The 57,308-nt window shown below is 71.7% G+C and carries 52 protein-coding genes and 1 tRNA gene (2 of these 53 only partly in view); 37 read left to right on the top strand and 16 right to left on the bottom strand.

The genetic code is table 11. The features are described 5' to 3' along the window. Positions 1-369 carry the beginning of an alpha-galactosidase gene (locus OO60_RS19665; protein ID WP_003070082.1) on the bottom strand. It extends 1,728 nt beyond the left edge of the window, so only the first 369 of its 2,097 coding nucleotides appear in the window; its start codon is at positions 367-369; its stop codon lies off the left edge, out of view. 76 nt (positions 370-445) lie between these two features. On the opposite strand from OO60_RS19665, the gene OO60_RS19660 reads away from it, so the two are divergent. From OO60_RS19660 to OO60_RS19525, 28 genes are all read left to right on the top strand, one after another. Beyond that, positions 446-1,615, top strand: coding sequence for an ROK family protein (locus OO60_RS19660; protein ID WP_240490637.1), 1,170 nt, complete (start codon positions 446-448; stop codon positions 1,613-1,615). 19 nt (positions 1,616-1,634) lie between these two features. Continuing rightward, positions 1,635-2,897 (top strand): ABC transporter substrate-binding protein, encoded by a 1,263-nt coding sequence (locus OO60_RS19655; protein WP_003070088.1) that lies wholly within the window; start codon positions 1,635-1,637, stop codon positions 2,895-2,897. Further along, on the top strand, positions 2,894-3,850 hold the full coding sequence (locus OO60_RS19650) for a carbohydrate ABC transporter permease (RefSeq protein WP_003070091.1): 957 nt from the start codon (positions 2,894-2,896) through the stop codon (positions 3,848-3,850). Before OO60_RS19655 ends, OO60_RS19650 begins: the two co-directional genes overlap by 4 nt. Further along, positions 3,850-4,683: a carbohydrate ABC transporter permease gene (locus OO60_RS19645; RefSeq protein ID WP_003070094.1), complete on the top strand. Its 834-nt coding sequence runs from the start codon at positions 3,850-3,852 to the stop codon at positions 4,681-4,683. The genes OO60_RS19650 and OO60_RS19645 overlap by 1 nt, the downstream gene beginning before the upstream one ends. Positions 4,684-4,707: 24 nt before the next feature. Next, positions 4,708-6,015, top strand: coding sequence for a glycoside hydrolase family 27 protein (locus tag OO60_RS19640; protein WP_003070098.1), 1,308 nt, complete (start codon positions 4,708-4,710; stop codon positions 6,013-6,015). Between the two features lie 119 nt (positions 6,016-6,134). Further along, positions 6,135-6,944 carry a CoA transferase subunit A gene (locus tag OO60_RS19635; protein WP_003070101.1) on the top strand — a complete coding sequence of 270 codons (810 nt, stop codon included), beginning with the start codon at positions 6,135-6,137 and terminating at the stop codon, positions 6,942-6,944. A gap of 23 nt (positions 6,945-6,967) precedes the next feature. Next, positions 6,968-7,699 carry a CoA-transferase subunit beta gene (locus OO60_RS19630; protein WP_205624121.1) on the top strand — a complete coding sequence of 244 codons (732 nt, stop codon included), beginning with the start codon at positions 6,968-6,970 and terminating at the stop codon, positions 7,697-7,699. Between the two features lie 132 nt (positions 7,700-7,831). Beyond that, on the top strand, positions 7,832-9,013 hold the full coding sequence (locus OO60_RS19625; RefSeq protein WP_003070108.1) for a thiolase family protein: 1,182 nt from the start codon (positions 7,832-7,834) through the stop codon (positions 9,011-9,013). An 11-nt stretch (positions 9,014-9,024) separates the two neighbouring features. Next, the gene (gene pcaH / locus OO60_RS19620) at positions 9,025-9,759 is read left to right on the top strand and encodes a protocatechuate 3,4-dioxygenase subunit beta (protein WP_003070112.1); all 735 of its coding nucleotides are present in this window, start codon (positions 9,025-9,027) and stop codon (positions 9,757-9,759) included. Beyond that, entirely contained in the window at positions 9,759-10,313 is a 555-nt protein-coding gene (gene pcaG / locus OO60_RS19615; RefSeq protein WP_003070116.1) for a protocatechuate 3,4-dioxygenase subunit alpha, read from the top strand. Before pcaH ends, pcaG begins: the two co-directional genes overlap by 1 nt. Beyond that, entirely contained in the window at positions 10,310-11,086 is a 777-nt protein-coding gene (gene pcaD, locus OO60_RS19610) for a 3-oxoadipate enol-lactonase (protein WP_003070119.1), read from the top strand. Before pcaG ends, pcaD begins: the two co-directional genes overlap by 4 nt. Further along, positions 11,083-11,484 carry a 4-carboxymuconolactone decarboxylase gene (gene pcaC, locus OO60_RS19605; RefSeq protein WP_003070122.1) on the top strand — a complete coding sequence of 134 codons (402 nt, stop codon included), beginning with the start codon at positions 11,083-11,085 and terminating at the stop codon, positions 11,482-11,484. Before pcaD ends, pcaC begins: the two co-directional genes overlap by 4 nt. Before the next feature lie 10 nt (positions 11,485-11,494). After that, complete coding sequence (locus tag OO60_RS19600) at positions 11,495-12,328, top strand: IclR family transcriptional regulator domain-containing protein (RefSeq protein WP_003070124.1); 834 nt, start codon at positions 11,495-11,497, stop codon at positions 12,326-12,328. Positions 12,329-12,535: 207 nt separating this feature from the next. Then, on the top strand, positions 12,536-13,120 hold the full coding sequence (locus OO60_RS19595) for a nucleotidyltransferase family protein (RefSeq protein ID WP_003070126.1): 585 nt from the start codon (positions 12,536-12,538) through the stop codon (positions 13,118-13,120). A 28-nt stretch (positions 13,121-13,148) separates the two neighbouring features. After that, positions 13,149-14,018: an AAA family ATPase gene (locus OO60_RS19590; RefSeq protein ID WP_033261849.1), complete on the top strand. Its 870-nt coding sequence runs from the start codon at positions 13,149-13,151 to the stop codon at positions 14,016-14,018. A gap of 46 nt (positions 14,019-14,064) precedes the next feature. Beyond that, positions 14,065-15,831: a hypothetical protein gene (locus OO60_RS19585; protein ID WP_003070132.1), complete on the top strand. Its 1,767-nt coding sequence runs from the start codon at positions 14,065-14,067 to the stop codon at positions 15,829-15,831. Between the two features lie 312 nt (positions 15,832-16,143). Beyond that, positions 16,144-16,220: transfer RNA gene (locus tag OO60_RS19580), tRNA-Arg, on the top strand. 20 nt (positions 16,221-16,240) lie between these two features. Beyond that, entirely contained in the window at positions 16,241-17,353 is a 1,113-nt protein-coding gene (locus tag OO60_RS19575; protein WP_033261821.1) for a vWA domain-containing protein, read from the top strand. Continuing rightward, positions 17,346-18,458 (top strand): XdhC family protein, encoded by a 1,113-nt coding sequence (locus OO60_RS19570; RefSeq protein WP_003068339.1) that lies wholly within the window; start codon positions 17,346-17,348, stop codon positions 18,456-18,458. Before OO60_RS19575 ends, OO60_RS19570 begins: the two co-directional genes overlap by 8 nt. A gap of 204 nt (positions 18,459-18,662) precedes the next feature. After that, positions 18,663-19,187 (top strand): (2Fe-2S)-binding protein, encoded by a 525-nt coding sequence (locus OO60_RS19565; RefSeq protein ID WP_003068341.1) that lies wholly within the window; start codon positions 18,663-18,665, stop codon positions 19,185-19,187. Continuing rightward, the gene (locus tag OO60_RS19560; RefSeq protein WP_003068343.1) at positions 19,187-21,628 is read left to right on the top strand and encodes a xanthine dehydrogenase family protein molybdopterin-binding subunit; all 2,442 of its coding nucleotides are present in this window, start codon (positions 19,187-19,189) and stop codon (positions 21,626-21,628) included. Before OO60_RS19565 ends, OO60_RS19560 begins: the two co-directional genes overlap by 1 nt. Beyond that, positions 21,625-22,479, top strand: a complete 855-nt coding sequence (locus OO60_RS19555) for an FAD binding domain-containing protein (RefSeq protein ID WP_003068344.1) — start codon at positions 21,625-21,627, stop codon at positions 22,477-22,479. The genes OO60_RS19560 and OO60_RS19555 overlap by 4 nt, the downstream gene beginning before the upstream one ends. 99 nt (positions 22,480-22,578) lie before the next feature. Then, entirely contained in the window at positions 22,579-23,487 is a 909-nt protein-coding gene (locus tag OO60_RS19550) for an SRPBCC family protein (RefSeq protein ID WP_003068350.1), read from the top strand. Between the two features lie 393 nt (positions 23,488-23,880). Then, positions 23,881-25,104 (top strand): GGDEF domain-containing protein, encoded by a 1,224-nt coding sequence (locus tag OO60_RS19545; protein WP_003068352.1) that lies wholly within the window; start codon positions 23,881-23,883, stop codon positions 25,102-25,104. A gap of 510 nt (positions 25,105-25,614) precedes the next feature. Continuing rightward, entirely contained in the window at positions 25,615-26,682 is a 1,068-nt protein-coding gene (locus OO60_RS19540) for an NAD(P)-binding domain-containing protein (protein ID WP_033261820.1), read from the top strand. 398 nt (positions 26,683-27,080) lie between these two features. Further along, complete coding sequence (locus tag OO60_RS19535) at positions 27,081-28,637, top strand: discoidin domain-containing protein (protein ID WP_003068356.1); 1,557 nt, start codon at positions 27,081-27,083, stop codon at positions 28,635-28,637. Positions 28,638-28,648: 11 nt separating this feature from the next. Continuing rightward, positions 28,649-29,881 (top strand): MFS transporter, encoded by a 1,233-nt coding sequence (locus tag OO60_RS19530; RefSeq protein WP_003068361.1) that lies wholly within the window; start codon positions 28,649-28,651, stop codon positions 29,879-29,881. Further along, a complete protein-coding gene (locus OO60_RS19525; protein WP_003068364.1) occupies positions 29,878-30,831 on the top strand; it encodes a TolB-like translocation protein in 954 nt (317 codons plus the stop codon). The genes OO60_RS19530 and OO60_RS19525 overlap by 4 nt, the downstream gene beginning before the upstream one ends. On the opposite strand, the gene iolD is transcribed toward OO60_RS19525, so the two are convergent. From iolD to OO60_RS19485, 8 genes are read right to left on the bottom strand one after another with little or no spacing between them, the layout of a single operon-like run. After that, positions 30,816-32,651, bottom strand: coding sequence for a 3D-(3,5/4)-trihydroxycyclohexane-1,2-dione acylhydrolase (decyclizing) (gene iolD / locus OO60_RS19520; RefSeq protein ID WP_003068366.1), 1,836 nt, complete (start codon positions 32,649-32,651; stop codon positions 30,816-30,818). The genes OO60_RS19525 and iolD overlap by 16 nt on opposite strands. Continuing rightward, on the bottom strand, positions 32,648-33,538 hold the full coding sequence (gene iolB / locus OO60_RS19515; RefSeq protein ID WP_003068368.1) for a 5-deoxy-glucuronate isomerase: 891 nt from the start codon (positions 33,536-33,538) through the stop codon (positions 32,648-32,650). The genes iolD and iolB overlap by 4 nt, the downstream gene beginning before the upstream one ends. Further along, positions 33,535-34,425 (bottom strand): Cgl0159 family (beta/alpha)8-fold protein, encoded by an 891-nt coding sequence (locus OO60_RS19510; protein ID WP_003068371.1) that lies wholly within the window; start codon positions 34,423-34,425, stop codon positions 33,535-33,537. Before OO60_RS19510 ends, iolB begins: the two co-directional genes overlap by 4 nt. Beyond that, entirely contained in the window at positions 34,422-35,351 is a 930-nt protein-coding gene (gene iolC / locus OO60_RS19505; protein ID WP_003068374.1) for a 5-dehydro-2-deoxygluconokinase, read from the bottom strand. The genes OO60_RS19510 and iolC overlap by 4 nt, the downstream gene beginning before the upstream one ends. A 34-nt stretch (positions 35,352-35,385) precedes the next feature. Continuing rightward, positions 35,386-36,165 carry an ATP-binding cassette domain-containing protein gene (locus OO60_RS19500; RefSeq protein ID WP_003068376.1) on the bottom strand — a complete coding sequence of 260 codons (780 nt, stop codon included), beginning with the start codon at positions 36,163-36,165 and terminating at the stop codon, positions 35,386-35,388. Continuing rightward, the gene (locus tag OO60_RS19495) at positions 36,162-37,205 is read right to left on the bottom strand and encodes an ABC transporter permease (protein WP_003068378.1); all 1,044 of its coding nucleotides are present in this window, start codon (positions 37,203-37,205) and stop codon (positions 36,162-36,164) included. The genes OO60_RS19500 and OO60_RS19495 overlap by 4 nt, the downstream gene beginning before the upstream one ends. Beyond that, positions 37,202-38,197 carry a sugar ABC transporter substrate-binding protein gene (locus tag OO60_RS19490; protein ID WP_003068380.1) on the bottom strand — a complete coding sequence of 332 codons (996 nt, stop codon included), beginning with the start codon at positions 38,195-38,197 and terminating at the stop codon, positions 37,202-37,204. The genes OO60_RS19495 and OO60_RS19490 overlap by 4 nt, the downstream gene beginning before the upstream one ends. 23 nt (positions 38,198-38,220) lie before the next feature. Then, the gene (locus OO60_RS19485; RefSeq protein ID WP_033261819.1) at positions 38,221-39,099 is read right to left on the bottom strand and encodes a TIM barrel protein; all 879 of its coding nucleotides are present in this window, start codon (positions 39,097-39,099) and stop codon (positions 38,221-38,223) included. Positions 39,100-39,225: 126 nt separating this feature from the next. On the opposite strand from OO60_RS19485, the gene OO60_RS19480 reads away from it, so the two are divergent. Together OO60_RS19480 and OO60_RS19475 are read left to right on the top strand one after the other, a co-directional pair. Continuing rightward, positions 39,226-40,233, top strand: a complete 1,008-nt coding sequence (locus OO60_RS19480) for a LacI family DNA-binding transcriptional regulator (RefSeq protein WP_033261818.1) — start codon at positions 39,226-39,228, stop codon at positions 40,231-40,233. Beyond that, entirely contained in the window at positions 40,230-41,228 is a 999-nt protein-coding gene (locus OO60_RS19475) for a Gfo/Idh/MocA family protein (RefSeq protein WP_003068389.1), read from the top strand. Before OO60_RS19480 ends, OO60_RS19475 begins: the two co-directional genes overlap by 4 nt. Here OO60_RS19475 and OO60_RS19470 read toward each other — a convergent pair. After that, the gene (locus OO60_RS19470) at positions 41,225-41,557 is read right to left on the bottom strand and encodes an ester cyclase (protein WP_003068392.1); all 333 of its coding nucleotides are present in this window, start codon (positions 41,555-41,557) and stop codon (positions 41,225-41,227) included. The genes OO60_RS19475 and OO60_RS19470 overlap by 4 nt on opposite strands. Positions 41,558-41,603: 46 nt before the next feature. On the opposite strand from OO60_RS19470, the gene OO60_RS19465 reads away from it, so the two are divergent. After that, complete coding sequence (locus OO60_RS19465) at positions 41,604-42,461, top strand: LysR family transcriptional regulator (RefSeq protein WP_003068395.1); 858 nt, start codon at positions 41,604-41,606, stop codon at positions 42,459-42,461. A 2-nt stretch (positions 42,462-42,463) separates the two neighbouring features. Here OO60_RS19465 and asnB read toward each other — a convergent pair whose 3' ends face one another. Beyond that, on the bottom strand, positions 42,464-44,305 hold the full coding sequence (asnB, locus tag OO60_RS19460) for an asparagine synthase (glutamine-hydrolyzing) (protein WP_033261817.1): 1,842 nt from the start codon (positions 44,303-44,305) through the stop codon (positions 42,464-42,466). Between the two features lie 389 nt (positions 44,306-44,694). Between asnB and OO60_RS19455 the strand changes: the two genes are divergently transcribed. The 3 genes from OO60_RS19455 to OO60_RS19445 are packed head-to-tail and all read left to right on the top strand — an operon-like array spanning position 44,695 to position 48,185. Continuing rightward, a complete protein-coding gene (locus OO60_RS19455) occupies positions 44,695-47,235 on the top strand; it encodes a DUF4118 domain-containing protein (RefSeq protein WP_003068400.1) in 2,541 nt (846 codons plus the stop codon). Then, on the top strand, positions 47,232-47,930 hold the full coding sequence (locus OO60_RS19450; protein ID WP_003068403.1) for a response regulator: 699 nt from the start codon (positions 47,232-47,234) through the stop codon (positions 47,928-47,930). The genes OO60_RS19455 and OO60_RS19450 overlap by 4 nt, the downstream gene beginning before the upstream one ends. Before the next feature lie 45 nt (positions 47,931-47,975). After that, positions 47,976-48,185 carry a hypothetical protein gene (locus tag OO60_RS19445; RefSeq protein ID WP_003068406.1) on the top strand — a complete coding sequence of 70 codons (210 nt, stop codon included), beginning with the start codon at positions 47,976-47,978 and terminating at the stop codon, positions 48,183-48,185. Here OO60_RS19445 and OO60_RS19440 read toward each other — a convergent pair. Beyond that, positions 48,182-49,321: an acyl-CoA dehydrogenase family protein gene (locus tag OO60_RS19440; protein ID WP_003068409.1), complete on the bottom strand. Its 1,140-nt coding sequence runs from the start codon at positions 49,319-49,321 to the stop codon at positions 48,182-48,184. The genes OO60_RS19445 and OO60_RS19440 overlap by 4 nt on opposite strands. Positions 49,322-49,386: 65 nt before the next feature. Here OO60_RS19440 and OO60_RS19435 point away from each other — a divergent pair, with 65 nt between their 5' ends. Beyond that, positions 49,387-50,028 (top strand): TetR/AcrR family transcriptional regulator, encoded by a 642-nt coding sequence (locus tag OO60_RS19435; RefSeq protein ID WP_003068413.1) that lies wholly within the window; start codon positions 49,387-49,389, stop codon positions 50,026-50,028. Positions 50,029-50,073: 45 nt separating this feature from the next. Here OO60_RS19435 and OO60_RS46930 read toward each other — a convergent pair whose 3' ends face one another. Next, positions 50,074-50,676 carry a hypothetical protein gene (locus OO60_RS46930; RefSeq protein WP_033261816.1) on the bottom strand — a complete coding sequence of 201 codons (603 nt, stop codon included), beginning with the start codon at positions 50,674-50,676 and terminating at the stop codon, positions 50,074-50,076. A 174-nt stretch (positions 50,677-50,850) separates the two neighbouring features. On the opposite strand from OO60_RS46930, the gene OO60_RS19425 reads away from it, so the two are divergent. Together OO60_RS19425 and smc are read left to right on the top strand one after the other, a co-directional pair. Beyond that, positions 50,851-51,138: an acylphosphatase gene (locus tag OO60_RS19425; protein WP_003068419.1), complete on the top strand. Its 288-nt coding sequence runs from the start codon at positions 50,851-50,853 to the stop codon at positions 51,136-51,138. Positions 51,139-51,239: 101 nt separating this feature from the next. After that, positions 51,240-54,842 carry a chromosome segregation protein SMC gene (smc, locus tag OO60_RS19420; protein ID WP_033261815.1) on the top strand — a complete coding sequence of 1,201 codons (3,603 nt, stop codon included), beginning with the start codon at positions 51,240-51,242 and terminating at the stop codon, positions 54,840-54,842. A 111-nt stretch (positions 54,843-54,953) separates the two neighbouring features. On the opposite strand, the gene OO60_RS19415 is transcribed toward smc, so the two are convergent. The 3 genes from OO60_RS19415 to OO60_RS19405 all read right to left on the bottom strand — a co-directional run. Next, the gene (locus OO60_RS19415) at positions 54,954-55,454 is read right to left on the bottom strand and encodes a DUF3455 domain-containing protein (RefSeq protein WP_003093656.1); all 501 of its coding nucleotides are present in this window, start codon (positions 55,452-55,454) and stop codon (positions 54,954-54,956) included. 86 nt (positions 55,455-55,540) lie between these two features. Continuing rightward, positions 55,541-57,106, bottom strand: coding sequence for a sodium:solute symporter (locus OO60_RS19410; RefSeq protein WP_003093655.1), 1,566 nt, complete (start codon positions 57,104-57,106; stop codon positions 55,541-55,543). A gap of 9 nt (positions 57,107-57,115) precedes the next feature. After that, positions 57,116-57,308: the 3' end of an anhydro-N-acetylmuramic acid kinase gene (locus OO60_RS19405; RefSeq protein WP_003093653.1), read on the bottom strand. The gene runs 1,013 nt beyond the window's last position; 193 of the gene's 1,206 nt are visible here — the last part of the coding sequence; its start codon lies beyond the right edge, outside the window — the gene reads right to left on this strand; its stop codon occupies positions 57,116-57,118.

The raw sequence follows: 57,308 nt of genomic DNA, 5'->3' as shown, positions 1-57,308 counted from the left end.
CAGGGAGAGTTCGAGGGGGTAGTGGCGGTCGGCGAGCCGCACGACGAGCGCGTCGTCTTCGAGCGCGAAGCCGTCGTAGCGCCACTCGAGCGCCGACGTCCCGTCCGCGTACTGCACGGCCAGCGCCGCGACGCCGAAGAACGCGCCGCCCTCGGCCGGGAGCTCCTGCCGCTCGTCGCCGGGCTCGTCGAAGCTGCTCTCGGCCGGATTGCGGCGCGCGGCGACCTGCGTGGCCTGGGCGAGCGTCAGCGGCGGGCCCCAGTGGACGTGCCGCGGGCGGTCGTCGGCGTCCAGGCGGAAGGCGTACGAGCTCTCGGGGGTGCGCAGCAGCCAGAGCCGGTGCGCGGGGTCGTGTTCGACGAGCGGCATGACCGACAGCGTAGAGCTGACCAGCGCAGAAATAAATTCTTGACGAAGTTAATTAAATCTCTCTACCCTTCCGGCCATGCCTCGCAGTGCACCGGCAAGGGCGCCGATCACCAGTCCCGCGGCCGCGACCGTGTTCACCACGGTCCTGACCGAAGGGCCGGTTTCCCGCGTCGACGTCGCCCGCCGCACCGGGCTCTCCTCCGCCGCGGTCACCAAGGCCGCCCGGCCCTTCATCGAAGCCGGCTACCTCGAAGAACTCGCCGCCGGCGGCCGCACCGCGCCGGGTGCGGGCCGCCCGGCGAACCCGCTGGCCATCCGGCCCGACCGCGAGTACTTCGTCGGCGTCAAGATCACCGGCGACGACCTGATCGGCGTGGTCACCGACCTGCGCGCCGACGTCCGGGCCAGCGCCCACCACGCACTGACCGGCCACGACGTCGAGCACGTCGTCCGCGCGCTGGCCGACCTCGTCGGCGAGCTGCTGACCGGGGACCTCCGCGAGCGCGCCTACTGCCTGGGGGTAGCGGTGTCCGGCGACGTCGACCGCGCGTCCGGTGTCGTCCGGTACTCCCCGTTCCTCGGCTGGCGGGACGTGCCCCTGGCTTCGCTCCTGGAAGGCGCCACCGGGCTCACGGTCACCTTGGAGAACGACGTCAAGGCCCTCGCCGTCGCCGAGCAGTGGTTCGGCGAAGGGGTCGGCGTGTCGTCGTTCGCGCTGGTCACCGTGGGTACCGGCATCGGCAGCGCGCTGGTCGTGCACGGCGACCTGGTCCGCGGTGCCCACGGTGTCGCGGGCGAGATCGGGCACGTCCCGGTCGCCGACGGCGGCCCGCCCTGCCACTGCGGCGGGCGGGGCTGCGTCGAGGCGATCGCGTCCACCGAAGCGATCCTGACGCGCGCCCGGCAGGTCACCGGCGAACCCGGGCTGTCGATGGCCGACGCCGTGACGCGCGCCCGCGGCGGCGACGAGCCGCTGCGGGAGGTCTTCGCCGGGGCGGGGCACGCGATCGGGCTGGGGCTGGCCGCGCTGGTCAACCTGTTCGGCCCGGAACGGGTGGTCGTCTCGGGCGAGGGCGTCGCCACCTACGACCTGTTCGAGGAGCAGATCCGCCGGACCTTCGCGGTCCAGGCGTTCGGCAGCGCCGCCCGGTGCGGCCTGGTCATCCGGCCGCTGCCGTTCGAGGAGTGGGCCCGCGGTGCCGCCGCGGTCGCCGTCCAGAGCCTGTTCGTGTCCGACACCGTTTGAGGAGAGTCCCGTGAGCCCCATGAATCGCCGAAGCTTCCTGGTCGGTTCCGTCCTCTTTGCCGGGGGAGCGGCCCTCGCGGGCTGCACCTCGGACCCGTTGAACAAGAACGCCGCTCCGGGGGCGAAGACCACGCTGCAGCAGTGGTACCACGCGTACGGCGAATCCGGGACGCAGCAGGCGGTCCAGCGGTACGCGCAGGAGTTCACCAAGGCCAACCCGGACATCGCGATCAACGTCAGCTGGATCGCCGGCGACTACGAGACCAAGCTGAACTCGGCGATGCTCACCGCGCAGGCGCCGGACCTGTTCGAGCTCGGCGACTTCCGGTACCAGAACGTCAAGAACGGCCTGCTCGCGCCGCTCGACGACGTCGTCGGCCCGGTCAAGGGCGACTTCAGCCCGGCCGCGCTGGACACCGTGACCGTCGACGGCAAGGTCTACGGCGTCAAGATGATCGACGACGTCATGATGCTGTACTACCGCAAGAGCGCGCTGCAGGCCGCGGGCGTCCAGCCGCCGCAGACGTTCGCCGAGCTGCTCGAAGCGACGCGGAAGCTGAACAACGGCAAGCGGAAGGGCCTGTACGTCGGCACCGACGGCGTCGGCGAAGCGGCGACGCTGCTGCTCTGGTCGTCCGGCGGCGACTTCTTCGACGCGAGCGGCAAGAAGGTCGCCTTCGCCTCGCCCGAAGCGATCGCCGCGATCGGCGGGCTCAAGCAGCTGCACGACACCGGCGGCCTGCTCCAGGGCTACCCGACGGACTGGTCCGACCCGGGCGCGTTCGCCAACGGCGCCACGGCCATGCAGTGGGGCGGGCTGTGGTCGCTGCCGGACATCAAGAAGGCCCTCGGTGACGACTTCGGCGTCGTCGCGTGGCCGAAGTTCGGGGACGCGGGCAAGCAGGTCGCGCGCGTCGGCGGCTGGTACCAGCTGGCCAACGCGAAGTCCGCGAACCTGGACGCCGTCAAGAAGTACCTCGACTGGCTGTGGATCAAGAACGCCGATCTGCAGAAGGACTGGTGCGTCAAGTACGGCTTCCACATCCCGGCCCGCAAGGAGGTCGCCGCGCAGACGACCGAGTTCTCCAGCGGGCCCGCGAAGGACGCCGTGACGATCTCGCAGCAGTTCGGCAAGTCCTATTCGGGGCTGTGGAACAAGGCGTCGGCGACGCTGTTCCTGCAGGCCGCGACGAAGATCGCGAACGGGCAGGCCGACCCGGCCGCCGAGCTCGGCGACGCGGCGAAGAAGGCGCAGGCCGAAGTCGACAAGCAGCTGGCATGACGGCCGTGATGGAGGCCCCGGCCGCGCCGGTGGAGCCCGCGAAGAAGCGTCGCGGACGTCGTGACTGGCGGGCGATCGGCGCGTTCGCGGTGCTCACCGGGCCGGTCGTGCTCGGGCTCGGGCTGTTCAAGTACGTCGCCATCGCGTGGAGCTTCCTGCTCAGCTTCAACGACGCCCGCGGCACCATCACGCTCGGGAACTGGATCGGCTTCGGCAACTACGCGTTCCTGCTGGGCGACGACGCCTTCCTGACATCGTTGACGACGATCGCGGTCTTCACCGTCTTCATCGTGCCGATCACCTTCGTCGCTTCGCTCGGTCTCGCGGTGCTGGTCAACAGCATCAAGCGCGGCAAGGCGTTCTTCCGGACGGTGTTCCTCGTCCCGGCCGCGGTGTCGTACGTCGTCGCGGCGCTGGTGTGGAAGATGGCGCTGTTCAACGGCCTGCCGTCCGGGGTCGCGAACGTCGTCGGCGGGCTGTTCGGCGCCGACCCGGTGCCGTGGCTGTCGACGACGAGCCCGCCGGTGTACTGGGTCGCCGTGGTGACGCTGCGGCTGTGGCTGCAGGTCGGGCTGTACATGATCCTGTTCCTGGCCGGGCTGCAGGCGATTTCGCCGTCGCTGTACGAAGCCGGCGAGCTGGACGGCACGACGAAGTGGCAGGCGTTCCGGTACATCACGCTGCCGCAGCTGCGGAACACGTCGGTGGCGGTGCTGCTGCTGATCCTCATCGCGGCGTTCCAGGCGTTCGACGAGTTCTACAACCTGTTCGGCACCGGCCTGTCCGGCACGGCGACCGCGCCGGTGAAGCCGCCGCTGGTGTACCTGTACGACTCCGCGCTCGGCGACCAGAACTACGGCGTCGGCTCGGCGGGCGCGTTCCTGCTGACGGTGATCATCGTGGCGATCACGCTGCTGCAGGGCCGGTTCGTCGGCTTCGGGAAGAAGGACTGATGGCCGTTCTGCCGGTGTCCCGGAAGGCGCCGAAGTACGTCCTGGCTTCGGTGCTCGCGGTGGTCTTCCTGCTGCCGTTCTACATCATGCTGCGCAACGCGCTGATGACGCGGCAGCAGGTCAGCTCGCCGGACTGGTCCTGGCTGCCGGATCCACTCTCCTGGGTGAACTTCGGCGACCTGTTCGCCGACGCTTCGGTACCGATGGCGCACTCGCTGTGGAACTCGTTCCTGGTCGCGGTCGTCACCGCACCGCTCGGGACGCTGTTCGGCTCGATGGCCGGGTACGCGCTGGCCCGGATCAACGTGCCGGGACGGCGTGCGGTGTTCACGTACGTGCTGGTCACGCTGATGATCCCGCAGTCGGTGACGTTCGTGCCGACGTTCGTCGTCGTCGGCTCGATGGGCGGGGTCAACACCGAGTGGGGCATCATCGCGCCGAACCTGTTCAGCGCGTTCACGGTGATCCTGTTCCGCAACTTCTACCTGCGGTTCCCGGCCGAGATCGAGGAGGCCGGGCGGCTCGACGGGCTCGGCTACCTCGGCGTCTACCGGCGGCTGGTGCTGCCGAACTCGGGGAGCATGATCGCGTCGCTCGGGGCGCTGATGTTCATCGAGAGCTGGAACGCGTTCCTGTGGCCGCTGGTCATCGGGCAGGACCCGTCGTCGTGGACCGCGCAGATCGCCCTTTCGACGTTCCTGACCGCGCAGTCGGTCAACCTGCCGGCGCTGTTCGCCGGCGCTCTGGTCACCATCGCGCCGCTGGTCGCGATGTTCCTGGTCGCCCAGCGGTTCATCATCCGCGGGATCGCGGCGAGCGGGCTGAAGGAGTAGGTCCCCCCGATCGAGGAGTGTTCGATGCAGCGCCTCCTTTCCGTTGTCCTTGCTGTCCTCGGTGTTTCCGCCCTGCTGGTGCCGTCCGCCGACGCGCGGACGCCGTTCGTGAAGCCGTTCATGGGGTGGAGCAGCTGGAGTCTCGAGTCGTCGACCCGCGCGGGTTACGGCACTTCGTGGCTGAACGAGTCGCACGTGCGTGACGCGGCCGACGCGCTGGCTTCGAAGCTGAAGTCCGCCGGCTACACCTACGTCAACATCGATTCCGGCTGGAACGCCTCGCTGTCCTGGGTGTTCCACACCGACGTCAACGGCATTCCCGACGCCGATCCGGCGCGGTTCCCGTCCGGGATCCCGGCGTTGGCCTCCTACGTGCACGCGCGCGGGCTGAAGCTGGGCCTGTACGCGGTGACCGGGCTCGAGAAGGAGGTCTACGACAAGAACGCGCCGATCCTCGGGACGTCGTGCCGCGCCCAGGACATCGCGTACCGGCCGCTGACGCCGTCGAACGGCTGGGGCGGCAACTGGAAGGTCGACTTCACGAACCCGTGTGCGCAGCAGTACTACGACTCGATCGTGGCGCGGTTCGCCTCGTGGGGCGTCGACTTCCTCAAGGTCGACGGGACGACCGCGGACAACGTCGCCGACATCGCGGCGTGGTCCAAGGCGATCGACCGCGCGCGGCGGCCGATGTGGCTGACCGCGAGCGCGTGGCCGGTCCCGCGGTCCATCGGTTCTTCGCTGGCCCCTTACGCCAACGGCGTGCGCGTGGACACCGACGTCGAGTGCTACTGCGAGACGGTGTCCAGCTGGGACAGTTCGGTGAAGGCGCGGTGGGCGGACCTGCCGTCGTGGCTCGGCGTGTTCGGGCCGCAGTACCGGCCGGACCTGGATTCGATGCCGATCAGCAACAACACGGGATCGGGCATCCAGGACGGGCTCTCCGACGTCGAGCGGCAGAGCGTGATGACGTTCTGGTCCATGGCTTCCTCGCCGCTGTACGTCGGGGGAGACATCTACTTCCTGGACGCTTCCGCGGTGTCGATCCTGACGAATCCCGAGGTCATCGCGGTCGACCAGACCGGTTCGTACCCGGCGCAGGTTTCCGGCGGCGCCCTCCAGGTGTGGAAGAAGCGCGCGCCGGACGGCCGGTGGTACGCGGCCGTCTACAACCTGGGTGCCACCCCCGCGGACATCACCGTGGACCTGGGGATCCCCGGCGCACGACCGGTGCGTGACGTCGTCGCGCGCCGGGACCTCGGGCGGTTCCGGGGGTCCTGGACGGCGGCTGCCGTGCCGCCGCACGGTTCGCGGCTGGTGCGCATCGGCTGAACTTCCCCGCGTCATCCATTGGGTGGAAGACGTCTGGTCGGCTCGCCGTCCCCCGTGCTATGTTCGGTTGCAGAACGAGTGTGCGTAATGCGAACAGGCCGATCGGTGTGGAGGGTGTGATGGCGGAGCTGCTGTCGCTGGAGGAGGGCGTGGCCCGGCTGGTGCACGACGGCGACACCGTCGCGCTCGAAGGGTTCACGCACCTCATCCCGGTCGCGGCCGGGCAGGAGATCATCCGGCAACGCCGGCGGGATCTCACGCTGGTGCGCATGACGCCCGACATCGTGTACGACCAGCTCATCGGGGCCGGGTGCGCCCGCAAGCTGATCTTTTCGTGGGGCGGCAACCCGGGCGTGGGCTCGCTGCACCGCTTCCGCGACGCCGTCCAGCACGACTGGCCGGTGCCGCTGGAGATCGAGGAACACAGCCACGCGGGCATGGCGAACCGGTACGTCGCCGGCGCGTCCGGCCTGCCGTTCGCGGTGCTGCGCGGCTACACGGGCACCGACCTGCCCGCCCAGACGGCGACGATCAAGCCGATCACCTGCCCGTTCACCGGTGAACGGCTCACCGCGGTGCCGGCGCTGAACCCGGACGTCACGATCGTCCACGCCCAGCGCGCCGACCGGGACGGCAACGTCCAGATGTGGGGCATCACCGGCGTCCAGAAGGAAGCGGTGCTGGCGGCGAAACGATCGCTGGTGACGGTCGAGGAGATCGTCGGCGAGCTGGAGCCCCGTCCGGGCGCGGTCGTGCTGCCGTCCTGGGTGGTCACGGCGGTGGCCGAGGTCCCGGGTGGCGCGAAGCCGTCGTACGCGGCCGGGTACTACGAGCGGGACAACGCGGCGTACCAGGCGTGGGACGAGGTGGGCCGCGACCGCGAGGAGTTCACGAAGTGGCTGAACGAGCTGACCGGGGTGACGGCGTGAGCGCCGAGTACACGGCCGACGAGATGATGAGCGTCGCGGCCGCCCGCGCGCTCGGCGACGGCATGTCGTGCTTCGTCGGGATCGGCCTGCCGAGCAAGGCGGCGAACCTGGCCCGCCGCGCGCACGCCCCGAACCTGACGCTGATCTACGAGTCCGGCTGCCTGGGCGCCAAGCCGTCCCGGCTGCCGCTGTCCATCGGCGACGGCGAGCTGGCCGACACGGCGGACGCGGTGATCAGCGTCCCGGAGGTGTTCAACTACTGGCTCCAGCCGGGCCGCATCGACGTGGGGTTCCTGGGCGCGGCCCAGCTGGACAAGTTCGGCAACATCAACACGACGGTGATCGGCTCGGACTACCACGACCCGAAGGTCCGGTTGCCGGGCGCGGGCGGCGCCCCGGAGATCGCGGCCTCGTGCGGCGAGGTGTTCGTCGTCCTGCGCCAGAACCCGAGGGCGTTCGTGGAGAAGGTGGACTTCGTGACCTCCTTCGGCCACGGAACGGGCAAGGGCGACCGCGAGAAGCTCGGCCTCCCGGGCCGGGGCCCGACGCTGGTGGTGACGGATCTGGGCCTGCTGCGCCCCGACCCGGAGACGGCGGAGCTGACGTTGACCGAACTGCACCCGGGCGTGCACCTCGACCAGGTCGTCGCGGCAACGGGCTGGAAGCTGAAGGTGGCGGACGACCTGAAGACCACCCCGGCGCCGACCGAGCAGGAGCTGACGGTGCTCCGGGACCTGGAGAAGGCGAGCGCATGACCACCCAGCACCGCGGAAGCCATGGCAGGGTGAACCGATGACCACCACCGGCCCGCGGCCCTCGCCACGAGCGATTCCGGCCGCGCCGAACCCGCTCCTCCCGACCACCCCGCCGACCCGGAAGGCGAGCGCATGACCGACGTCTACGTCCTCGACGCGATCCGCACCCCGTTCGGCCGCTACGGCGGCGCGCTGGCCGGCGTCCGTCCCGACGACCTCGCCGCCGGGGTCCTCAAGGCACTCCGGGACCGCAACGACCTCGATCCGTCCACAGTGGACGAGGTCACCCTCGGCGACGCCAACGGCGCGGGCGAGGACAACCGCAACGTCGCCCGGATGGCCGCCCTCCTCGCGGGCTGGCCGACGACCGTCCCGGGCAGCACCGTCAACCGGCTCTGCGGCTCCGGCCTCGACGCGGCCATCCAGGCCAGCCGCGCGATCCAGGTCGGCGACGCCTCGCTCGTCGTCGCCGGCGGCGTCGAGTCGATGACCCGCTCGCCGCTGGTCATGCCGAAGCCGGAGAAGGCGTTCCCGGCGGGCAACCAGACCCTCTACAACACCGCGCTCGGCTGGCGCATGGTGAACCCGGCGATGCCGTCGCAGTGGACGATCTCCCTCGGCGAGTCCACCGAGCAGCTCGCCGAGCGCTACGGCATCGGCCGTGACGAGCAGGACGCCTTCGCCGCCCGCAGCCACGTCAACGCCGCCAAGGCGTGGGACGACGGCTTCTACGACGACCTCGTCGTCCCGGTCGAGGGCGTGGACCTGGCCCGCGACGAGGGCATCCGCCCGGACTCCAGCCCGGAGAAGCTCGCCAAGCTGAAGCCCGTGTTCCGCAAGGAGAACGGCACCGTCACCGCGGGCAACGCGTCCCCGCTCAACGACGGCGCCTCGGCCCTCCTTCTCGGCGACGAACGGGCCGCGAACCGCCTGGCGAAAGCCCCGCTCGCCCGGATCGCCGGCCGCGGCGCGGCGGGCGTCGACCCGGACGTGTTCGGCATCGGCCCGGTGCGGGCGGCGGAGATCGCCCTCGAACGCGCCGGCATCGGCTGGGACGACCTGGCCGCCGTCGAACTCAACGAAGCCTTCGCCGCGCAGTCGCTGGCCTGCTTGCGCGACTGGAAGGACCTGGACCCGGAGATCGTGAACACCCACGGTGGCGCGATCGCCATCGGGCACCCGCTCGGCGCGTCCGGCGGCCGGATCCTCGGCACCCTGGCGCACGACCTGCACCGCCGCGGCGGGGGCTGGGGCCTCGCCGCCATCTGCATCGGCGTCGGCCAGGGGCTGGCCGTCGTCCTCGAAGGCCGGTAAAGGAGAGAAACGTGGCCACTCCGACCGAATTCAGGCTGCCGCGCTACGGGGAGGACCCCGATGGCACGCACCCGCCCCTGGGCTACCCGGGCTACCGCTCGACGGCGCTGCGGCACCCGAAGCAGGACCTCGTCCTGCTCCCCCAGATGCTGACCGAGGTCACCGGCCCGCTGCTCGGCCCCGGCCGCCTCGGCGAGCACGACAACGACCTCACCCGGCAGCACGCCGGGGAGCCGCAGGGCCAGCGGATCATCGTCACCGGACGGCTCCTCGACGGCGACGGCCGCCCGGTGCGCGACTCGCTCGTCGAGATCTGGCAGGCCAACGCCGGCGGCCGCTACCGCCACACCGGCGACCGCTGGCCGTCGCCGCTCGACCCGAATTTCGACGGCGTCGGGCGCACTCTCACCGACAGCGACGGCCGCTACACCTTCACCACCATCAAGCCCGGCGCGTACCCGTGGAAGAACCACGACAACGCCTGGCGCCCCGCGCACATCCACTTCTCGGTGTTCGGCTCGGCGTTCACCCAGCGGCTGGTCACCCAGATGTACTTCCCGGACGACCCGCTGTTCTCCCAGGACCCGATCTTCAACTCGATCCCGGACGAGAAGGCCCGGCAGCGGATGGTCTCGCGCTACGACCACGAGATCACGCAGGCCGAATGGGCGCTCGGGTTCCAGTTCGACATCGTGCTGCGCGGGCGCGGCGCGTCGGTGTTCGAAGAGGAAGAGGACGAAGACTGATGTCGAGCCTGCTGCCCACTCCTTCGCAGACCGTCGGCCCGTACCTGTCGATCGGGCTGCCCTGGCCCGACGGCCCGCACGTGGTGCCCGAGGGCACGCCCGGCGCGTTCTGGATCCGCGGCACCGTCCGCGACGGCAACGGTGACCTGGTCCCGGACGCCATGATCGAGACCTGGCAAGCCGACCCCGAAGGCGGCTTCCGCCACCCGGACGACCCGCGCGGCGCGGCGGACGGCGAGTTCCGTGGCTTCGGCCGTTGCCCGACCGAGGCCGACGGCACCTACGGGATCCTCACCGTCCTCCCGGGCGTGGTCCCCGGCGAGGGCGGCGCCACCCAGGCCCGGCACATCGACGTGTCGGTGTTCGCGCGCGGCCTGCTGAACCGGGTCGTCACGCGGATCTACTTCGAGGACCAGGACAACACGGCCGACCCGGTGCTGGCGACGGTCCCGCAGGAGCGGCGCGGCACGCTGATCGCGGCGAAAACCGAAGACGGCTACCGCTTCGACGTCCGGCTGCAGGGCGACGGCGAGACCGTCTTCTTCCGGGTATGAGCGCCGTGAAGCTGCACTGGGTCGCGGAAGGTCCCGAGGACGGGCCGGTGGTCGTCTTCGGCGGGTCGCTCGGCAGCGACCTGCGGATGTGGGAACCGCAGGTCGCGCCGCTGGTGGCGCGCGGGTTCCGGGTGGCCCGGTACGACACGCGCGGGCACGGCGCGTCGCCGGTCCCGCCGGGGCCCTACGAGCTCGAAGACCTGGGCGCCGACGTCCTGGCGCTGCTCGACGAGCTCGGCGCCGAGCGGGTGCACCACGTGGGCCTGTCGCTTGGCGGCATGACGGGGATGTGGCTGGGCATCCACGCGCCGGACCGGATCGCGAGCCTGGTGCTGTGCTGCACGTCCGCGAAGCTCGGCCCGCCGTCGATGTGGGCGGAGCGGGCCCGCACGGTCCGCGCCGAAGGCACCGCGGCGGTGGCCGAGGCGGGGGTGAGCCGCTGGCTGACGCCGGCGTACCGCGAACGCCACCCGGAGCGGGCCGAGTTCCTCCGCGCGATGATCGCGGCGGTCCCAGCCGAGGGCTACGCGGCCTGCTGCGGCGCGATCGAGCGGATGGACCTGCTGGAGCTGCTGCCGAAGGTCACCGCACCCACCTTGGTCATCGCGGGCGCGGACGACCCGGCGACTTCGCCGGAGGAGCACGCGCGGCCGATCGCCGAGGGCATCCCCGGCGCGCGGCTGGAGGTCGTGCCCGGCGCCGCGCACCTGGGCAGCTACGAACAGCCGGCGGAGTTCACCCGGCTGATCCTGGACCACTTGGAGCGAACGTGACGGACCGCCACGAGCAGGGCATGAAGGTGCGGCGCGAGGTGCTCGGCGACGAGCACGTCGACCGCGCGGTCGCGGGCACCACGGACTTCAGCCGCCCGTTCCAGGACTACATCACCGAGGGCGCCTGGGGCTCGGTCTGGGCCCGCGACGGCCTGGACCGCCGCACGCGCAGCTGCGTGACGCTGGCGGCGCTGACGGCGTTGCAGGCGCACAACGAGCTGGAGATGCACGTCCGGGCGGCGGTCCGCAACGGCCTGACGGCGGCGGAGATCGGCGAGGTCCTGCTGCACACGGCGGTGTACGCGGGCGCCCCGGCGGCGAACGCGGCGTTCGCCATCGCCCAGCGCACGCTGGCCGAGCTCGGCGAGCCGAGCGCCGTGCCGAAGGACGCCGGATAGGGTGCCGGGAATGGACGTGACGAGGGCGCAGGTCGAGGTCGAGCTGGACGGTGAACCGGCGCACCGCGGTGCCCACCACGTGCAGTCGCTGGAGCGCGGCCTGGCCGTGATCAAGGCGTTCCACGCGGGAGCGGCGGAGCTCACCCTGAGCGACGTCGCCCGCGCGACGGGCCTCACCCGCGCGGCGGCCCGCCGGTTCCTCCTGACGCTGACCGACCTCGGCTACGTCCGCACCGACGGCAAGTACTTCTCGCTGACGGCCCGGGTGCTGGAGCTGGGCTACGCGTACTTGTCGAGCATGACGTTGCCGGAGGTGGCGCAGCCGCACCTGGAGCACCTGTCGGCGAGCGTGCACGAATCGAGCTCGGTCTCGGTCCTGGAGGGAACGGACATCGTCTACGTGGCGCGGGTGGCGGTGTCCCGCATCATGACGGTGAGCATCAACGTGGGCACCCGCTTCCCGGCGCACGCGACATCGATGGGCCACGTCCTGCTGGCCGGCCTCAGCAAGGCGGAGCTGGAGGCGTACTTCGTCGTGGCGGAGCTGAACCGCCTGACGGACCACACGGTGACGGCCCCCACTTCCCTCCGGGCCGAGCTGGCCAAGGTGGCCGGCCAGGGCTGGGCGATGGTGGACCAGGAACTGGAGGAAGGCCTCCGTTCGGTGGCAGCCCCGATCCGCAACCGCAAGGGCCGCGTGGTGGCAGCGGTGAACCTGTCGACCCACGCAAGCCGGACTACGGCGGAGTCGGTGGAGACCGAGCTGGTCCCCCCGCTTTTGGAGACGGCCCGGGCGATCGAAGCAGACCTTGCGATCGGCGCCCCGGACCGCGCCCATGGCTGAGTGGGCAGCCGCCACCCGGCGGCGGCCGACGACCGGAGGGCTGCCCATAGCAGCGGAGGTCGCGTTCGCTGTGTTCCTTTCTCCGCAGCCAGCGGCGGCCGGAGGCGCGGCATCGGCTGAAGTTCTGCTTCTGGCCAGCCAGGCGATCACCGCCGCACCGCCACCTCTCCCGCAGCCGCCCGCCTTCCTGACTGCCGGGGCCCCCTCATGACCACCCCGCCAGTCGCCGGGCTGCTGCTCGCCGCCGGAGCCGGGCGGCGGTTCGGCAGCCCCAAAGCCCTCGCCCAGATCGACGGCGACCCCCTTGTCCTCCGCGCCCTCCGCACCCTGACCGCCGCCGGGTGCGCGCCCGTCCGGGTCGTGGTCGGCGCCGCCGCCGATCAGGTCCGGGCCCTCCTCCCCGACCCCTCGCAAGCCGTCGAAGCCGCCGACTGGGCCACCGGCATGGGCGCCTCCCTCGGCGCCGGTCTCGCCGCCCTCGCCGCCACCCCCGAACCCGTCGCCGCGCTCGTTCACCTCGTCGATCTCCCGTGGGTCGGGCCCGACGTCCTCGCCCGCGTTGCCGCCCTCGCCGCCGCCGACACCGTCGCCCGTGCCGCTTACGACGGCATCCCCGGGCACCCCGTCCTGCTCGGCCGCCGCTGGTGGTCCGAGATCGCCGGAACCGCCCGTGGTGATCGCGGGGCCCGGGACTGGCTGGCCGGCCGGGCCGACCTCACGCTCGTCGAGTGCGGTGACCTCGGCAGCGGGCGGGACGTCGACCGGCCCGCCGACCTCCCGGGCCCGGCGTGAGCCCCGCTCGCCGCCTACGATCGTCAGCGTGACGGACTCGCCCGAAGAACTCGCCGCGGCGCTCGACGCCACCGGTTATCTCGCCGATGACGGGCTCGCGACCGCCGGTTTCCTCGCCCTGCGGATGGGGCGGCCCCTCTTCTGCGAAGGCGAGCCCGGGACCGGCAAGACCTCGCTCGCCCTCGCGCTGGCCACCGCGCTCGGGCGGCCGCTCGTCCGCCTCCAGTGCCACGAAGGCATCGACGCCTCCCAAGCCCTCTACGAATGGGACTTCCCGCGGCAGCTCCTGCACCTGCGCGCGCTCGAAGCCGCCGGTGACGGGCACCTCGACGTCGAGACCGCCGAACGTTCCCTCTACACCGAACGGTTCCTGCTCGCCCGGCCGCTGCTGCAGGCCCTGATCAGCGCACCCTGTGTCCTGCTCATCGACGAAATCGACCGCGCCGACGACGAGTTCGAAGCCTTCCTCCTGCAACTGCTCGACGAACACGCGGTCACCATTCCCGAGTACGGCGAGGTCCGCGCCGAACAGCCCCCGCTGGTCGTCCTGACCTCGAACCGGACCCGCGAAGTGCACGACGCGCTCAAGCGCCGCTGCCTCTACCACTGGCTCGAACACCCGGACCTGGTTCGGGAGGTCGCCATCCTGCGACGTAGGATCCCGCAAACAGGCGAAGTGCTGGCCCGGCAGATCGCAGAAGCGGTACACCGCCTTCGTGAAATGGATCTGCTGAAGCCACCGGGAGTGGCGGAGTCACTCGACTGGGCGCGAGCCCTGCTGACTCTGCAGCGTGACGAACTGGACGCGGCGACGGCGGCGCGGACACTCGGCGCAGTCCTGAAGTACAGCGAAGACCTCGACCGGGTCCGGGCGAAGCTCGACGCCCTCTTCGCCTGATCCCGGTGGGACGACGGACGAAGCCGAGACGGGGGAGGACCCGCGGATGAGCGTGGCGGAGACGACCGAAACGAGACCGGTGGCCGAAGCGGGGCCGGACCGGCCCGGGCCGGACGGCACAGCCACCGGACGCCGGGGGTGGCGGCCCCGGCTCGCCGCCGTCGCCGCGGTGCTCGGCGGGACCGCGCTGATCGCCGCGCACGCCTCGCTCTACGGCCGCTGGCTGATCGACGACGCCGCCATCACGTTCGCCTACTCGCGCAACGTCGCCGACGGCTTCGGCCCGGTCCTGCAGCCCGGCGCCGCGCCGGTCGAGGGGTACTCCAACCCGACCTGGATGGTCCTGCTCGCCCTCGGCAAGCTCGTCGGCCTGTTCGACCACGGCACGCTCTTCGGCGTCAACGACCAGATCCTCTTCCCCAAGGCCCTCGCGCTGGCCTGCTGCGCCGGCATCCTCGTCCTGTTTTACTTCGGCGCGAAGACGCTCACGCGCCGGCCCGCGCTGGTCACGTTCGCCGCCGGGGCCGCGCTCGCCGCGATCCCGTCCTTCGTCATCTGGTGCTTCTCCGGACTCGAAAACTCCTTCTACGCGCTGACGATCGCCGCCCTCGCCGTGCTGATCCTGCGCGCGGTGCAGAGCGGCCGGCTGCTCGACACCCGGATCGCCGCCGGTGCCGGGCTGATCGCCGTGCTCGCCGCGCTGACCCGGCCCGACGGGATCATCTACGCCGGTGCCTACCCGATCGTCGTCCTGCTGTTCCTCAAGCGGGACCTGCTCGGCCGCAGCGTCCGCGCGGTCGTCGTGTCGGTCGCCGGGTTCGCCGTGCCCTACGGCGCCTACGTGGTCTTCCGCTGGTTCGAATTCGGCCGGCTGGTGCCCAACACCGCCGTCGCGAAGGGGCAGCAGCCGCCGGACCTCGACGACCTCGCGCGGCCGGGCGAAATCGTCTCCTACGTGGGCTGGCTGGTCGTCGCGGTCGCCGTCGCGTGCCTGGTGATGCTGCTGGTCCGGCCGTCGCGGCTGCGCACCGGCCTGGTCGCGCTGCTCGTGCCGTTCGGGCTCACCGTCGTCGCCTACATCGTGCTCGAGTACGACTGGATGGGGCAGCTGCGCTTCGCGACACCGATCTGGACGCTCGGCGCGTTCGGCGGCGCGATCGTGGTCGTCGAGGCGCTGTCCGCGGCCCGGCTGCGCGGCCGGATCGTGCTCGGCTGCCTGCTCGTGGTGGCGCTGGTCAGCTCGCTGAGCGGGCTCTACACGCAGGGCACGACCTACCGCGCCAACGTCAAGACGGCGTTCTGCATCGTCGCCGAGCGCGACGCCCAGACCGTCAACGGGTTCGCGGACATCCTCAAGCTGCCCGACACCGCGCAGGTCGGCCTCATCGACCTCGGCGGGACGTCGCTGGGCAGCCGCATCCGGGTCCTCGACCTGGCCGGCCTCGGCGACAAGCCGATCGCCGACTACCTGCACGACGCCGACCTGCAGGGGCTGCGCGACTACGTCTTCACGAAGGCCAAGCCGGAGCTGATCACGTTCATCGGGTCGTGGATCACCACGCTGCAGTTCGACCAGGATCCGCGGTTCGACCGCGACTACGTGACGATCTTCGCCAACCAGGGGATCGGCAACTCGACGGTCGACTCGCGCAACTGGGTCAGCTACCACGTCCGGCGCGACCTGGTCGACCCGGCGAAGCTGGCGGAACTCCAGGCGTACGCCCAGAAGACGCTGACCCCGGTCCTGGAGCTGAACAAGACGGCCGGCCTGCGCGGCTGCGCGAACATCCAGCCCGGCACCAAGGCCGCCTGAACTCCGGAAACCACGTCCGCCTCGACAGTCTGCAATGGACTGCCGAGGCGGGCGTTTTTAATTGCGTTGCCTGCCGGCGGGGCATTCGGGCATCCTTTTCCCAGCACAGCAGAAACCGCCACCGAGAGGAGGAGATCGTGACCCGACGGCAGAACCGGAACTCGTGCGGCACGATCTCCCGAGCCGTTCGCTGACTTCCCTTTTCCTTCCGAAAAGCTCTTCGCGCCCACCCCTCGCTACCTTGGGTCGGCCGCGGCGAAGAGCGCGGTCTGCGCGCCCGTCCGGGGAGGGACGAGTGCGCAGACCGCCCCTGTCCCGGTAGCTCAGTAGGAGAGAGCGCGGCGCTACGAACGCCGAGGTCCGAGGTTCGACTCCTCGCCGGGACGCCAGAAAAGCGCACAATGGACGTATGACCACCGCCGCCGACCCCGTCGCCGGGTACGCCGGGTTCGCCGCCGCACTGCGCGAAGCCGGGGTTGCCTGCGACGGGCACCGCGTCGAGGCGTACCTGGCCGCCGTCGCCGAGATCGACGTCGCCGAACCGACCCAGCTCTACTGGGCCGGGCGCCTGACGCTGTGTTCGAGCCCCGACGACCTCCCGTGCTACGAAGAGGCGTTCAGCCAGTGGTTCGCCATCGAAACGACGACCCCGCAGCGCGCGAAGACCGCCGCTCCGAAGCAGGCCCGGATCGCCCCGCTCGCCGCCGCCGAAGGCGCGGACACCGCGGGCGGCGACGGCCCTGACCAGCTCAAAGTCGCCGCGAGCGCCCAGGAAGTCCTGCGTCACCGCGACCTCGCCGAACTCACCACGGCCGAGCGCGAACACCTCCGCGAGCTGCTGGCCACGCTGAAACCCGTGCCCCCGCGACGGCCGGCCGCCCGCCGCACGCCGTCGCGGCGCGGCCGCCTCGACCCGTCACGCACGCTGCGCGCCATGCTCGCCAGCGGCGGCGAACCCCTGAAGCTCGTCCGGGCGAAGCGCGGCAGCCGGCCCCGGCGGGTCGTGCTGCTCGTCGACGTCTCGGGTTCCATGAGCCCGTACGCCGACGCCCTGCTGCGGTTCGCCCACGTCCTGACGCGCTCGGCGCCCCAGTCCGTCGAGGTGTTCACCCTCGGCACGCGGCTGACCCGCGTGTCGCGGCAGCTGCGCCAGCGCGACCCGGAACGCGCGATGCTCGCGGCCGGCTCGGCGGTGCCGGACTTCGCCGGCGGGACCCGGCTCGGGGAGACGCTCCAGGCGTTCCTCGACCGCTGGGGCCGGCGCGGCGTGGCGCGCCGCGCGGTCGTCACGGTGTTCTCCGACGGCTGGGAGCGCGGCGACACCGGCCTGCTCGGCGAGCAGCTCGCCCGCCTGCGCCGGCTCGCGCACGCCGTATTCTGGGTGAATCCCCACGCCGGAAGGGCGGGGTACGCTCCGGTCCAGTCGGGCATCGTGGCCGCGCTGCCCCACATCGACCGGCTGCTGGCCGGGCACACCCTGGCCACCTTGGAACGACTGCTCGGGGAGATTTCCGATGCGTGACGTACTGGACGACGTGTTCCGCCGCTGGTCCGAAGGCGAGACCGTCGGGCTCGGCACCGTGGTCGCCACCTTCAGCTCGGCGCCGCGCGCGCCGGGCGCCGCAATGGTCGTCGCCCCCGACGGCACGGTCGCCGGCAGCGTGTCCGGCGGCTGCGTCGAAGGCGCGGTCTACGAACTGGCGCAGGAGGTCGTCGCCGAGCGCAAGCCGGTGCTGCAGCGCTACGGCGTCTCCGACGACGACGCCTTCGCGGTCGGCCTGACCTGCGGCGGGATCATCGACATCTACGTCGAGCCGGTCGACCGCGAGTCGATGCCGGAGCTCGGCGACGTGGTCGCGTCCGTGCGCGGCGGTGAGCCGGTCGCGGTCGTCACGATCATCGAGCACGAGCACGAAGGCCTGGTCGGCGAGCACATGATCGTCTGGCCGGACCGCACCGAGGGCTCGCTGGGCTCGTCGCGGATGGACGACGCGGTGGCCGACGACGCGCGCGGCCTGCTGGCCAGCGGCCGCACCGGCACCCTGCACTACGGCCCGGACGGGCAGCGCCGCGGCGAGGGGATGGCGGTGTTCGTCAACTCCTTCGAGCCGCCGCCCCGGCTGCTGGTCTTCGGCGCGATCGACTTCGCCGCGGCGATGGCCCGCATGGGCGCCTACCTCGGCTACCAGGTCACGGTGTGCGACGCGCGGCCGGTGTTCGCCACCACCAGCCGCTTCCCGGACGCGCACGAGGTCGTCGTCGACTGGCCGCACCGCTACCTGCAGGCGGAGGCCGACGCCGGCCGCATCGACCGGCGCACGGCGATCGCGGTGCTGACCCACGACCCGAAGTTCGACGTGCCGCTGCTGGAGGTCGCGCTGCGCCTGGACGTCGGCTACGTCGGCGCGATGGGCTCCCGCAAGACCCACGACGACCGGTTCGCCCGCCTGCGGGAAGCCGGGATCACCGAGCCGGAGCTCGAACGGCTGTCCTCGCCGATCGGCCTCGACCTGGGCGCCCGGACCCCGGAGGAGACGGCGGTGTCCATCGCGGCGGAGATCATCGCGCTGCGCTGGGGTGGCGGCGGCAAGCGGCTCGCGGAGCTGACGGGCCGCATCCACGGCTGAGTACGCCGACCGGCCGATAAAAGTTCACCCATCCGGAACTCCGCACATACGGAGTTGCGGCCCGCTTTCCGGCGTGTCTGCGGAACAGGTAGTTGAACGTGTGACATCAGGACTTGTCGGCGCGAGGGGCGCGTAGCACGCTCGGGGTTTGTGAGCCCGATCACGGTCGGGCAGGCCGTTCCCGAACCGGCTTTTGGAGGCCTGATGCGCATCACCGTCACCGTCGACGGGACCAAGTACACCGACGAAGTCGAACCTCGCACGCTCCTCGTGCACCACCTACGGGAAAAACTCGGGAAGGTCGGCACCGTCGTCGGCTGCGACACCAGCAACTGCGGCGCCTGCACCGTCCACCTGGACGGGCACAGCGTGAAATCCTGCTCCGTCCTGGCCGTGCAGGCCGACGGCTGCGAAGTCACCACCATCGAAGGTCTCGCCCGCGACGGCAAGCTGCACCCGGTGCAGCAGGCCTTCCACGACAACCACGCCCTGCAGTGCGGGTTCTGCACGCCGGGGATGATCATGCAGTCGATCGACCTGCTGGCCGACAACCCCGACCCGGACGAACAGGCCGTCCGCGAAGGGCTCGAAGGCAACCTCTGCCGCTGCACCGGCTACCAGAACATCGTCCGCGCGGTCCGCGACGCCGCGCAGAACATGAGTCCCGGCGCCGGCCCCGAAGCCGAGCGGATCGCCGAGAACAAGCACGTCGGCGTGGGTGGTGACTGATGACCGCCACGATCGAACCGGAGGTCGGCAAGTCCCGCCGCCGCAAGGAGGACGAGCGGCTGATCACCGGCCGCACCCGCTGGACCGACAACATCGCGCTCCCCGGCCTGCTGCACCTGGCCGTGCTGCGCAGCCCGTTCGCGCACGCCAAGATCGTCTCGATCGACACGGCGGCGGCGAAGAGCGCGCCCGGGGTCATCGCCGTCTACACCGCGCAGGACCTCGACCCGGACGGCGCGGTCGGCATGCCCTGCGCGTGGCCGATCACGCCGGACATGAAGGCGCCGCGCCGCCCGGTGCTCGCCGCCGGCACGGTCAACTTCGCCGGTGAAGGCGTCGCGGTCGTCGTCGCGCGCTCGTCCGCCGAAGCGCACGACGCGCTCGAGGAGATCGACGTCGAGTACGACGAGCTGCCGGTCATCCTCGACATGGAAGCCGCCATCGCCGAGGGCGCCCCGCTGGTGCACGAGGACCTCGGCACCAACACGAACGCGGTCTGGAAGTTCGACTCCGGCGAGGCCGGCACCGGCGGCAACGTCGAAGACGCGATCAGCTCGTCGGAGGTCGTGCTCAAGCGCCGCTTCCGCCAGCAGCGCCTGGTCCCGGCCTTCATGGAGCCGCGCGCCTGCGTCGTCGACCCGACCGGCGCGCAGATCACCATGTGGGCGGCCACCCAGGTCCCGCACATCCTGCGCGTGATGTCGGCGCTGACGCTCGGCATCCCCGAGCACAAGCTGCGCGTGATCGCCCCGGACGTCGGCGGCGGCTTCGGCGGCAAGATCGGCGTCCTGCCGGAAGAAATGCTGGCGCTGCTGATCGCGCAGAAGCTCGGCAAGCCGGTCAAGTGGAACGAGACGCGGTCGGAGACGATGCTCGCCGCGCACCACGGCCGGGACCAGATCCAGGACATCACCATCTCGGCGACCCGCGACGGCCAGGTCACCGGCCTCAAGGTCGAGCTGCTCGCCAACCTCGGCGCGTACAACGGCCTGGTCGGGCCGGGCGTGCCGATCCTCGGCGCGTTCATGTTCAACGCGATCTACAAGATCCCGGCGTACCACTTCGCGTGCACCAACGTGTACACGACGACGACGCTGACCGACGCCTACCGCGGCGCGGGCCGCCCGGAAGCGACGTTCGCGATCGAACGGATCATGGACGAGCTCGCCGTCGAGCTCGGCATGGATCCGATGGAGCTGCGCGAGAAGAACTGGATCAAGCACGAGGAGTTCCCGTTCACCACGGTGTGCGGGCTGACCTACGACTCCGGCAACTACGAGGCCGCCACCGAGAAGGCCAAGCAGCTCTTCGACTACGACGGCCTGCGCGCCGAGCAGGAGAAGCGCCGCGCGTCGAAGGACAAGGTGCAGCTCGGCATCGGCATCTCGACGTTCACCGAGATGTGCGGCCTCGCGCCGTCGCGGGTGCTCGGGTCGCTGGCCTACGGCGCCGGCGGCTGGGAGTACGCGTCGATCCGGATGCTGCCCACCGGCAAGGTCGAGGTCACGACCGGCGCGTCCGCGCACGGCCAGGGCCACGAGACGGCGTGGAGCCAGATCGTCGCCGACCAACTCGGTGTCGCGTTCGAGGACGTCGAAATTCTGCACGGCGACACGCAGTCGTCGCACAAGGGCCTGGACACCTACGGCTCGCGGTCCCTGGTGGTCGGCGGGATCGCCATCGTCAAGGCGGCGGAGAAGGTGGTCGCGAAGGCCAAGCCGATCGCGGCGCACCTGCTCGAATGCGCCGAGGACGACCTCGAGTTCGCCGGCGGCAAGTTCACCGTGAAGGGCACCGACACGTCCACGACGATGGGCGACGTCGCGCTCGCGACGTTCTTCGCGCACAACCTGCCCGACGGGATCGAGCCGTCGCTCGACTCGGACGCGACGTTCGACCCGGAGAACTTCTCGTTCCCGCACGGCACGCACCTGTGCGCCGCCGAAGTGGACACCGAGACGGGCCGGGTCAAGCTGCGCTCGTACGTCTGCGTCGACGACGTCGGCGTCGCGGTGAACCCGCTGATCGTCGAAGGCCAGGTGCACGGCGGGCTCGCGCAGGGCATCGCGCAGGCGCTGTTCGAGGGCACCGAACACGACGAGAGCGGCACGCTCACCACCGGCACGTTCGCCGACTACCTGCTGCCGTCGGCGGCCGACCTGCCGTCGTTCACCACCGACCGCACGGAAACGCCGTCGACGACGAACCCGCTCGGCGCCAAGGGCGTCGGCGAGGCGGGCACCATCGCGTCCACCCCGGCGGTGGTCAACGCGGTGATCGACGCCGTGCGGCCGTTCGGCGTGAACGACATCGAGATGCCGCTGACCCCGATGCGGGTCTGGCACGCCATCCAGCACGGCACGACCGACGCGGGCGGCCCCGGCCGTGCCGAGGCCGGCGGCGGGCTGGGCTCCATCGACGCCACCGGAGGTGCGCAGTGATCCCGGCTCCCTTCGACTACGTCCGCCCGTCCACAGTGGACGAAGCGGTGCAGGCGCTGGCCGCGGCGGGCGAGGACGCCAAGGTGCTGGCCGGCGGGCAGAGCCTGCTGCCGGTGCTGCGGATGCGCCTCGCGGCGCCGACCACGCTGGTCGACCTCGGGCGCGTCGCCGAACTGCGCGGTGTCCGCGAGGAGGGCGACGAGCTGGTGATCGGCTCGATGACGACGCACTACGACGTCCAGCGGGACGCCTTGGTGGCTTCGCACGCGGCGTTGCTCAAAGAGGCGACGGACACGGTGGCCGACCCGCAGATCCGCCACCGCGGCACCTTGGGCGGCGCGATCGCGCACGCGGACCCGGCCGGGGACCTGCTCGCGCCGGTCCTCGCGCTGGACGCGTTGCTGGTGCTGGCCGGGCCGTCGGGCCGGCGCACGGTGCCGGCCGCGGAGTTCTTCCGCGACCTGTTCACCACGGCGCTGGCGCCGGACGAGCTGCTGGTCGAGGTCCGCGTGCCCAAGCACACGGGGTGGCGGGCGCACTACGAGAAGTTCAACCGGGTCGCCCAGGCGTGGTCGATGGTCGCGGTCGCGGTCACCGTCCGTACCGAGGGCGGGGTCATCGAGGAAGCCCGCGTCGCGCTGACGAACATGGGTTCGACCCCGGTCCGGGCCTCGGGTGTCGAAGCGGCCCTGGTCGGCGTCCAGGCTTCGGCGGACTCGATCCGCGCGGCGGCTTCGCACGCGGCGGAGGGCACGAATCCGCCGGTCGACGGCAACGCCGACGTCGAATACCGCCGTCACCTGGCCGAGGTGCTGACCGGCCGCGCGATCGCGGCGGCGGCCGGCGCCTGACGCACGTTCCCGGGGCCGCGGCTCGTCCGCCGGGCCGCGGCCCCGGGACGGCTAGGGTGGGGTGCGGACACCCAGGTTCGGCAGAGAGGAGGTCGGCCCGTGCGGCTCGACCACGAGTTCACCGTCCCGGCACCGATCGGCGAGGTCTGGCAGGCGGTCGTCGACCCGGAGCGCGTCGCCCCCTGCATGCCCGGCGCGACGCTCACCAAGGTGGAGGGCGACAAGTTCAGCGGGACGGTGAAGGTCAAGCTGGGGCCGATTTCCCTGCTGTACAAGGGCAACGGCGAGTTCCTGGAGAAGGACGACGCCGCCCGCAAGGTGACGATCAAGGCCTCGGGCAAAGATTCCCGCGGAGCAGGCACGGCGGCGGCCACGGTGACGTTGACGCTGACGGAGACGGACGGCGGAACCCACGGAGCGGTGGCCACGGACCTGGCGATCACGGGCAAGCCGGCCCAGTTCGGCCGTGGGCTGATCAGCGAGGTGGGCGGCAAGATCCTGGACACGTTCGCGGGCTGCCTGTCGGGCAAACTGGCCCCGGCGGAGAACGCGGCGGAGCAGGGGACGGCCGGGAGGGCTCCGGCGGCGCAGGAATCGACCGCGCAGGCGGCGGCTGGGAAGGCTTCGGCGGCGCAGGCCTCGCCGGTGGCCGCCGGGAAGTCCCAGGCCGGGCAGGAGGCGGCGACCGCTCCGGCGGCACAGGCCCAGCCGGCGGCCGAACCGGCGGTGAAGCCGGTGCCGGATGCCCCGGGGCAGGCGGCCGAGCCGGTGGCCAAGCCCCAGCCGGCGGTGAAGCCGGCGCCGACCACGGCGGAGATCAACACGGAGCCGAAGGCCAAGCCGGCGGACCGCCCGGCGCTGCACAGCGTCCCGGCACCCCCGGAGACCGAGGCGATCGACCTGCTCGACTACGCGGGGCAGTCCGTGCTCAAGCGGGTGGTGCCGGTGCTGATCGGCATTGCCGCGGTGGTCGGTCTGGTCGCGATCGTGCGCGCGCTGCGGAAGTGATCTGACCTGAGTCGACGGTCCTGGTTGGTCTCGCGCTGGGTGGTGGTTGGCGCTTTGCGCGGGTGAGCTGGCCGGGGGCGGCGGGTCGGGTTGGTCTAGCGCGGGGGTGGCCCGGCGCGACGAGCTCGACCGCTCTCGCTCTGCGCAAGCCGGCCGAGCTGGGCTGATTTACTCTGCGCGGGTTTTCGGGCAGGCGCGTTGCCGGCAATTCCCCCGGACTGGCGACGCCGCTCGCCGGAACGGCTACCCTGGGCAACCTGTCGGCCGAACTTCGCGCAAGGGGTACGTCACGATGCCGGTTCGTCACGTCTGTGACCTCGGCTCTTGAGAGCGCTGGCCGCCGTGCGCCGGGAAGCGGTTTCCTCCTGGCCGGGCTGGCCTGCGCGATGGGCGATGTGGGGCGGCGCCAAGGCCCGCTGGATCGCCTATGCGCTCGGTTGTGAACTGCTGGCCGTCGTCGCGACGGTGACCGCGCTGGTCAGCGGGTTCGGTGGGCCGGTGCGTCCGGTGTGGTTCGCCGTGCTGGTCGCGTTGGGGGTGGCGCAGGCCGAGATGTCGCGCCGCATCGAACGGTTGCGCCGGTGGATGAGCGGGCAGACGCACATCAACGTGACGTCCGTCTGGTACCTGGCCGGCGTCGTCCTGCTCCCGCCGGCTTGGGTCGCGCTGCTGGCCGTCGTGCTCTACACGCACCTGTGGGTGCGAGTGTGGCGACAGGTGCGTACGCGGCCCGCGCACCGCTTCGTCGCCAGCACGGCGTGGGCGATGCTCTCCTGCTTCGCTGCTTCCTCCGTTCTCGCGGTCTTGGGGCTGCACGGGACGCCGCTGCAGACGCCGCGCGGGTTGTTCGCATTGTGCCTGGCGGCCGCGGTGTTCGAGCTGGTGAACGTCGGCGTCGTCGCGGCCGGGATCTACCTGTACACGAGCCAGCGCTCGGCGGCGGACCTGATCGGCACCTGGGAAGACAACGCTTTCGAGCTGGCGACCCTCTGCCTCGGCGGGCTTGCTGTGCTGGCGCTGGTCGAGCAGCCGGTGCTGGTGGTGTTCGTTGTCGCGCCGTTGCTGCTGTTGCACCGGTACCTGTTGCTGAAGCAGCAGCTGCAGGTCGCCGCGGTCACCGACGAGAAAACGGGGCTGCTGAACACCGCGGGCTGGCACGAATCCGCGGTCCGCGAGCACGCCCGCGCCCAGCGCCGCGGTGCGGCCGGCGACTTCGCCGTGCTGATGATCGACCTGGACCATTTCAAGCGCATTAACGACACGTACGGCCACCTGACCGGCGACGACGTTCTGGCCGCCGTCGCGGTGGCGATCTCCGGGGCGGTGCGCCAGGGCGACACCGTCGGCCGGTTCGGCGGCGAGGAGTTCGTCGTGCTGCTGCCGGGCATCGGCCACGCGGACGTGCTGGCCATCGCGGAACGGGTGCGGGTGGCGGTGGGCGAGCTGAACGTGGTGATCTCGACGGGCTCGGGCACGGTCCGGGTGAGCGGTTTGTCGGTTTCGATCGGGGTGGCCCGCCATCCCGACGCCGGCCCGACTCTCGACGATGTTCTCCGCACGGCTGATGCTGCGCTGTACCGGGCCAAGGAGGCGGGGCGGAACCAGGTTGCCGTGTGAGGGGAACGGGCCTGGTGGGCCGCGCCTCGCTGAGGACGGGAGCGTTGGTTCCTTTCCAGGTTTGGCATGGCTGACGCTGGGGTGGGCGGGAGCCGGTTGCGTGGCGGGGGCCTGCTGGTGCGGGCTCGGGTGGGCCGGAGGGCGCCGGTTGGGTGGCGGGTGGCCTGGTGGTGCGGGCTGGGCTAGGCCGGGGCAGCCGGTTGCGTGGCGGGTGGCTCGGTGATGCGGGCCCGGGTTGGCTGGAGGGCGGTGGTTTAGGTAGCGGGTGGTGCGGGCCGGGCGAGGCCGAGGCAGTCGGTTGTCTGGCGGGTGGCTCGGTGGTGCGGGCAGGGCTGAGGTGGGGGAGCCGGGCGGGTGGCTCGAGTGGTGTGAACCCGGCTGACCGGAGGAAGCCGGTCGCGTGGCTGCTGGTGAACGGGTGCCGCTGAATCGGCGCAGTCAGCCGCCCGAGGAGCGTGCAATGTGATGTAGGGCGCGAAATATGCCCGGGTGGTCGTTGTTGGACTCTCCATGAGCGGTGCGGATCACGAGACTGAAGTCGTGGTGATCGGGGCCGGGCAGGCTGGGCTCTCGGCCGCCTATCACCTGCGGCGGGCCGGTTTTGGCAATGGGCGTGGGTTCGTTGTGCTCGATCACGGGAAACGGGCCGGGGGTGCCTGGCAGTACCGGTGGCCGTCGCTCGTTCTCGGGAAAGTTCATGGCATTCACGACCTTCCCGGCATGGCCTTCGGCACTCCCGACGTCACGCGCCCTGCCTCCGAGGTGGTCTCCGAGTACTTCGCGCGCTTCGAGAGCGTCTACGACCTTCCGGTGCTGCGGCCCGTCGATGTCCAGTCCGTGACGCGCGCGGGGGACCGGCTGGTCGTCTCGAGCCCGGTGGAATCCTGGGCCGCGCGGGCCGTCATCAGTGCCACCGGGACCTGGGACCGGCCCTTCTGGCCGCGCTATCCCGGCCAGGAAACCTTCGCCGGGCGGCAGCTGCACACCGCCGACTACGGTGGGCCCGAAGCCTTCCGGGGACTGCGGGTGGTCGTCGTCGGGGGCGGGGCGTCCGCCGTTCAGCTGCTCATGGAGTTCGCGCCGCTGGCCCGCGCCGCCGCCTGGGTCACCCGGCGGCCGCCCGTGTGGCGGGACGAGCCCTTCAGCGAGAACTGGGGACGCACCGCCGTCGCCAAGGTCGATGACCGGGTGCGAGCCGGGCTGCCGCCCGAAAGCGTTGTCAGCGTCACCGATCTCGCCGTGACGCCGGAGGTGCGGGCCGCGCGGGCCGCCGGGATCCTCGAGCGGCGGCCGATGTTCGAGCGCATCACGCCCGGCGGTGTCGTCTGGGCGGACGGCTCGCGGTTCGACGCCGACGTGATCCTGTGGGCCACCGGCTTCCGCGCGGCGATCGACCACCTCGCCCCGCTGCACGTGCGTGAACCGGGTGGCGGGATCCGCATGGACGGCACGCGGGTGGTGCTCGAACCGCGGCTGCACCTGGTGGGGTACGGGCCGTCGGCGAGCACGGTCGGGGCGAACCGGGCGGGGCGCGCCGCGGTGGCGGAAATCCGGAAACTGCTGGGGTCGGACGGCTGAGCCGGGTCTTCGCCGGAGGGCTGGGGTTCGGGATGCAGGGGCCATGCATCCGAAACTACCGAACATCTGTGCGACTGCCATCGCTGAATCGGGTGGTCTTCCGACGGTGACTTTCGTTGCGGAACAACGAAAGTCCCGCGGCCCGGAGCAGGGTCCCGCTCATCGGCACACGCGCTGAGCTGCGGAAACCGTGAAGAAATCACCCTCTTGACCGATTCAACGGCAAGACAAGTCTTGTCAGCCGGATCACCGCCTCGATACGCTCTCATTAGTTAGGAAACTTTCCTAACAGTTTCACTCCCGTTAACCCGACGCCGCAGCCCACCAGCCACCGCCAGGCCCGTAAGGAGCGCGACGTGCCGTCCACCCGCCTACGTCCCTTAGCCCGACTCACCCCGGTGCTCGCCGCCGTGGTGCTGCTGCCGTCCGCGATCGCCGCGGCCGCCGGCACCCAGGCCGCCGATGTCCTGCTGTCGCAGGGAAAACCCGTCGCCACCTCGACCGTCGAAAGCTCGTCCTACAGCGGCGCCAAGGCCGTCGACGGCAGCACCACCACCCGCTGGGCCAGCGCCGAAGGCGCCGACCCGCAGTGGCTGCGGATCGACCTCGGCCAGACCGCGAGCATCCACCGAGTCGTGCTCAACTGGGAAGCCGCCTACGCGAAGAAGTACCGGATCGAAGTCTCCGACGACGGCACGTCGTTCACCACGGCCGCCACCGTCGACACCGGCGACGGCAAGATCGACGACCTCGGCGGCCTCACCGCCCGCGGCCGCTTCGTACGCTTCGTCGGCCTGACCCGCGCCACGAGCTACGGCTACTCCTTCTGGGAGATGCAGGTCTTCGGCAGCACGGACTCCTCCGGCGACACCCAGGCCCCGACCACCCCGGCCGGCCTCGCCGCGGGCACGGCGACCGCCACCAGCGTCCCCCTGACCTGGTCCGCCGCCACGGACAACGTCGGCGTCACCGGGTACGACGTCCTCCGCAACGGCACGGTCGTGGCCACCAGCGCGACGACGTCCTACACCGACACCGGGCTCACGCCGAGCACGAGCTACACCTACGCGGTCCGCGCCCGCGACGCCGCGGGGAACGCCTCGCCCGCGAGCACGCCGATCACGGTCAAGACCGCGGCCGGGAGTGCGGGATTCGTCCTCGCCGCGGCCGGTGACATCGCCGAGCGCTGCACCGCGAGCAGCTCCGGCTGCGTCCACCCGAAGACCGCGAAGCTCGTCGAGAACATGAACCCCGCGGCCGTGATCACCATGGGCGACAACCAGTACGACGACGCCCACCTCTCGGACTTCAAGTCCTACTACGACACGACGTGGGGCAAGTTCAAGAGCAAGACCAAGCCCATCCCCGGCAACCACGAGACCTACGACGACACGCCGTACAAGGGCTACGACGACTACTTCGGCGCCATCGCGAAGCCGCAGGGAAAGCGTTACTACAGCTGGGAACTGGGCAACTGGCACTTCATCGCCCTGGACTCCAACGACTTCGCGACCCACGAGTTCGGCCCGAGCGAGCAGCTGGCCTGGCTGAAGCAGGACCTGGCGAACAACACCAAGGGCTGCGTCGCCGCGTACTACCACCACCCGCGGTGGAGCTCCGGTGACCACGGCGACAACCCGGACAGCATCGAGCTGTGGAACCTGATGGTGTCCAGCAAGGTCGACCTCGTCCTCAACGGTCACGACCACGACTACGAGCGGTTCGTCCCGCAGAACGCCGACGGCAAGGCGGACGCGAACGGCCCGGTCGAGATCGTCGGCGGCAGCGGCGGCGCCAACCTGTACGACCTCAGCCCGGCCCACGCGACGACCGCCAAGCTGCTGAAGACCTTCGGCGTCCTCAAGCTGTCGATGACGGACACGAGCTTCCAGACGCAGCTCATCGGCGTCGACGGCAAGGTCCTGGACACCAGCCCGACCTACACCTGCCACTAGGAGGCCCGGGCATGTACATCGCGGCAAGCCGTACCTCGGACCTGGCCTCCGGCACCGACCGCAAACCGGCGCTCAAGCGGGTGTCCGCCAACGTGGTGGCGCTGGGGATGGTCAGCCTGGTCACCGACGTCTCGTCGGAGATGGTCACCGCCGTCCTCCCGCTCTACCTGGTGCTCGGCCTCGGCCTGAACCCGCTGCAGTTCGGCCTGCTCGACGGGCTCTACGCGGGCGCCACCGCGGTCGTGCGGGTGCTCGGCGGGCACCTCGCCGACCGGTGGCGGCGGCTCAAGGCCGTCGCCGGGTTCGGGTACGGCTTGTCCGCGGTGTGCAAGCTCGGCCTGGTCGCGGCCGGATCGTCGGTCGCGGCCATCGGGGTCGTGCTCGCCGCCGACCGCACCGGCAAGGGCCTGCGCACCGGCCCGCGTGACGCGCTCATCTCGCTGTCCAGCGAGCCGGCCACCCTCGGCCGGTCGTTCGGCGTGCACCGGGCGATGGACACTGTCGGCGCGTTCCTCGGCCCGCTGGTCGCCATGGCGGTGCTCGCGCTGAGCCTCGGCAGCTACACCAGCGTGTTCTTCACCAGCTTCTGCGTCGCGGCCATCGCCGTGCTGCTGCTGGCCCTGTTCGTCCGCGACCGGCCCGGCGCGGTCGACCGCGCGGCGGTGTCCGCCCGGGCCGCGTTCGGCCTGCTGCGCCAGCAGGACTTCCGGCGCGTGACGCTCTGGGCGGCGCTGCTGGGCCTGGTGACGGTCGGCGACTCGTTCGTCTACCTCGTCCTGCAGCGGCGCTGGGAGATCGCGGCGACGTACTTCCCGCTGCTGCCGCTGGGCACCGCCGGGATCTACCTGCTGCTGGCCGTGCCGCTGGGCAAGCTCGCCGACCGCGTCGGCCGGTGGCCGGTGTTCCTCGGCGGGCACGCGGCCCTGTGCCTGGCCCTGGTGCTGTTGTGCGGCCCGCAGGCCGGGCTGTGGCTCGCCGTGGTCGCGCTCGGCCTGCACGGCGTGTTCTACGCGGCCACCGACGGCGTCCTGATGGCCGCCGCCGGCCCGCTCATCCCGGCCGGCCTGCGCGCCACCGGGCTGGCCGTGGTGCAGACGGGCCAGGCCGTGGCCCGGATGCTCTCTTCCGTCCTCTTCGGACTGGCGTGGACGCTGTGGGACCTGCGGCCCGCGGTGCTCGTCGCCGCGGCCTGCCTGGCCGCCGTCGCCCTCGCCGCCGCCTTCGCGAAACCGGTGCGCCCGTGAAGAAACTCGTCCTCGCCCTCACCGGCACGGCCCTCCTGGTCGCCGCCGCCGTCACCTACACGGTCAGCGCCCGCCACGACACCGCGGCCGCCGAACCGGCCGCCGCCCTGACGCTGGCACCCGGGCAGCTGCTCTTCCGCGACACGGCCACCGGCCGCGTCGGCGCCGTCCCGCTCGGCGACACCACGGCGAAACCGCAGCTCAGCGGCCTGAAGTGCGACCGGTTCGCCACGGCGAAGCAGACGGCGGTGTGCCTCGCGGTCCGGCCCGGCACGCTCCCGGCGATCACCGACGTCCTCGTCCTCGACGACCACCTCGCGGTCCGCCACACCGAGACCCTGCCGGGGACCCCGAGCCGCGCCCGCGTCTCCCCGGACGGCAGGCGCGTCGACTGGACGCTGTTCGTCACCGGCGATTCCTACGCGCAGACCGGCTTCTCGACGCGCGCGGGGCTCTACGAGGTCGACACCGGACGGCTCGTCAAGACGATCGAGGAGCTGCCGGTCTTCAAGGACGGCAACCGCTACTTCGCGGCGGACGTCAACTACTGGGGCATCACCTTCGCGCCCGACGGCAACCGCTTCTACGCCACCCTGGGCAGCAAGGGCACGACGTACCTCGTCGAAGCCGACTACGCGCGCTACCGCGGGAAGACGCTGCGCGAGAACGTCGAATGCCCGTCCCTGTCCCCGGACGGCAAGCGGGTCGCCTTCAAGAAGAAGGTCGGCGACGGCGTCTGGCGCCTGTCCGTCCTGGACCTCGCGAGCCTGAAGGAGACCGAGCTCGCCGAGCCGCGCAGCGTCGACGACCAAGCCCTCTGGCAGGACGACCACACGATCCTGTACGGCCTGGGCAACGCCGTCTGGGCCGTCGCCGCGGACGGCACCGGCACGCCGCGGCAACTGGTGGCCGGTGCCGCGTCGCCCGCCGTCACTCAGGACCCGAGGTAACGCACCTGGCCGCCCTTCCCGCGTTCGTAGCCGTCCCGCCCGGCCAGGTGCCCGGGCACGCCGACCTCCCACCACGCCCCGGCCTCGGTCCACGCCGACGGCTGCGTCTTCACCACGACGACGGCCGGGCGCTGCTCCGCGACGGCGGCCTCGCGTGCGGAAGCGTAGGCGTCCCGCAGTGAGTCCACAGTGGACGCGGTGAACACCACACACCCCAGCGATTCCGCGTGCCGCGCGAAGTCGACTCGGGGTGGTGAAGCGTGCGAAGTCGTGCAGTCGGCGTAGAAGTTGTTGAACGGCTTCCCGCCCTGGCCCTCCTGAAGCCGCGCGATCACGGCGTACCCGTCGTTGTCGCAGACGACGGCGACGAACGGGTGACCGGCGAACGCGGCCGAGAACAGCTCCGAGTTCAGCATCAGGTACGAGCCGTCACCCAGCAGCGTGGTCACCAGGCCCGGGTGGGCGATCGCCGCGCCCCACGCGCCGGACAGCTCGTAGCCCATGCAGGAGAAGCCGTACTCGACGTCCATGGAAACCGCGCCGGACCCGCGCCAGCCGCCGATCAGCTCGCCGGGCAGGCCACCCGACGCCGTCATGACGTAGTCGTCCGCCGCCGACAGGTCGTTGACCACGCCGACGACCTGCGCGTACGACGGCAGCTCAGCCGAAGCGGAACGCAGCGAGCCGACGTGCGCGTCCCACGACGCCCGCTCGGCCGCGGCGCGCGAGGTCCATTCCGCGGCCACCCGCCAGCTTTCGAGCTGGGCGGCGAGGTCCGTCAGGCCCGCGTCGGCGTCCCCGACCACCGAGAGCGCGCCGTGCTTGACCGCGTCGAACCGGGCCGCGTTGAGCGACACCAGCCGGACGTCGGGGGAGAACACCGTCCAGGACGCCGTCGTGAAGTCCTGCAGCCGCGTCCCGACCGCGAGGACCACGTCCGCGGCGGCCGCGAGGACGTTCGCCGACGTCGAGCCGGTGATGCCCAGCGGGCCCGCGTGCAGCGGGTGCTCGTGCGGCACCAGCGTCCGGCCCGCGGTGGTCTCGACGATCGGAAGGCCGTGCCGCTCCGCGAAGCCGAGGGCGCGCTGCCCGGCCCCGGAGTACCGGACGCCCCCGCCGAGCACCAGCAAAGGGCGCTGCGAAGCACGCAGGACCGCGGCCGCTTCGGTGACCGAACGCCGGTCCGGGCGCGGCCGCAGCGGGCGGTGCGTCACCGGCTCGAACAGCGCCTCCGGGAAGTCGTACGCCTCGGCCTGGACGTCCTGCGGCAGGGCCAGGGTCACCGGCCCGGCGTCGGCCGGGTCCGTGAGCACCCGGGCGACCTGCGGCAACGTCGAAAGCAGCTGCTCGGGCCTGCTGATCCGGTCGAAGTAGCGCGAGACCGCGCGGAAGGCGTCGTTCACCGTCGCGGTCGCGTCGCCGAACGGCTCGATCTGCTGCAGCACCGGGTCCGGCGCCCGGCTGGTGAACGTGTCGCCCGGCAGCAGCAGCACCGGCAGCCGGTTCGCGTGCGCGACGCCGGCCGCGGTCACCATGTTCAGCGCGCCCGGCCCGATCGACGACGTCACCACGCCGACCTGCCGCCGGTGGGTGGCCTTCGCGTACCCGACCGCGGCCAGCGCCATGCCCTGCTCGGTGTGCCCGCGCCAGACCGGGATGTCCCCGCGGTGCTCTTCCAGCGCGGTGCCGAGGCCGAGGACGTTGCCGTGCCCGAAGATCGCGAACACGCCGGGGAACAGCGGGACTTCGCGCCCGTCCAGGGTTTCCGAGCGCTGGGCGAGGATCCAGCGGACCAGCGCCTGAGCCGTCGTCAGCTTCACTGCACACGCCCTTCGTGACTCGTGACGGGGCACCGCGGGTCGAGTTCCTGCGACGCCCACGTGTCGCGGACCCAGCCGTGCGCGGGGTCGTCGCAGAACGCCATGGACCGCTCGCCGGCCGGCCCGGCCAGGACGTTCAGGTAGTACATCGGGTAGCCCGGCGCGGCCACGCACGGACCGTGGTAGCCGCGCGGGATGAGGAAGACGTCGTGGTCGCGCACGGCGACGTCCTCGTCGAGGTCGCCGTCGCCGGTGTACGTCCGGTGCAGGCCGAAGCCTTCGCGGGACGGCGTCACGCCGTCGCGGCCGGCGATGCGGAAGTAGTAGATCTCCTCGTTGACGACCTCGCACCCGGTCGCCTCGTCGTGCTTGTGCGGCGGGTACGACGACCAGTTGCCGCCCGGCGTGATCAGCTCGCACGCGTTCAGCTTGTCCGCGTGGTCCCACACCCCGGGCACGCCGAAATTGGTCACCTGCCGCGTCGCCTGCCCGGCGCCCCGCACCTCCACCGGGACGTCCTCGGCAGGCCCGTACCGCGGGGTCAGCCGCCGGGAGCAGCGCGTCATCGGCAGCGCGACCTCGAGACCGTCCGTTGTCGACAACTCGACTTCGGCGTCCCGGGGGACGTACGCGAAGTCCGTCACGCGGGCGAAGACCGACGAGCGGCCGGCCAGCTCGAAGGTCTCGCCGTCGACGCGGACGGTCGCCGAACCGGCCAGCGGCAGCACGAACGCCTCGAATTCGCCGGTGTGCAGCACCCGGACCTCGCCGGGGGCCAGGGAAAGCACCCGGAGCCCGGTGTACGTCCAGCCCGCGCTGTCCGGGGTCAGCCGGACCGGGTCGGCGTCGTCGGACAGGGTGCCGAGCGGACGGTGCAGCTTGCTCACTTCGCGGCCTCCAGGACCTTCGCGGCGGCTTCCACGGCGGCGCCGACGTCACCGCCCGGCGGGTAGAGCAGGGTGCGGCCGACGACCAGGCCGCGGACGACGTCGTGGCGCAACGTCCGGCCCCACGAGGCCAGGTCGGCGGCCGGGTCGCCCGACGGCACGCCGCCGAGCACCACCACCGGCAGCGTGGTGGCGCCCAGCACGGCCGCCGAGTCGGTGGGCGGCAGCTTCAGCCACGTGTGCGCCGACGTCACGCCGAGCCCCGAAGCCACCGTAACCGCCCGCGCGAGCGACACGGGATCCTGCTGCAGCACCAGTTTCCCGTCCGAACGGCGGTAGGGCAGCGGTTCCACCATGGCGACCAGGCCGTACGCGGCCAGCTCGGTGACGGCGTCGGCGCAGGCCTGCAGCGTCGGGACCGTGCCCGGGTCCGAGTCGACCAGGCGCAGCAGCATCTTGCCGCCGTCGAGCCCGCAGTCGACGAGGGTGCGGGCGTCGTAGCCGGTGAACCGGTCGTCGATCTCCCAGTCGGCGCCGGCCAGGCCGCCGCGGTTCATCGAGCCGAAGACGACCTTGTCGTGCAGCGCGCCGAGCAGCAGCAGTTCCTCGACGACGTCGGGGGTGCCGAGGAAGCCGTCGACCGCGGGGTTGGCCAGCGCGACGAGCAGCCGTTCGAGCAGGGTCCGCCGGTCGGCCATGGCGAGGGGGTCCTCGCCGACGCCCAGGGCGCCCCGGGCCGGGTGGTCGGCCGCGACCAGGAACAGCGTGCCCTGGTCGGACAGCAGCTTCGACCGCCGGCGCCGGGTCGCGTACGCCTGCCGGATCGCCCCGGGGTTGGTGGCGCGGACGTGCAGGAGGTCCCGCCAGCGGTCGTCGGTGAGGATCACAGCAGCTCCTCGATTTCGGCGGCGGTCGGCATGGCGTCGGCACAGGCCAGCCGCGACGCCACCAGCGCACCCGCCGCGTTCGCGTACTCCGCGATGCGCACCGGATCCCAGCCGGACAGCAGCCCGTGGATCAGCGCCCCGCCGAAGCCGTCCCCGGCGCCCAGCCCGCAGACGACCTCGACGCGTTGCGGCGGCACGGTCGACCGCCCGTCCGGGGTCGCCACCAGCACGCCTTCGGCCCCCTTCTTGATCACGGCGAGCCGCAGGCCCCGCGCCAGCAGGCGGTCCGCGGCGGCGTCCGGGTCGGCGGTCCCGACGGCGACCTCGACCTCGGTGCGGTTGCCGACCGCGACCGTGACGTGGTCGAGCAGCCCGCCGATCGCTTCGCGGGCCTCGGCCACCGACGGCCAGAACATCGGCCGGTAGTCGAGGTCGAGGACGGTGTGCTCCCCGCGGCCCCGCGCTTCCAGGATCTTCCGCTGGGTCGTCCGCGCCGGTTCCGCGGACACGCCGGTGCCGGTGACCCACAGCAGCGGCACCGACTCGACGACGTCCCACGGCACGTCGTCGTCGGTGAGCGTGAGGTCGGGCGCGATCGGCGAGCGGTAGAACAGCAGCGGCGGGTCCGCGGGCGGGTTCAGCTCGCAGAACACCACCGGCGTCTGCAGATCCGGCGAGGTGCCGACGAAGTCCGGGGAGACGCCGAAGCCGTCCAGGGCCTGCCGGACGTAGTCGCCGAAGCCGTCCGGGCCGACCTTGGTGAGCACCGCCGTGCGCCGGCCGAGCCGCGCGGCGGCGACCGCGACGTTGGTCGCGGTCCCGCCGAGCGACTTCGCGAACGTGCTGACCCCGGCCAGGGGCACGCCGCTCTGTTCCGGGTAGAGGTCGACACCCACCCGGCCGATCGTCAGCGCTTCGATGGTCATTCCGCCTCCGCGGGAACGAGTGCGTCGGCGGGCGTCACGCCTTCTCCACCTGCCGCAGCTCGTGTTCGAGGGCTTCCAGTTCGGCACCGCCCGCCATCTGCCGGGTCAGCTCGTTGATGTCGATCTCGGACTTCTCGTAGTGCCCGAGCGCGGCACCCCGCTTGAGCAGCAGGAACCGGTCGGCGACCGGGTAGGCGTGGTGCGGGTTGTGCGTGATCAGCACGACGCCGAGCCCGCGGTCACGGGCCTGGGCGACGTACTTGAGCACCACGCCGGCCTGCTTGACGCCGAGGGCGGCGGTCGGCTCGTCCAGGATCAGCACCTTCGCACCGAAGTACACCGCGCGCGCGATCGCGACGCACTGGCGTTCGCCGCCCGAGAGCGTCCCGACCGGCTGCTCGACGTCCCGCAGGTCGATGCCCATGTCGGACAACGCCTTCTTCGTCGTCTCGCGGCCCTTCCTGCGGTCGAGCATTCGGAACGGGCCGAACCCGGTCGTCGGCTCGGAGCCGAGGAAGAAGTTCCGCCAGACGCTCATCAGCGGCACCACGGCGAGGTCCTGGTACACGGTCGCGATCCCGCGGTCGAGGGCCTCGCGCGGCGAGGAGAACCGCACCGGCTCGCCCTCGACCAGGAACTCGCCGCGGTCGTGCTGGTGCACCCCGGCGAGGATCTTGATCAGGGTCGACTTCCCGGCGCCGTTGTCGCCGAGCACGCAGGTCACCTCGCCCGCATTGACCACAGCGGACACATCGCGCAGCGCGATCACGCTGCCGTAGGTCTTCCCGATGTCGCGAACTTCGAGCAGGCTCATCGGCGTACCCTCTCCGCGCGGCGCCGGAAGGCGTTGTTGACCAGGACCGCGGCCAGCAGCATGACGCCGAGGAACAGCATGAACCAGTCGCTGTTCCACTGCGCGAACACGATGCCCTGCCGCGCCATGCCGAAGATCAGCGCGCCGATCGCCGCGCCCACCGCCGAGCCGAACCCGCCGGTGAGCAGGCAGCCGCCGATCACCGCCGCGATGATGTACTGGAACTCCAGCCCGATGCCCTGGTTCGCCTGCACACTGGCGAAGCGCAGGATGTTGATCGAGCCGACCAGCCACGCGCCGAGCGCGGTGCCCATGAACAGCAGGATCTTCGTGCGCACCACCGGCACGCCGACCGAGCGGGCCGACACCTGCGACCCGCCGACCGCGAAGATCCAGTTGCCGAACCGGGTCCGCACCAGCAGCCACGCGGCGATCGCCGTGACCACGATCCACCAGACGATCGACGACTGGAACTCCGTGCCGCCGATGTCGAACGTCGAGGCGAACAGCCCGCCGGCCGACTCGTAGCCGCTGGTCGAGCGCATCCCCGACACCTGGACGGTGTTGGTGACCAGCCGCGTCACGCCGAGGTTGAGGCCCTGCAGGGCCAGGAACGACCCCAGCGTGACGATGAAGCTGGGCAGCCCGGTCTTCATCACCAGCCAGCCGTTGAACGCGCCGACACCGAGCGCGAACACCAGCGATGCCAGCAGCGCGACCCAGACGTTCCAGCCCGCCTGCGTCGCCAGGATCGCGGTGACCAGCGACGTCGACGCCGTCATGACGCCGGCCGAGAGGTCGAACTCGCCGCCGACCATGAGCAGCGCGACCACGACGGCCATGATGCCCAGCGTCGAGGAGTCGTCGAGCCAGGTCGCCACGCCCAGCGGGCTGAGGAACTGGCCGGTGACCACGGAGAAGAAGGCGAAGACCAGCACGGCGCCGAGGAGCGCGCCGATTTCGGGGCGGACGACCAGCCGGTCGGTCAGTCCCTTCTTGGCGACGCGCTCGTCGGGCTGCGCTTGGATGGCTGCGGTCATCGCGTGCCGCGCTGCGCGTACGGGGCGATGGTGTCGATGTTGGTCTTGTCGACGAAGCCGGGGCCGGTCTGCACCGGGTGGCCGCCGCCGATGGTGTTGCCGTTCTCCTTGTACAGCTTGAGGAACACGATCGGCAGGTAGCCCTGCTCGTACTGCTGCTGGTCGACGGCGAAGAGGATGCTGCCGTCCTTGATGGCCGCGACGACGTCGGCGTTGAGGTCGAAGGTGGCGACCTGCGCCTTGGAACTGGCTTCCTTCGCGGCGGCGACCGCGCGGGCGGCGACCTGGGAGTTCAGCGCCAGCACCGCGTCGATCGACGGGTCGGACTGCAGCGCGCCGCGGATGCGGGCCTGCGCGTCGGTCGGGTTGGAGATGTCGACCTGCAGCGTCGTGACGTTGCCGAAAGACTGCTTCGCGCCGTCACAGCGCTGGTTCTGGCCGATGTTGCCGGCCTCGTGGATGACGCACAGCAGCTTGGTCTTGCCTGCCGCCTTGAGCCGCTGGCCGGCGCCCTGGCCCGCGAGGCCCTCGCTCTGCCCGACGTGGGCGATCGCGCCGAACTGGGCGCTGAAGTCCTCGCCGGAGTTGATCGTGATGACCGGGATGCCGGCCTTCACCGCGTTCTGGATCGACGTCTGCAGGGCTTGCGGGTTCGCCATCGAGACGACCAGGCCGCCGACCTTCTGGGCGACCGCGTTGTCGATCAGCCGAGCCTGGTTGCCCGGGTCGCCGTCGGAGAAGTAGTCGACGCCGACGTTCAGGTCCTTGCCCGCCTGCTCGGCGCCGTTCTTCACGACGTTCCAGAAGGCGTCGCCGGCACTGCCGTGCGTCACCACGGCGACCTTCAGCGGGCCGCCCGCGCTCGGCGCCGCGGCGGCCGGGGCGCTGGAGCTGCTCTTGGCGTTGTCGGCGGTGGGGCCGCTGCAGGCGGCGAGGACCAGCGCGGCGGCGGCGATCGCCGCCACGCCGGCCAGCTTCTTCAGAGGCAACATAGTCACTCCTTTGGGACCAGGGGTTAGAGGGAGCCGATGATCTTCGCGAGGTGGGCCAGGCTGCGCTCGGTGTCCCGCCGGGGTAGGTCGTCGGGGCTCTCCGCGCCGAGGGCGGTGTCCTGTTCGAGGACGTACCAGCCGTCGTAGCCGGCCGCCTGGACGGAGCGCACCATCGACGCCACGTCCACGTCCCCCTCGCCGAGCGGGGTGTAGATGCCCCGCCCGACCGCGTCGGTGTAGCCGAGCCGTCCCGCGCGGACCTCGGCCGCCAGGTCTTCTCGGACGTCCTTGAGATGCACGTGCCCCACCCGTTCGGGATACCGCTGCGCCAGCTCGACCGGATCCGTCCCGCCGATCATCAGGTGGCCGGTGTCGAGGCACAACCCGAGATCGGAATCGGCGAGGAAGCGCTCGACCTCGGCCTGCTGCTCCACGTGCGTCCCGACGTGCGGGTGCAGCACGGTGCGCAGGCCGTGGCCGGCCGCGATGTCACGGATCTTGCCCGCGGTGTCGATGAGCGTCGTCCATTCGGCATCGCTCAGCTTCGGCCGGTCGTCGTAGCCGTCGAGGCCGGTCGCGGCCGCGAGGACGAGGACGTCACCTCCGCACGCGGCGAACAGCGCCGCGGATTCTTCGGCTTCCGCGAGGGCGTGCTCCTGGTTTTCGTGGAGGACGACGGCGAGGAAGCCGCCGACGAGCGTCAGGTCGTACCCGCCCAGCAGCGCCCGCAGCCCGGCCGGGTCGCGCGGGAGGTACCCCGGCGGGCCCAGCTCGGTCGCCTGGACGCCGAGCTCCGCCATCTCGCCGAGGACGGTCGCCGCGTCCAGTACCCGGCCCCAGCCCGGGACTTCGCAGACGCCCCAAGAGATCGGGGCGGCGGCCACGCGGATCGTCGCTGTCACAAGGGGCCTCCGTTGGTCCGTTGGAGCGCTCTATTGATTAGAGCGCTCTAATCTTGTAGCGTCCGTCACAGCAAAGTCAAGGCTGAGTTTTCCGAGATCAGGGGAGGTGGGGTCGTGCGTCCGACGATGGAGGACGTCGCCGCGCGGGCGGGAGTTTCCCGCGCGCTGGTCTCCCTGGTGATGAGGAATTCACCGAAGGTCTCCGACGCCCGGCGCGCGGCCGTGCTGCGCGCGGCCGAAGAACTCGGCTACCAGCCGCACGTGATGGCGCGCTCGCTGGCCAGCCGGACTTCCACCGTGCTCGGCGTGATGGTGAACGACCTGCGCAACGCGTTCTTCGCCGACGTCGTCGAGGGGCTGGACGCGGCCGCCCAGGCCGCAGGCTTCGACCTCATCCTCAACACCGGCGGCCGCAGTCCTGCGCGCGAGTGGAACGCCCTGCACAACCTGCTTTCCTTCCGGCCGGCGGGGATCATCCTGCTTTCGCCGGTCGTGCCGGCGGCGTCGATCCAGGTCGCGGCCAAGCAGTGCCCGGTCGTGCTGGTCTCGCGGACGATCCGTGCATCCACAGTGGACACGGTGAACGACGACGGCGAGGCGGGTTCCGCGCTGGCCGTCGACCACCTCGTCGGGCTCGGGCACCGGCGCATCGCGCACCTCGACGGCGGGGGAGCGGCGGGCGCGGCCCAGCGCCGCCGCGGGTTCCAGGCGGCGATGCGGCGGCACGGGCTGGAGCCGGTCGTCGTGCGCAGCGAGCACACCGACACCGGCGGCGAGAAGTCCGTTCGGGAGCTGCTCGCGACCTACTCGCGCGCGCAGCTGCCGACGGGGCTGGTGGCGGGCAACGACTTCAACGCCGTGGGGGCCATTTCGGCGCTGGAGGAGGCCGGGCTGCGCGTGCCGGAGGACGTCTCGGTCGTCGGCTACGACAACACGTCGCTCGCGGCCCTGCGGCACCTGTCGCTCACCACGGTGGACCAGCCGCGCACCGAGATGGGCCGGTTGGCCTTCGAGGCGCTGGCCGAGCGCATCCGCGGGGAACGCACGGAGCCGGTCCGGCACCTGCTGCACCCGTCACTGGTGGTCCGGGCGACCACCGCCGAGTTTTCCGACACAGGAGGAGCACCACGATGAGGTTGGGACTGGCGGGCACCGGCCGGATCGGCACCGCGCACGCGGAGACGCTGAAGGGCTTCGAGGAGGTCGAGTCGGTCGTCGTCGCCGACGTCGACACCGCGCGAGCCACCTCCGCGGCCGCGAAACTCGGCGTCGAGTCAGTTCCCCTCGGCGAACTGTTCGCCGCGGGCCTGGACGGCCTGGTCGTCACGGCGGCCACGGACGCGCACCCCGGCCTGATCATCGCGGCGGTCGACGCGGGCATCCCGGTGTTCTGCGAAAAGCCGGTGGCCGCGGACATCCCGGGCACCCTGGCCGTCATCGACCGGATCGGCGCCTCGGACGTGGCGGTCCAGATCGGTTTCCAGCGCCGCTTCGACGCGGGCTACGCGGCGGCGCGCGCGGCGGTCGCGTCGGGCGAGCTGGGCTGGCTGCACACGCTGCGGGCGACGACGTTCGACCCGGCACCCCCGCCGGCGGAGTACGTGGCCCACTCGGGCGGCCTGTTCCGCGACTGCGGCGTCCACGACTTCGACATCATCCGCTGGGTGAGCGGCCGCGAGGTCGGCGAGGTCTACGCGATCGGCGCGAACCGCGGCGAGCGGTTCTTCCACGACGCGGGCGACGTGGACACGGCGGCGGCGACGCTGACCCTGGACGACGGAACTCTGGCCACGGTGTCGCTGACCCGCTACAACGGCGCGGGCTACGACGTGCGCCTGGACGTGCTGGGTTCGGTGTCCGGCGTGGTGGTCGGCTTGGACGACCGGGCGCCGCTGCGGTCGGTGGAGCCGGGTGTGGAGCCGCTGCCGGGGCCGCCGTACCCGGGGTTCATGGAGCGCTTCCGCCCGGCGTACACGACGGAGCTGCGGGCGTTCCTGGACGTGGTCGCGGGCCGGGCGCCGTCCCCGTGCGGAGCGGCGGACGCGCTGGAGGCGTTCTACATCGCGGAGGCGTGCGAGGTGTCCCGCCGGGAACGGCGCCCGGTGAAGCTGGCGGAGATCCGCCGCTAGCCGGTGACGCGCCAGTGCTCCACGATCCGGCCGTCCCGGAGCCGCTCGATCTGCATCTGCCGGGCCGGTTCCGGGCCGAAGCCGTGGACCAGCACGTGTGCCGCCACGAAGTTCCCGTCCGCCAGCAGGTGCACCTCCTCGAACCGCAACTCCGGCGCCTGCCGGCGCAGGTCCTCGACGATCGGCTTCAGGCCCTCGGGCCCCGGTGGCAGGCCCGGCAGGCTGGGGCTGTGGTTGACGTACGCGGGGTCGATCAGCTCGTCGAACGCTTCGAGGTCGCCGCGGCCGAAGGCGTCGAGGTAGCGGCGGATGACGTCGATGTTGGTCATGCCGACAGGCAACCAGCGCCGGTGCCGGAGGAGAAATACGCCATTTATGCTGAACACGTATGAATGGGTTCGAAGCGTTCGTCGCGGTGGCCGGGAGCTGCACTTCGGCCGGGCCGCCGACCGGCTGGGCGTCAGCCAGCCGACGCTTTCGCGCGCGGTCGGCGGGCTCGAACGCGCGCTCGGCGTGCCGCTCTTCGACCGCACCACCCGCCGTGTCGCGCTGACGCCGGAAGGCGAGGCGATGCTGCCGGACGCCCGCACCGCCGTCGAGGCGACCCGGGCCGCGCGACGCCGGGCCCGGCGGGCGGGTTCGCTGGTCGTGGTGTCCAAACCGGACGGTGACGGCGGGCTCCTGCCGGGCATCCTCGCGACGCTGGCCGAGCCGGCGGAGCTGCTGTTCGCGACGACCGGCGACGAAGCCGCGTGCATGCTCCGCGACGGCCGTGGCGACGTGGCGCTGGTGGCCGCCCCCTTCGACCGCACCGGGCTGGACGTCGAACAGGTCCGGGCCGAGCCGCGTGTCGCCGCCCAGCCGCGGGGCCGCGAAGCGATGACGCTGGCGGCAGCCCTCGCCCGCCCGGCGGTCACGTGGCCCGGCGTCGACGAGCGCCTCGACGCCTACTACCGGGCCCGTGACCCCGGGACGCTCGCCCGGCTGGCCGAGCCACCGCCCGTCGCGCACGGGCCTGCGGCGAAGGACCTCGCCGAAGCGTTGCGGCTGGTCGAGCTCGGCCAGGCGGTGACGTTCCTGCCGGAGTCGGCCGCCCGGCGCTACCCCCGCGACGGCGTCGCCTACCGCGAGCTCGACGGGCTCAGCGAAGCACGGCTGCAGGTGGCCTGGCCGTCGACGTCCCGCTCGCCGCGCGTGGCCGCCTTCGTCCGGGCGGCCACGCGCACGCGCTGACCTCAGCCGAGCTGCAGCGTCGGGGCGTACATCTCGATCCAGTGGTACAGGTCGAGCACCCGGTCCAGGCCGATGCGCATCGCCGGGTCCATGGTCGCCGAGTCCACTTCGGACGCTCGGTGCGCCCAGGCCCGGTCCACCAGTTCGAACACCTGGTGGCGAGGCTCGGCCAAGACCTCCTTGACCTGCTGCTGCAGGGCCGCCGCGTAACCCGGGTCCTGCGTCGACGGGTACGGGCTCTTCACCCGCTGGGCCACCGATTCCGGCAGCACGTGCGAAGTGGCGTGCCGCAGGAGGCTCTTTTCGCGGCCGTCGAACGTCTTCAGCGACCACGGCGTGTTGTACACGTACTCGACCAGCCGGTGGTCGCAGAACGGCACGCGGACCTCCAGGCCCACCGCCATCGACGCGCGGTCCTTGCGGTCGAGCAGCATCCGGACGAACCGGGTCAGGTGCAGGTTGCAGATCGTCCGCATCCGCGCCTCGACCGCCGACTCGCCGTCCAGGTGCTCGACCGCGGAAACGGCCGAGGCGTACTGGTCGGCGATGTACGACTCGACGTCGAGGTTCTTCACCAGCTCCGGCGTGTACAGCGACGACCGCTCGTCCATCATCGACGTCCGGAACGCCAGCCACGGGAACGTGTCCGCGTTGACGGCCTTCTCGTCGTGGAACCAGCGGTAGCCACCGAACACCTCGTCGGCCGACTCGCCCGACAGCGCCACCGTCGACTGGCCCCGGATCGCCTTGAACAGCAGGTACAGCGACGTGTCCATGTCGCCGAGGCCGGCCGGGATGTCACGGGCCCGCAGCACCGCGCGCCGGACCTCGGGGTCGGTCAGGTCGCCCGGGTTGAGCATGACGTCTTCGTGGGCGGAGTTGACCAGGGAAGCCACATCGCGCACGAACGGCGAGTCCGCGGTGTCGCGCATCTCGTCCGGCTTGAAGTTCTCCTCCTGGCCGAAGAAGTCGACCGAGAACGTCCGCAGCTGCTCGCCCTGCTCGGCCAGCCGCGCGGCGGCGAGCCCGGTGACGGCGCTGGAGTCGAGGCCGCCCGAGAGCAGCACGCACCGCGGGACGTCGGCGACCAGCTGCCGGTTGACGATGTCGGTCATCAGCTCGCGCACGCGCGCGACCGTCGTCTCCTGGTCGTCGGTGTGCTGCTTCGCGTCCAGCTTCCAGTAGGTGCGGGTCTTGATGCCCTCGCGGGACACCGAAACGATCGTGCCCGGCCGGACCTCTTCCATGTCCTTCCACAGCGACCAGCCCGGCCGCTTGGTGAAGCCGGCCAGCTCGCGGAAGCCGTCGAGGTCGACGACCTTCTCGGCCAGCGGGTTCGCCAGGATGGCCTTCGGCTCGGAGCCGAACAGCACGCCGTCGCGCGTCGGGTAGTAGTAGAACGGCTTGATGCCCATCCGGTCGCGGATCATGACCAGGCGCTCGTCGCGCTCGTCCCAGATCGCGAAGGCGTACATGCCGTTGAGGTGGTCGACGACCTCGTCGCCCCACTGCAGGTAGCCGTGCAGCACCACTTCGGTGTCGCTGTCGGTCTCCCACTTGTGGCCGAGCTTCGTCAGTTCTTCCTTCAGCTCGGTGAAGTTGTAGGCCTCACCGCTGTACACCATCGCGATGTCGCCGTTCGGCGTCGAGACCGTCATCGGCTGACGGCCGCCGGGCAGGTCGATGATGGCCAGCCGCCGGTGGCCGAGGGCGACGTGGGTGCGCACCCAGGTGCCGGCGTCGTCGGGCCCGCGGCAGGCCATGGTCCCCGTCATCGCGTCGACGACGTCCCGGCGGCGGGTGAGGTCGGTGTCGTAGGAGACCCAGCCGGCGATACCGCACATAGCGAAACCCCTCCCAAAGATTTGCTTAGCTAATACAACTATCAGTAACACAGGTGTAACACGACCCGAAGATCTTGTCTGCCCGAATTGCACGTTCCGTGCGTGTTCGGTCACCGGTTGTGGCGTGAGTCACTGACCAACTACTTGTGGTGAGAAGCGGGCAACCGCTTGCGTGACCGCCGCCACTGAGGCGTCAAGGCGGCGTAAATGCCCGTCAAGAACGCATCAAGACGTCGTCAGCCGGCCGCCGGAACGGCGGGAGGAAACCGCAGAGTGACGTCGACCCGGTCACCCGATCCGGTGACCTACTTCGAAAGGTGCCCGTGGCGGACCCGCGCTCCCACCCGGCTCGGCCGTGCACGCCGCGGCCGGAGAGGCACACTGACAGCGTGACCACCGAGAACGCGCCGAAGCCGCGCCGCGGGGAGCTGAGGATCTACCTCGGCGCGGCGCCGGGCGTCGGCAAGACCTTCGCCATGCTCGGCGAAGCACGCCGCCGGCTCGGCCGCGGCACCGACGTCGTCGTCGGGCTGGTGGAGACGCACGGCCGGGCCAAGACCGCGGAACTGCTCGACGGTCTCGAGATCGTCCCGCGCCGCCGCGCCGACCATCGCGGCCGCGCGTTCGAGGAGATGGACGTCGACGCGATCCTCGCCCGCGCGCCGGAGGTCGCCGTGGTCGACGAGCTCGCGCACACCAACGTGCCGGGGTCGCGCAACGCCAAGCGCTGGCAGGACGTCGACGCGCTGCTGGAAGCCGGGATCGACGTGCTGTCCACGGTCAACGTGCAGCACCTGCAGAGCCTCAACGACGTCGTCGAGCGGATCACCGGCGTCACCCAGCAGGAGACCGTGCCGGACGAGGTCGTCCGCCGAGCCGGGCAGCTGGAGCTGGTCGACATCACCCCGGAGGCGCTGCGGCGGCGGCTGGCCCACGGCAACGTCTACCCGGCCGAGCGGATCGACGCCGCGCTCGGCAACTACTTCCGCCCCGGCAACCTCACCGCGCTCCGCGAGCTCGCCCTGCTCTGGGTGGCCGACCAGGTCGACGTCGCCCTGCAGCGCTACCGCGCCGAACAGCGGATCACCGACACCTGGGAGACGCGCGAACGCGTCGTCGTCTCCATCACCGGCGGCCCGGAGAGCGAGACGCTCATCCGCCGCGCCAGCCGGATCGCCACCCGGGCCGGCGCCGAACTGCAGGTGGTGCACATCCTGCGCGGCGACGGCCTCGCCGGGATCGGCCCGACCGCGATGGCCCGCTGCCGCACGCTCGCCGAAGAGGTCGGCGCCACGTTCCACACGGTCGTCGGCGACGACGTGCCGACCGCGCTGCTGGACTTCGCCCGCGGCGTCAACGCGACCCAGCTGGTCATCGGGACCTCGCGGCGCTCGCGCGTGGCCCGGCTGTTCGACGAGGGCATCGGCGCCTCGGTGGTCCACCGGTCGGGCCCGATCGACGTGCACACGGTCACCCACTCCGAGGCGGGTGGGCGCCTGCGGCCGCGGCCGGCGGCGAGCCCGCTGGGGCTGTCGAGGCTGGTCGCGGGCTGGGTGCTGAGCGTCGTGCTGCCGGTGCTGGTCACCCTGGTCGGCGTGGTCGTGCCGAGCGGGCTCGACTTCGCCACCGACGTCATCTCCTACGTGCTGGCCACGGTGATCGTCGCGCTGGTCGGCGGCCTGGGCCCGGCGCTGGTCGCGGCCGTGCTCGGCGCGGGCCTGCTCAACTTCTTCTTCACGCCACCGCTGTACACGCTCAACGTGCACACGCCGCAGAACCTCGTGACGCTGATCGCGATGGTCGTGGTCGCGGTGCTCGTCGCGCTGGTCGTCGACCAGGCCGCGCGCCGGGCCGCGCAGGCGGCGCGGGCGCGGACGGAGGCGGCGCTGCTGGCGTCCTACGCGCGGACCGTGCTGACCCACGCGAACCCGATCGAGCGGCTGCTGGAAAAGGTGCGGGAGAACTTCGCGCTGACCTCGGTGACGCTGCTGGAGAAGCAGGAAGGCGAGTGGCGGGCGGTGGCGTGCGCGGGGGAGCACCCGTGCGCCGACCCGGACGAGGCCGACGTCGACATCGCCGTCACCGCCGACGTGCACCTGACCCTGCGCGGGCGGGCGCTGCCGGCGGCCGACCGGCAGGTGCTGGAGGCCGTTGCCGGGCAGGCGCTGCTCGCCCTGCGCCAGCAGCGCGCGGCCGCCGCCGCGGCCCGCGCCGAGCGCAAGGCGGAGGCGACCGAGCTGCGCACGACGCTGCTCTCGGCCGTCGGGCACGACCTGCGCACGCCGCTGACGTCGATCAAGGCGTCGATCGGCAGCCTGCGCGCCACCGACCTGGATCTGTCCGAAGAGGACACCGCCGAACTGATGGAGGCCATCGAGCTGTCCGCCGACCGGCTGGCCGGGCTGATCGACAACCTGCTCGACTCATCGCGGCTGGCGACCGGGGCGGTCAAGCCCCACCTGCGCCCGGTGGGCTACGACGAGGTCGTCGCGCACGCCCTGTCCACTGTGGACGGATCGGACGCGGTGCTGGTGGCGGTCGACGACCAGCTGCCTTCGGTGCTGGCCGACCCCGGGCTGCTGGAGCGGGTGGTGGCGAACGTGCTGGACAACGCCCTGCGCCACGGTAGCGGCGGCGGCCCGGTGTCGGCCAGGGCCAGCGCCCACTCCGGCCGGGTGGAGCTGCGGATCGTCGACCACGGCAAGGGGCTGCGCAAGGGGGCGGCGGACTCGGCGTTCGCGCCGTTCCAGCGGCTCGGCGGCGACCGGGACACGACCCCGGGCGTCGGGCTCGGGCTGTCGGTGGCGAAGGGGTTCACCGAGGCGATGGGGGGCACGATCCGCGCCGAGGACACCCCGGGCGGCGGGCTCACCATCGTGGTTTCGCTGCCCGCGTTCAGCGTGGCGTACGAAGAGGAGGGGGTGCGATGAGCGACCCGGGTGCCACCGTGCTGGTGGTGGACGACGAGCCGCAGATCGTGCGGGCGTTGCGGATCAACCTGTCCGCCCGCGGCTACAAGGTGATCACCGCGCACGACGGCACGGCCGCGTTGAAGGCGGTGGCCGAGACCAAGCCGGACGTGGTGGTCCTGGACCTCGGCCTGCCGGACCTGGACGGCACGGAGGTGATCGCGGGCCTGCGCGGCTGGACGACGGTCCCGATCATCGTGCTGTCCGCCCGCGGCGACTCGGCGGACAAGGTCGAGGCGCTCGACGCGGGCGCGGACGACTACGTGACGAAGCCGTTCGGCATGGACGAGCTGCTGGCCCGGTTGCGGGCGGCGGTCCGCCGCTCGGCGGTGGCGGGCGGCGACGGCGCGGACGCGGTGGTGGACACGGCGTCGTTCAGCGTGGACCTGGCGGCGAAGAAGGTCCGCCGCCACGACGGCGTGGAGGTCCACCTGACGAAGACCGAGTGGGGCGTGCTGGAGCTGCTGGTCCGCAACCGCGGCCGGCTGGTGGCGCAGAAGCAGCTCCTGCACGAGGTGTGGGGCCCGTCGTACGAGACGGAGTCGCACTACCTGCGGGTGTACCTGGCCCAGCTGCGGCGCAAGCTCGAGGTGGAGCCCTCCCGGCCCCGGCACCTGCTGACGGAACCGGGGATGGGTTACCGCTTCGAGGTCTGAACCAGTGGGTACTTCCTCGGGGTGACTGAGGGGACCAAGAGGCGGATGCCGGCGAGGATCGCGTTCTGGCTGGCGATCGTGTGGAGCGTGTTCACGGTCGCGGCCGTCGTGCTCTCCCTCGGCTGGGAAGCGACCGGGTGGCAGGACGCGCTGCGGTTCGTGTGGCCGGTGTTCGGGGTACTCGCGGCTGCCTTCTACTGGGTCCGGTACTTCCGGACGCGCCGGAGCGGGAGCCGCCGCGTCCGGGGCGGCTAGAACCAGAACGTCGGCTGCTCGATCCCGAACCGCAGCTTCGCGTACCGCTTGGACGCCGCCGTGGAGAAGTAGATGTGCTGGGCCGCCGCGTGCAGGTCGCGGAAGCAGCGCTGCATCGGCTGGTCCGCGTGCAGTGCGCCCGCGCCCGCGTAGCCGAACGCGAAGTTCACCGCGCTCAGCGAAGCGCGCATCGCCTGCTGCGTCGCGAGCAGGAACTGGCCGCGCTGCCGGACGTCCGGGACGTCGCCCGCGCACGCCGTGTCCCACAGCTGCCCCAGCGCGTCGAAGACGAACGCCCGTGCCGAGCGCAGCCGGCCCTCCGCGCGGGTCAGGGCGAGCTGGACGTCGCCGTCCTCGGCGATCGGGCCCGGGCCCGGCGGGCGGAACTTGGCCGGCGCGAACGCCGTGAACTCGTCGAGGGCGCGCCGCGCGATGCCGAGCGGGACACCCACCAGCAGCGCACCCACGAACGTGAAGAACGGGAAGCGCCACAGCGGGCCGTCGTGGCGCGCCGGGTTCGTGAACGGTGCGATCGTGTGCTCCTCGCGCACCACCGCGTCGATCTCGACGTCGTGGCTGCCGGTGCCGCGCAGGCCCGTGACGTCCCAGTTCTCCACCACCCGCACCTCGGCGGCCGGCACGGCGGCGAGCCGCCAGTCCCGCGGGTCGCCGCCGGCGAAGGCGCCGTTGAAGAACAGGTCCGTGTGCGGGCTGCCGCTGCAGAAGCCCCAGCGGCCGGTGAGCGTGAACTTCCCGCTGCCGTCCGGGGTGAGGCGCCCCATCGGCGCGAAGACGCCGCCGCCGATCGGGTCCGGGGTGCCGGCCACGAGCCCGGCGGCGACGGCCGGGTCCAGCCAGGCCAGGAACGCCGAGCCGTTGCCGATGGTGATCGTCCAGCCCGCGGAGCCGTCCGCGCGGGCGAGTTCCTCGACCACCTCGACGATCGCGGCGGGCGGCAGCTCCAGTCCGCCGAGCTCGCGCGGGGTCGCCAGCCGGAACAGCCCGGCCGCGCGGGCCCGCTCGACCAGGTCGCGGGGCAGGGTCTGCAGCTGCTCGGCTTCGACGGCACGGGCGCTCAGCTCGGGCGCGAGGTCCCGCGCGGCGGTGACGGCGTCGGTCGTGGCTTGTTCCATCATGGTCAGCGCCCCCTCAGGGTGTCATGATAGATGGGTATCTATTCGATAGAGGAGTCTCTACCTAAATGGACGGCCCTGTCAAGCGCCGGTACGACACTTCGCGACGCCAGGAGCAGGCGCGCGAAAACCGCCGCCGGATCCTGGCGGCGGCGTCGGCGCTGTTCCGGGAGAAGGGGTACGCGGGCACCGCGATGCCCGAGGTGGCGAAGGCGGCCGGCGTCTCGGTTCAGACGGTCTACAAGGCGTTCGCGAACAAGGCGACGCTGCTCAAGGCCGTGTTCGACGTGACGGTCGCCGGCGACGACGAGGACGTCCCCATCGCCGGCCGCGACTTCATCGCCGAGATCCAGGCCGAGCCGGACGCCGTGCGGAAGATCGAGCTGTACCTCGACCACCTGGCGGGCATCGCCCCCGCGGTGTCCCCGGTGCAGCTGCTGGCCCGCGACGCGGCCGCCGCCGATCCCGCGGCCGCCGAGGTGTGGGCCCAGATGCGGCGGGAAATGCTGCTGGCGATGACGTACTTCTCGGCCGATCTGCTGGCCACCGGCCAGGTCAAGCCCGGCCTGACCGCCGACGACGTCCGCGACATCCTGTGGACCTACCACGGCCCGGAGCAGTACGAGCTGCTCTGCCTGGAACGCGGCTGGTCCCCGCAGCGCTACGGGAAGTTCCTGCGCGACGCGATGGTCGCGGCCGTCCTCGCGTAGGAACGCCGAAGGCCACCGCCGCGGCGGTGGCCTTCGGGAGCGGTACTAGGCCGTGGTGCCGGTCTCGGTCGTGCTCGACGAGGGGGCGCCGGCCGAGCTCGAGCCGCCACCGGACGGCGAGGTCGGGACGGTCGTCGTCGGCGTGGTGGGCGTCGTCGGTGTCGTCGGCGGCGGGGTGGTCGTCGTCTTCGGCGGGGGCGACGCCGACGTGTGGACCGGCGGCGGGGAGCTGTCGCCCGGGTCGTTGCGCGGGGGCGGCGGAGGCGGCGGGGCCTGGGTGACGACCGTCGTGGTCGTCTTGCCGTCCGGGCTCACCGAGACCACCGTCGTCGGCGCGCTCGAGGACGTCGGGCTCGACGTGGTCGGGGCGCCGGCGGTCGACGGGCCGCTGGACGACGACGGGGCGGTCGACAGCGTCTGGACGCCGGCCGGGACGGCCGCCTGGCCGCCGGGGCCGCCCGTGCCGCCCGCCGTGGTCGACGGTGCGGGCCCGGCCAGCTCGGCCACCGCGGCGAACGCGGTCGCGACGACCAGCCCGGCGACCCCGAGCACGACGTACCCGGTGCGGTTCGGTTTGCTGCTCTTGGGCGGCGCGGTGTCGATCCTGGTGATCCGAGAGCTCGAATCCGACCCGGCGGGGCGGGGCATACGGGGCTCCTTGGGGAATTCGGGGAGGCGCGGGCGAGGCCGCGTAACGGGGCAGAGCCACGGCGGGGGAGCGACCTCGGCGGCGAGGTTATCACCGGCGTGCGGGTATTCCCCCAGGTAGTGGCCTTGATCCGTTACTGTGCGCGGTCAGTCGACCCGGACGGGAGGAACGGTGTGAGTGAGGAAGAAACCCCCACCCGGCTGACGGCGTGGGTGCGCGGCCGGGTGCAGGGTGTCGGTTTTCGCTGGTGGACGCGCAGCCGTGCGCTGGAGCTCGGCCTGGTCGGGAGCGCGAGCAACCTCGCCGACGGCCGTGTCGAAGTCATCGCGGAGGGTAGCCGCGACCACTGTCAGCGGCTGTTGTCCGCGTTACGGTCGGGAGAATCACCCGGAAGTGTGGAGCACGTGGCCGAGCGCTGGTCCGACCCGAAAGGGGGACTCGCGGGGTTCGTCGAGCGGTAGCACGCGCCGAGGAGGGGGCGCGTCCGGCGGTACCCGCGGGCCCCCAGGTAGCCTGGGACGATTGAAACGCCAGTACCGGCAGCCAGAGGGGTCAGCACCCAGTGCACCTGAAAAGCCTGACGCTCAAGGGCTTCAAGTCCTTCGCCTCGGCCACCACGCTGCGCTTCGAGCCGGGTATCACCTGCGTGGTCGGGCCGAACGGCTCGGGCAAGTCGAACGTGCTGGACGCGCTGCGCTGGGTCATGGGCACCCAGGGCGCCAAGGACCTGCGCGGCGGCAAGATGGAGGACGTCATCTTCGCCGGCACCGCGGGCCGCGCCCCGCTCGGCCGCGCCGAGGTCACCCTCACCATCGACAACGCCGACGGTGCGCTCCCCATCGAGTACTCCGAGGTCTCGATCACCCGCCGGATGTTCCGCGACGGCGCGAGCGAGTACGAGATCAACGGCGACCGCTGCCGCCTGATGGACGTGCAGGAGCTGCTCTCGGACTCCGGCATCGGCCGCGAAATGCACGTCATCGTCGGGCAGGGCCAGCTCTCGGCGATCCTCGAGTCCAAGCCCGAGGAGCGCCGCGCCTTCATCGAAGAGGCCGCCGGCGTCCTCAAGCACCGCAAGCGCAAGGAACAGACCCTGCGCAAGCTGGCCAACATGCAGGGCAACCTCGACCGCCTCGGTGACCTGACCACCGAGCTGCGCCGCCAGCTCAAGCCGCTGGGCAAGCAGGCCGAGATCGCCCGCAAGGCCCAGTCGGTGCAGTCCGAGCTGCGTGACTCCCGCCTCCGCCTGCTCGCCGACGACCTGGTCACGCAGCGGGACACCATCGCCCGCGACGAAGCCGACGAGCGCACCGCCCGCCAGCGTCGCGCCGAGGTCGAGCAGCACCTCGAGCTCGTCTCCGCCGAGGAGGCCGAGCTGGAAGCCTCCCTCGCCGAGGACGCGCCGCTCCTGCAGACCGCCCAGGAGACCTGGTACAAGCTGTCCGCGCTGGCCGAACGGCTGCGCGGCACCGTCCGCCTGGCCGTCGAGCGCCAGCGGCACCTCTCCGCCGACGTCTCGACCTCGACCGGCGGCCGCGACCCGGAAGAGCTCCTGGAAGAGGCCGAACGCGTCGCCGAGCAGGAGGAGGAGCTCAACGAGGCCGTCATGGAGGCCCGCGAGCTGCTCGCCGAGACCGTGCTCCGCCGCGAGGACCTCGAACAGCGCGTGCAGGCCGCCGAGCGCGCGCACTGGGCCGCCGTCCGCGCCATCGCCGACCGCCGCGAGGGCATGGCGAAGCTGACCGGCCAGGTCGAGGCGCTGCGCAGCAAGAACGGCGCCACCTCCGACGAGATCGACCGCCTCAGCGTCTCCATCTCCGAAGCCGCCGAGCGCGCCGAGATCGCCGTCGAAGAGCTGGAGATGGCTCAGGCCGAGGGCGGCGCCGAGGAGTCCGACGACGCGTCGCTGCTGGAGCGGCACGACCGCGCGGTCGAGGCCAACAACGCGGCCAAGGCGCGTGTCGAAGAGCTGGTCAAGGCCGAACGCGCGGCCGAGCGCGAGATCGCGTCGGAAAAGGCGCGCGTCGAGGCGCTGTCCATGGGCCTGCGGCGCAAGGACGGCGCGGGCGCGCTGCTCGGCGCGTCCCACGAGCTGCCGGGCCTGCTCGGCTCGGTCGCCGCGCTGCTCACCGTCGAGCCGGGACACGAGGTCGCGCTCGCCGCGGCGCTCGGCCCGGTGGCCGACGCGGTCGCCGTCGCCGGCGGCGAAGACGCCCTGCGCGCGCTGAAATACCTGAAGGACACCGACTCCGGCCGCGCGGGCATCCTGCTCGGCGGCCCCGAATTCACCGCGGACACGCATTCGTGGCCGTCGCTGCCGGAAGGCGCGCGCTGGGCCCGCGAGGTCGTCACCGCGCCCGCGCAGCTGCGGCCGGCGGTCGAGCGGGCGCTCGACAAGCTCGCCCTGGTCCGCGACCTCGAATCGGCGCGGCACCTGGTGGCCGTGCACCCGGACGTCCGCGCGGTCACCGCCGAGGGCGACGTCTTCGGTGCCGACTGGGCGATCGGCGGGTCCGGCAAGCGCGAGAGCGTGATCGAGGTCCAGGCCGCCGTCGACGAGGCCGGGGAGCGGCTCCGCCTGGCCGAGCGTTCGCTGGAGCGGTACGCCGCCGAGCTGGAGGGCGCCCGCGCCGAGCAGCAGGCGCGCCGCGAAGAGGTGTCGCAGGCGAAGGACTCCCTGGGCGAGGCGAAGGTCCGACGCGCCCGGTCCTCGGAGCGGCTCAACCGGCTGCAGCAGGCCGCCCGCCAGGCGCAGGCCGAGGTCGAACGGCTCACCGGGCAGCGCGCGAAGGTCGACCAGAGCCGGGTGCAGGCGCTGGCCCAGCTCGCCGAGCTGGAGGAACGGCTCGCCGCCGTCGCCGAGCAGCCCGTCGAGGACGACCCGGACACCGCCGAGCGCGACGCCGCCGTCGAGGAGCTGGCCGTCGTCCGGCAGGAGGAGATGGAGGCGCGGCTCGCGCAGCGCACCTCCGAAGAGCGGGCGCGCAGCATCGCGGGCAAGGCCGAGGGGCTCCGCCGGGCCGCGCACGCCGAGCAGCAGGCCCGGGAACGCGCCGAGCGCGCCGCCGCGGCCCGCAAGCGCGGCGCCGGGATCGCCAACGCCGTCGTCAACGCGGGTGAGCTCGCCCTGGAGCGCATCGAACTCTCGGTGCAGCGCGCCGCCGCCGAACGCGACGAGGTCCAGGCCCGCCGCCAGACCCGCGAGCAGGCGCTGACGAGCGTCCGCGCCAAGGTCCGCGAGCTCACCGGCGAGCTGGAGAAGCTGACCGACGCCGTGCACCGCGACGAGGTCCTGCGCGCCGAGCAGCGGCTGCGCCTGGAAACCCTGGAAGCCAAGATCGCCGAGGACTTCGGCATCGGCCTCACCGACCTGGTGCAGGAGTACGGCCCGGACGTCCCGGTCCCGCCGAGCGCGGGCGAGATGGCCGAGTACGAGGCGGCCAAGGAGCGCGGCGAGGACGTCACCCCGCCGCCGCCGATGCCCTACGACCGCGACACCCAGGCCCGCCGCGCCAAGCGCGCCGAGAAGGACCTGTCGCTGCTGGGCAAGGTGAACCCGCTGGCGCTGGAGGAGTTCGCGGCGCTGGAGGAGCGGTACAAGTTCCTCTCCACCCAGCTGGAGGACCTCAAGGACACCCGCAAGGACCTCGAAGCCGTCATCAAGCAGGTCGACGAGAAGATCCTCGAGGTCTTCGCCTCGGCGTACGCGGACGTGTCCCGCGAGTTCGAGACGGTGTTCGGCGTGCTCTTCCCGGGCGGCGAGGGCCGGATGGTGCTCACCGAGCCGGACGACCTGCTGGCCACCGGTGTCGACGTCGAGGCGCGCCCGCCGGGCAAGAAGGTCAAGCGGCTCTCGCTGCTGTCGGGTGGCGAGAAGTCGCTGGTCGCGGTGGGCATGCTGGTCGCGATCTTCCGCGCCCGCCCGTCACCGTTCTACGTGATGGACGAGGTCGAGGCGGCGCTCGACGACACCAACATGCGCCGGCTGATCGGGCTGCTGGAGCAGCTGCGCGACTCGTCGCAGCTGATCATCATCACCCACCAGAAGCCGACCATGGAGATCGCCGACGCGCTCTACGGCGTGAGCATGCAGGGCGACGGCATCACGAAGGTGATCTCTCAGCGCCTTCGCACGACCGAGGAGGAGCCGGTCCCGGTCAGCTGACCAGCCCTCCGCACGTCCGCCAGGCGGTCGTGAGTGGTAAGGCGGGTTCTAACCCTCCTTACCACTCACGACAAGCCGCGGCAGGCCACTCACGCGATATGGGGGCGCTTGTCAGCCGGCGACCCAGAACGCGTAGTCGGCCGAGTAGCGCACCGCGGTCTGCGCACCGTCCGTGCACGCGCCCGCCGGGGCGACGCCGCCACGGGTGTTGAGGCGCTGGACGTACGTCACCTTGCCGAAGATCCCGTCGCCGGTGTTGAGGGTGGCCTTGAGCAGCACCTCCGGGATCGCGTTCGCCCGCGGCGAGGTCGCCGCCGCCGTCGCGCCGACCGTGCTCCCGTCCACGATCGACGTCCAGACCGGACCCTTGCTGTGCAGGGCCACCGGCTTTCCGTGCCTCGACAGGACCGCCGCGGGCTGGATCAGCGCCCACGCGCCGTTCGTGCAGCCGTAGATCTGCACGCCTTCGGCCGGGTAGGTGGCCACCGGGTGGTTGCCCGCCGGCACCTTGATCGCGTCCGGCACCGTCGGGCCGGCCGGGGTGGCCGAAGCCGTCGCCGCGCCGCCGACCAGGAGGGCACCCGCCGCGAGCGCCACCGTCATCCGCTTCATGGAATCCACCTTCGAAATCCTCCCGCCGCTTTTCGGCGGGCTCCCGCAAACCGACACGGGAGCCCGCCGGAAACGGTTCAGACGGATCAGGCGGCGGGGACCTCCGCGGTTTCACCGGCGGCTTCGGCTTCGGCCGCCTTCGGGTCCGGCGTCCGGTGCCGCAGGGCGAGCAACCCGCCCACGACCAGCGTGATCACCACGCCCAGCAGCGTGTACCACGGGTACGCCAGCGCCACGCGATCCCCGGCCGCCTTGCTGAAGTCGATGCCGATCAGGCCGCCGGTCTTCGCGCTGAACTTCACCCCGAGGATGACGAACGCCATCACCACGACCGTGACGACGAACGCGATGATCGCGTCCACCTGCCGCGCCTTCTTGATCAGCAGGCCGAGCAGGAACGAACCGAGCAGCGCGCCGTAGGTGTAGCCGGTGATCGCCAAGCCGAGCTCGATGACCGAGTTCTTCGTGGTGGAGAACAGCGACGCGAAGACCGCGAACACCACGGCCCAGATCAGTGTCCACATGCGACCGTGGCGCAGCAGCTTCGAGTCTTCGGGTGAACGTTTGGTGAATCGCTGGTAGAGGTCCGCCACGGTGGACGTCGAAAGCGCGTTGAGCGCCGAGGCGAGCGCCCCCATGGTCGAGGCCAGCACCCCGGCGATGAGCAGGCCCGAGACACCGGCCGGCAGGTCGTCGATGATGAACCGCGAGAACACGTCGTCCGGGCTCTGCAACCCGAGCTGCGCCACCGACTTCCGCCCGTTGAACACCCACAGCATCGCCCCGACCAGCAGGAACAGCGCGAACTGCACGGTGACGATGACGCCGCTGCCGATCAGCGCCTTCTGGCCGTCGCGCAGGCTGCGGGTGGCCATCAGCCGCTGCGCGATCAGCTGGTCGGCGCCGTGCGAGGCCATCGACAGGGCCGCGCCGCCGAGCACCGCCGTCACGAAGGCGTACGGGCTGGTCAGCAGGTTCTTCGTGAAGTCGACGAGCATGAACTTGCCGTCCGCGGACGCCTGCGTGGCCCAGTCGGCCGGCAGCTTGTTCAGCAGCACGATCGCCGCCACCGCCGCGCCGCCGAGGTAGAGCGACAGCTGGATGACGTCGACCCAGACGACCGCCTTGATGCCGCCGATGTAGGCGTAGATCAGGGTCAGCGCGGTCAGGATGACGACGATCACCCAGTAGTCCAGGTGGATGTCGTAGTGCCCGAGGATGACCTTGATCGGGATCGCACCGGCGAACAGGCGCACGCCCTCGGCGAGCAGCCGCGTGATCACGAAGGTCACCGACGCGGTGCCCTGCAGCCCGGAGCCGAACCGCTTGCCCAGGAACGCGTACGCGCTGACGAGGTTGCCGCGGAAGTACCGCGGCAGCAGCACGAACGCGGCGATCGTCCGGCCGATGATGTAGCCGAAGGCCAGCTGCAGGAACAGGAACGCGTTGCCGAAGACCAGCCCTGGTGTGCTGATCACGGTCAGCGTCGAGGTCTCCGTGGCCACCACGGACAACATCACCGCACCCCACGGCAGGCTGCGCTCGCCGACGAAGTAGTCGGCCGCCGACCGTTGCTTCCGGCCGACGAGCACGCCTATCAGCGGCATCGCCGCCAGGTAGACCACGATGATGGCGAGGTCGACACCGCGCATGGAGCTCTCCTACCGTCCGGTCTTCTCCGCGACTCGCAACCGTGTCACGCTGCCCCCCAGCGGGGCGGGAAGAATCAGGGGGCCGGCGCCGGGGACCAGCGCGCCGAGCACGCGCGGCCCGCGTGCGCCGGTCGCCGACGGCACCGTACCCGGTACGCCGCACCAGGTCAGCCAGCCGAGCAGCGCGGTCAGGTAGGCCTCC

The organism is Amycolatopsis vancoresmycina (genome assembly GCF_000716785.1).
In the GTDB taxonomy this organism is placed as follows: domain Bacteria; phylum Actinomycetota; class Actinomycetes; order Mycobacteriales; family Pseudonocardiaceae; genus Amycolatopsis; species Amycolatopsis vancoresmycina.
The sequence above is the reverse complement of the archived record's forward strand: the minus strand, read 5'-3'. Positions and strand labels throughout refer to the sequence as shown.

Coding starts and splice junctions, on each gene's coding strand:
- OO60_RS19475 (WP_003068389.1), top strand. CDS start 40,230: ATGAGGTTGGGACTGGCGGGCACCGGCCGGATCGGCACCGCGCACGCG.
- OO60_RS19545 (WP_003068352.1), top strand. CDS start 23,881: ATGTGGGGCGGCGCCAAGGCCCGCTGGATCGCCTATGCGCTCGGTTGT.
- OO60_RS19465 (WP_003068395.1), top strand. CDS start 41,604: ATGCTGAACACGTATGAATGGGTTCGAAGCGTTCGTCGCGGTGGCCGG.
- OO60_RS19450 (WP_003068403.1), top strand. CDS start 47,232: ATGAGCGACCCGGGTGCCACCGTGCTGGTGGTGGACGACGAGCCGCAG.
- OO60_RS19640 (WP_003070098.1), top strand. CDS start 4,708: ATGCAGCGCCTCCTTTCCGTTGTCCTTGCTGTCCTCGGTGTTTCCGCC.
- OO60_RS19445 (WP_003068406.1), top strand. CDS start 47,976: ATGCCGGCGAGGATCGCGTTCTGGCTGGCGATCGTGTGGAGCGTGTTC.
- OO60_RS19410 (WP_003093655.1), bottom strand. CDS start 57,106: ATGCGCGGTGTCGACCTCGCCATCATCGTGGTCTACCTGGCGGCGATG.
- OO60_RS19500 (WP_003068376.1), bottom strand. CDS start 36,165: ATGAGCCTGCTCGAAGTTCGCGACATCGGGAAGACCTACGGCAGCGTG.
- OO60_RS19625 (WP_003070108.1), top strand. CDS start 7,832: ATGACCGACGTCTACGTCCTCGACGCGATCCGCACCCCGTTCGGCCGC.
- pcaD (WP_003070119.1), top strand. CDS start 10,310: ATGAGCGCCGTGAAGCTGCACTGGGTCGCGGAAGGTCCCGAGGACGGG.
- OO60_RS19570 (WP_003068339.1), top strand. CDS start 17,346: ATGCGTGACGTACTGGACGACGTGTTCCGCCGCTGGTCCGAAGGCGAG.
- pcaG (WP_003070116.1), top strand. CDS start 9,759: ATGTCGAGCCTGCTGCCCACTCCTTCGCAGACCGTCGGCCCGTACCTG.
- asnB (WP_033261817.1), bottom strand. CDS start 44,305: ATGTGCGGTATCGCCGGCTGGGTCTCCTACGACACCGACCTCACCCGC.
- OO60_RS46930 (WP_033261816.1), bottom strand. CDS start 50,676: ATGCCCCGCCCCGCCGGGTCGGATTCGAGCTCTCGGATCACCAGGATC.
- OO60_RS19635 (WP_003070101.1), top strand. CDS start 6,135: ATGGCGGAGCTGCTGTCGCTGGAGGAGGGCGTGGCCCGGCTGGTGCAC.
- OO60_RS19490 (WP_003068380.1), bottom strand. CDS start 38,197: ATGTTGCCTCTGAAGAAGCTGGCCGGCGTGGCGGCGATCGCCGCCGCC.
- OO60_RS19530 (WP_003068361.1), top strand. CDS start 28,649: ATGTACATCGCGGCAAGCCGTACCTCGGACCTGGCCTCCGGCACCGAC.
- OO60_RS19415 (WP_003093656.1), bottom strand. CDS start 55,454: ATGAAGCGGATGACGGTGGCGCTCGCGGCGGGTGCCCTCCTGGTCGGC.
- OO60_RS19595 (WP_003070126.1), top strand. CDS start 12,536: ATGACCACCCCGCCAGTCGCCGGGCTGCTGCTCGCCGCCGGAGCCGGG.
- OO60_RS19655 (WP_003070088.1), top strand. CDS start 1,635: ATGAATCGCCGAAGCTTCCTGGTCGGTTCCGTCCTCTTTGCCGGGGGA.
- OO60_RS19440 (WP_003068409.1), bottom strand. CDS start 49,321: ATGATGGAACAAGCCACGACCGACGCCGTCACCGCCGCGCGGGACCTC.
- OO60_RS19575 (WP_033261821.1), top strand. CDS start 16,241: ATGACCACCGCCGCCGACCCCGTCGCCGGGTACGCCGGGTTCGCCGCC.
- OO60_RS19650 (WP_003070091.1), top strand. CDS start 2,894: ATGACGGCCGTGATGGAGGCCCCGGCCGCGCCGGTGGAGCCCGCGAAG.
- OO60_RS19645 (WP_003070094.1), top strand. CDS start 3,850: ATGGCCGTTCTGCCGGTGTCCCGGAAGGCGCCGAAGTACGTCCTGGCT.
- OO60_RS19560 (WP_003068343.1), top strand. CDS start 19,187: ATGACCGCCACGATCGAACCGGAGGTCGGCAAGTCCCGCCGCCGCAAG.
- OO60_RS19540 (WP_033261820.1), top strand. CDS start 25,615: ATGAGCGGTGCGGATCACGAGACTGAAGTCGTGGTGATCGGGGCCGGG.
- OO60_RS19585 (WP_003070132.1), top strand. CDS start 14,065: ATGAGCGTGGCGGAGACGACCGAAACGAGACCGGTGGCCGAAGCGGGG.
- OO60_RS19470 (WP_003068392.1), bottom strand. CDS start 41,557: ATGACCAACATCGACGTCATCCGCCGCTACCTCGACGCCTTCGGCCGC.
- OO60_RS19660 (WP_240490637.1), top strand. CDS start 446: ATGCCTCGCAGTGCACCGGCAAGGGCGCCGATCACCAGTCCCGCGGCC.
- OO60_RS19495 (WP_003068378.1), bottom strand. CDS start 37,205: ATGACCGCAGCCATCCAAGCGCAGCCCGACGAGCGCGTCGCCAAGAAG.
- OO60_RS19630 (WP_205624121.1), top strand. CDS start 6,968: ATGATGAGCGTCGCGGCCGCCCGCGCGCTCGGCGACGGCATGTCGTGC.
- OO60_RS19435 (WP_003068413.1), top strand. CDS start 49,387: ATGGACGGCCCTGTCAAGCGCCGGTACGACACTTCGCGACGCCAGGAG.
- OO60_RS19565 (WP_003068341.1), top strand. CDS start 18,663: ATGCGCATCACCGTCACCGTCGACGGGACCAAGTACACCGACGAAGTC.
- OO60_RS19600 (WP_003070124.1), top strand. CDS start 11,495: ATGGACGTGACGAGGGCGCAGGTCGAGGTCGAGCTGGACGGTGAACCG.
- OO60_RS19480 (WP_033261818.1), top strand. CDS start 39,226: ATGGAGGACGTCGCCGCGCGGGCGGGAGTTTCCCGCGCGCTGGTCTCC.
- iolC (WP_003068374.1), bottom strand. CDS start 35,351: ATGACCATCGAAGCGCTGACGATCGGCCGGGTGGGTGTCGACCTCTAC.